The sequence below is a fragment of the Kitasatospora sp. NPDC001159 genome, from assembly GCF_053598235.1.
In genome coordinates this window covers 222,698-279,232 of the sequence record NZ_JBSFJV010000001.1, presented here as the reverse complement: position 1 = coordinate 279,232, position 56,535 = coordinate 222,698, and the positions used below count along the sequence as shown (strand labels likewise).

The following is a 56,535-nucleotide window of genomic DNA, read 5'->3' as shown; positions in this document are numbered from 1 at the left end:
AGCCGGGCGGCTGGGCGCCGTACGGCGGCTCCGGCGGCGGGGCGCTCGGGTAGCCGTAGCCGGGCGGGCCCGGGGACGGCGGGGGCGGCGCGCCGTACGGCTGGGCGCCGCCGTAGGGGTTGCCGTCGCCCGGCGGGGGGCCGTACGGCATCTGGGGCGGAGGCGGAACGGACAAGTGGTCCCCCCGGAGAAGGGTGATGGTTGACGAGGTCAGGACTTGTTCACCGGCGGGTAGCCGGTGGTGCTGGGGGCGGCGGGGACCAGCGAACCGAGGCAGAGCACGTACCGCTTGGTGTTCCAGCGGCGGCCGCTCTTGCCGTAGACGGTGCGCGCGGTCTGCGGCGTCTGCTGGCAGCGGTTCACGTCGGTAGTGCCGGTGAACTTCGCCAGCACCTTGTAATTCGCCTTCGAGTCAGTGCACTTGACGATCTTGATGTCGCTGTAGCCGCTCACCCGGACACAGTCGCCGACCTTGGCGCTGCTGACGCTCGGGCTGGCCACGAAGTAGGCGACGGCCAGTGCCACGCAGCCGCCGGCCGCGCCGACGATCCGCAGCTTGGACCGGGCGCCGCGCTTGGCGGCCGGTGCCGCGGGCGTCGGGCCGGGCTGCGGGTAGCCGTACGCCCCGGCGGGCGGCTGCTGCGCGTAGGGCTGTGGCTGCGGCGGGTACGGCTGCGGTTGCGGCTGCCCGTAGGGAGCCTGCCCGTACGGGGCCTGGGCGTAGGGCTGCTGCCCGTACGCCTGCGGGGGCGGCCCGAAGCCGGCCGGTGCCGCCGGGGCAGGTGGTGGCGGCCCGTACGGGCTGGGCGGTGTGCTCATCAGTTTGTCCCCCGAGACCAAGTGCTGTCGTTCCGACAGGTTTACGTACCTTAGCGACTGGGACGGACGCAATCCGTCCGGAGGACGCAAGGGATTTCGGCACCAGGCGGTTTCCATTCCGGGACAGCACGGTTTCAGACACCGGTGGTTCGGACACCGCAGTGTTCGGACACGGCGGCGTTCAGACCGTGCGGTGTTCCGGCAGCGCGGCTTCAGGCCAGCCGGTCGCCGGGCAGCGGACCGGTCCGCCGGGCGGCCCGCAGGTAGAGCGCCGCGGTGAGCGCGTACACCGCCGCCACCCCGATGACCACCGGCACCGAACGGCCGGACAGCGGCAGCACCAGCGCGGTGACCAGGGCAGCGGCCACGAAGGCGACGTTGAACAGCACGTCGTAGATGGCGAAGACCCGGCCGCGGTACTCGTCCTCGACCGACTCCTGAACGACCGTGTCGGCGCAGATCTTGGTGCCCTGGGTGACCCCCCCGAGCAGCAGCGCGGCGACCAGGCAGGGCACCGGGGCGAAGAACAGGCCCAGCGCGGGGACGAAGAGGACCGGGGCGACCAGACAGGCCGTCATCCAGCCGGCCAGGCCAAGCCGCCGGGTGCACCAGGGACTGACCACGGCGGCCACGAAGAACCCGGCGGCGGACAGCCCGACGGTCTGGCCGAGGGTGGCCAGTCCGGCCGCGCTGTCGGCCGGGTCGTTGAAGGTGTACCGGGCGAGCATCACCACGACCACGATCAGCACGCCGTAGCAGAACCGGGCCGCGGTGACGGCGGCCAGCGCGTGCACGGCCGGTCGGCAGTCCCGCCGCAGGTGGCGGACGGCGGCGCCGAGTTCGACGGCGGCCCGCAGCAGCGCCTGGCCGAGCGCCGGGTGGTCGCCGTGCTTCTCCGGGCCGAGCAGGTCGCGGTCCATCCGGCGGGCGGCCAGCGCGGCCGACAGGTAGAGCAGCGAGGCGACCGTGACCAGCGCGGCGTCCGCCCGCGGCCCGGGAGTCATCACCTGGTGCAGCAGGAAGCCGATGCCCCCGCCCGAGGCTGCGGCGACCGTCCCGAGGGTGGGGGAGAGGGCGTTGGCGGTGACCAGCTGGTCCTGCTCCACCACCCGGGGCAGGGCGGCGGACAGACCGGCCAGGATGAACCGGTTGAGCGCGGTGACCAGCAGCGCGGAGGCGAAGAACAGCCAGGTCGGCGCCTCGACCAGCAACAGCGCGCCGGTGCCCAGGCCCAGCCCGAAGCGGGCCAGGTTGCCGAAGTAGAGCACCTGGCGGCGGCGCCAGCGGTCCAGCAGCACCCCGGCGAACGGGCCGATCACCGAGAACGGCAGCAGCATCACGGCCAGCACCGAGGCGATGTCGGCGGGGGAGGACTGCTTCTCGGGGGAGAAGACCACGTAGGCGGCGAGCGAGACCTGGAAGACGCCGTCCGAGAGCTGGGAGAGCACCCGGGCGGTCAGCAGCCGGCGGAAGTCCCGGCCCCGGAGCAGACCGAGGAGTGTGGCGCGGTGCGCGGACTGGTGGGTACTGCCGTTCTCGGTGATCGCCACCCGCCCAGGGTGCCACGGAACCGGTCGCCGTTTCACGTGAAACATTTGCCCCGGAAACGTGAAGGGCTCACGATCTGGTGATCGTGAGCCCTTCGGAAGAGCTACGAGCGACGACGAGCCGTCAGCTCGGTGCTCGGTGCTCGACAGTCGCGAACCTCGCTGCGCTCAGCGCTCGGTGCTCGACAGTCGCGAACCTTGCTGCGCTCAGCGCTCGGTGCTCGACAGTCGCGAACCTTGCTGCGCTCAGCGCTCGGTGCTCGACAGTCGCGAACCTCGCTGCGCTCAGCGCTAGGTGCTCGACAGTCGCGAATCTCGCTGCGCTCAGCGCTCGACCTCGCCGCGGATGAACTTCTCGACGTTCTCCTTGGCCTCGTCGTCGAAGTACTGGACCGGCGGGGACTTCATGAAGTACGAGGAGGCCGACAGGATCGGGCCACCGATGCCGCGGTCCTTGGCGATCTTCGCGGCGCGGACGGCGTCGATGATGACACCGGCGGAGTTCGGGGAGTCCCAGACCTCGAGCTTGTACTCCAGGTTCAGCGGGACGTCGCCGAACGCGCGACCCTCCAAGCGGACGTAGGCCCACTTGCGGTCGTCCAGCCAGGCCACGTAGTCCGAGGGGCCGATGTGGACGTTCTTGGCACCCAGCTCGCGGTCGCGGATCTGCGAGGTGACGGCCTGGGTCTTGGAGATCTTCTTGGACTCCAGTCGCTCGCGCTCGAGCATGTTCTTGAAGTCCATGTTGCCGCCGACGTTCAGCTGCATGGTGCGCTCGAGGATGACACCGCGGTCCTCGAACAGCTTGGCCATCACGCGGTGCGTGATGGTGGCGCCGACCTGGGACTTGATGTCGTCACCGACGATCGGCACGCCGGCCTCGGTGAACTTGTCCGCCCACTCCTTGGTGCCCGCGATGAACACCGGCAGGGCGTTCACGAAGGCGACCTTGGCGTCGATGGCGCACTGGGCGTAGAACTTGGCCGCGACCTCGGAGCCGACGGGCAGGTAGCAGACCAGGACGTCGACCTGCTTGTCCTTGAGGACCTGGACGACGTCGACCGGGGCCTCGTCCGACTCCTCGATGGTCTCCAGGTAGTACTTGCCCAGGCCGTCGAGGGTGTGGCCGCGCTGGACGGTCACGCCGGTCGGCGGGACGTCGCAGATCTTGATGGTGTTGTTCTCGCTGTTGCCGATGGCGTCGGCCAGGTCGAAGCCGACCTTCTTGGCGTCGACGTCGAAAGCGGCGACGAACTCCACGTCACGGACGTGGTAGTCACCGAACTGGACGTGCATCAGCCCGGGGACCTTGCCGGCCGGGTCGGCGTCCTTGTAGTACTCGACACCCTGCACCAGCGAGGCGGCGCAGTTGCCCACGCCGACGATGGCTACGCGAACCGAACCCATTTCCGGTTGCTCCCTGTGATCTCATGAGGACCGCCGGAGTCGGCGGCACTCGTCCTGCTTCTTCGATGACTGCTTGTACGGGCGCGAGGCGCCCTCTCCTGCCGCGTGGCACAGGGCTGACGCGGTGTCAGCGCTCCTGGGCGGAGCGCCCCGGGCGGTCGTACGGTGGCCCGGACGGGTCCGGGGACCCGGTCTCCTGGCCACGGCCGTCCGAAGTCTGGTGGGGTCCGGAGGCCGTGCCGCCGACGGTGGCGGGCCCGGTCCGGCCGGTGCGGTTGGCCCGTTCGGTCTCGATCAGCTCGTTGAGCCACCGGACCTCGCGTTCCACCGACTCCAGTCCGTGCCGCTGGAGCTCGACGGTGTAGTCGTCGAACCGTTCGCGGGCGCGGGCCAGCGAGTTGCGCATCCGCTCGAGGCGCTCCTCCAGCCGACTGCGTCGACCTTCCAGGACGCGCATCCGCACGGCCCGATCGGTCTGGCCGAAGAACGCGAAGTGGACGCCGAAGCGCTCGTCCTCCCACGCGTCGGGGCCGGAGTCGGCGAGCAGCTCCTCGAACCGCTGCTTGCCCTCGGCGGAGAGCCGGTAGACGATCTTCGACCGCTTGCCGTTGAGCGCGGTGGCCGGGACGTACTCGACGTCCGGGTTGTCCTCGACCAGGAAACCCTGGGCGACCAGGCTCTTCAGGCACGGGTAGAGCGTTCCGTAGGAGAGCGCTCGCAGCGCTCCGAGCAGGATGTTGAGCCGTTTCCGCAGCTCGTAGCCGTGCATCGGGGCGTCATGGAGCAGGCCGAGAACGGCGAACTCCAGCACTCCTGAGCGCCTGCCCACTGCCGTCGTCCTCCTCCCTCCCGACCTCGCCCCGGCCGCTGCATCCGGCGGTATACCGCTTCGATGTATCGGCTCGATATATCGAGAACAGTAAACCCGACCCTTGGAACGGGCAAGGGGGGCGCGCGTGAATGTGATCACAAGCCGACGCGCGGGTGGGCTTGGCAACGGGCGTGTAATGATCTGTCGCCGTTTTGCGGTAATTGACGGCTGATGCCCGATTAATTGTCATTTCGTGCTGCGTACGCTGTCGCGTGTGCACGAGGACCAACCTCCGGGGTTAGGGCGGTCCGGGCATCGGACGTGAACCCTGCCTTCAGGCTGGAAAGCCTGGCGAGGAGTGGCTGGAACATGAGCGAGCGACGGCGAAGGACGCCCGACCCGGGCGGTGACGGGCAGCAGCCCCCGGGAGGCGGTGGCCGTCGGGGTGGGCCCGGTCCCGATGAGCTGGGCTCGGACGGGCTCGGCCGTCGACGCCCGCCCGGTGTCCGGGAGACCGCTCAGCAGCCCCGGATGGGTCGTGCCGAGATGCGCAAGGCCGCGCAGAAGAAGGGCAAGGGGGGTGGCCGGCGAGGTGCCGCCGCCGCTTCCGCCGCCGCGGCCGCAGGCCCCGGCAAGAAGCGTTTCATCGACTACCCCCGGTGGGGCAAGACCGGTGTCCGGCGCTGGTTGCCGTCCTGGAAGCAGTGGCTGAGCGCCTTCCTGCTCTTCTTCGCCACCGGCGTGGGTGTCGTGTTCTACCTCTACCAGACCACGACGGTCCCGGACCTCAAGGACCTGGTGAAGGAGCAGAACACGATCTACTACTGGGCCGACGGCAGTGAGATGACCCGCAAGGGCGACACCAACCGCCAGATCGTCGAGCTCCAGGACATGAGCCCCTACCTGCAGAACGCCGTCATCTCGGCCGAGAACGAGACCTTCCGCACCGACAGCGGCATCGACCCCAAGGGCATGCTGCGCGCCGTCTACAACATGGCGAAGGGCGGGGAGACCCAGGGCGCCTCGACGATCACCCAGCAGTACGTCAAGAACGCCTACCTGAGCCAGGAGCAGACCCTCAGCCGCAAGCTGAAGGAGTTCTTCATCACGCTGAAGATCAACCAGCAGATGGGGAAGCCCGACATCCTCAAGGGTTACCTGAACACCAGCTGGTTCGGCCGCAACGCCAACGGCGCGCAGGCCGCCGCCCAGGCGTACTACGGCGTCAACGCCAAGGACCTGAACCTCTGCCAGAGCGCCATGCTGGCCGGACTGCTGAAGGGCGCGAACTACTACGACCCCTCCAAGCCGGCCAACCACGACCGCGCGGTGGACCGCTGGAAGTGGATCCTGGACCGGATGGTGGAGACCAAGAACGTCAGCGCGGAGGAGCGGGCCAAGTGCACCACGTTCCCCGAGCCGATCCAGCAGAAGCCCAGCTCCAACATGAACGGTGAGATCAGCTACCTGGTCGACACCGTCAACCAGTACGTGATGGCCACCGACAAGTCGATCACCCAGCAGATGATCGACAAGGGCGGCCTGAAGATCTACACCACCTTCGAGAAGGACAAGGTCGACGCCCTGAAGAAGGCGGTCGACGACGTCAAGGCGGAGAACCTCAACCCGCAGAAGCGTCCCGACAACGACACCTTCATCCAGTTCGGCTCGGCCAGCATCCGCCCCGGCGACGGGGCGATCGTCGCCCTCTACGGCGGTGACGGCGTGGAGAACGGCCACTTCGACAACAACGCCAACGCCACCGGTGTCCAGGTCGGCTCGACCTTCAAGCCCTTCGTGCTGGCCACCGCGATGCAGGTCGGCGTGCAGACCGCGAAGGGCGATGACGGCAAGCCGAAGCGGATCAGCGCCGACAGCCGCTACCTCGCCGACGACCTGTCCGAGATCCGCAAGCCGGACGGCTCGCTGGTGATCGGCGACGACGGCAAGCCCTACCGGCAGAAGAACGAGGACGCGGGCAAGCGCGGATACGTCTCGCTACGCCAGGCCATGCAGTTCTCGTACAACGTGCCCTTCGTCCAGCTGAACCAGGACGTCGGCGGCCAGAACGTGGCCGACATCGCGGTGCAGATGGGCATCAAGAAGGACAGCCTGGCCGACCCGAAGACCCCGACCTTCCCGCTCGGCACCTCCACCATCAGCCCGATCCGGATGGCCACCGCCTACGGCACCCTCGCGGCCAGCGGCAAGGAGGCCGAGCCCTACTCGGCCACCAAGGTCGAGGTGGACGGCAGGGAGCGCCCGGGCTTCGGCAAGAAGGACACCAAGGCCGCGCTGGAGCCGGCCGTCGCCGACAACGTCACCGACGTGCTGGTGAACGTGGCGAAGAACGGTACCGGTCAGAAGACCAGCACGCTGGGCCGCCCGGTGGCCGGGAAGACCGGTACCACCGACCAGAACAAGTCGGCCTGGTGGGTCGGCTACACCCCGCAGCTGGTGACCAGCGTCGCGATGTGGCGGGAGGACCCGAGCAAGCACGACCGGCTCTCGCTCAACGGCACCGGCGGCAAGGAGTCCATCCACGGTGGTGACATCCCGACCGATATCTTCACCCGCTACATGAAGGCCGCGCTGGCCAACGAGAAGAAGATGGACTTCCCGAGCCCGCAGCCGGTCGGCACCGAGGTGGACTCCTCCGGCGCGCCGTCCACGGCGACCGCCACGCCGACCCAGACCGCGACCCAGACCCCGACCGAGGCCCCGTCGGCCCCGCAGCCGACCCAGCCGCAGCCGGCGCCGCCGCAGCCGCAGCCCACCCAGGGCGGGGGCTGCGTGCCGGGCGTGGACTGCCCGCCGACCCCGCAGCCGACCCACCCGCCGAAGCCGACGCCGACGGACACCTGCTTCCTGATCGGCTGCACGACGCCGACACCGACCGGCGGTGGCTCGACGGGCGGCAGCACCGGCAAGCCGGGTGGCGGCGGCAAGCCGACTCCGAGCAGTACGACCACGCCGTAGGACGCGGCCGGTCGGTGAGACGCCGAAACGGCGGTGGCGGTCCTCCTCGGAGGGCCGCCACCGCCGTTTCGCCGTGTTTCGCCGCCCGCGCCCCCTCCGTACCACTCGTGCTGCCGGGGCCACCGCGGGGTCCTCCTCGTCCCGGCGCATCCGGTGCGGCAGGATGTCCGGCATGACGTCGAGCGATCGTGACGAAACCGCGGGCCCGGACGGGCCCGGCGCCGCCGCAGGGCCCACCCCGGCAGCCGTCGCCACGGCCGCGCCGCCGGCCAACACCGTGGTCGTCCCGGCCGACGAGGACCGGGTGGCGGCGGCCGGCAGCGAGGTGTTCGGCGGTCCGCCCGGGCGCCGGGCGCTGCTCGGCGTCTCCTGGTGGATCCCGGCGCGCTTCCTGGCGCTCGTGGTGATCGTGGTCTCGGCGCTCGGCATGGTGCACAACCTGCCCTGCTACAACCAGGCCTGGTTCCAACCGGGGTCGCCCCAGTACATCCACGCCTGCTACAGCGACATCCCGCACCTGTTCTCCGGGCGCGGTTTCGAGGCCGGGCTGCACCCGTACGTGGACCGCATCCCGGGCAGCTCGGGGGATCTCCAGTACCTCGAGTACCCGGTGCTGACCGGCCTGTTCATGCAGGTCGCGGCCTGGCTGACGCCCGGCGGCGGCACCCAGCAGGACCAGGAGCAGTGGTTCTGGGCGATCAACGCCGGGATGCTGATGGCCTGTGCGGTGGTCGCCGTGGTGGCGCTCTCGCGCACCCACCGCCGCCGCCCCTGGGACGCCCTGCTGTTCGGGCTCTCGCCCGTCCTGCTGCTCAACGGCACGGTCAACTGGGACCTGCTCGCGGTCGCCCTGACCGCCGTGGCGATGGCCTGGTGGGCCGGCTCCCGGCCGGGCTGGGCCGGCGTCTTCATCGGCCTGGCCACCGCCGCCAAGCTCTACCCGCTGCTGCTGATCGGCCCGCTGCTGGTGCTCTGCTGGCGGGCCGGGAAGTGGCGCGAGTTCCGGGTGATGCTGGGCGGCGCGGTGGGCGCCTGGCTGGTGGTCAACCTGCCGATCATGCTGGCCAACTGGCAGGGCTGGTCGACCTTCTACGTCTTCAGCAAGCACCGCGGCGAGGACTACGGCTCGTTCTGGCTGATCCTGATGCAGAACCGCGGCGTGGGGCTGGCCGACCTCGACCTCTACATCGGGTTGCTGATGGTGCTGGGCTGTGCGGCCATAGCGTGGCTGGGCCTGTCGGCGCCCCGTCGGCCGCGCTTCGCGCAACTGGCCTTCCTGGTGGTCGCGCTGTTCGTGCTGGTCAACAAGGTGTACTCGCCGCAGTACGCGCTCTGGCTGCTGCCGCTCGCGGCGCTGGCCCGGCCGCGCTGGCGGGACGTCCTGATCTGGCAGGCCTGCGAGGTGCTGTACACCCTGGGCATCTGGTCCCACCTGGGCTTCGTCACCGGGCCCAAGCAGCACGGGATCGGCGAGCCCTGGTACCACTTCGCGATCGTGCTGCACCTGCTCGGCACGCTCTACCTGGTCGTGCTGGTGGTCCGCGACGCCCTGCACGCGGACCGCGACCCGGTCCGCCGGGACGGCAGCGACGATCCCTCCGGCGGGGTGCTGGACCGCGCCCCGGACGTGTTCACGCTGGGCACCGCCCGACGGCTGCGCGAGGAGGAGAGCTACGCCGCCTACGCGCCGGCCGGCCCCGAGCAGTGGCTCAAGGAGCCCGGACTGCCGGAGCCGGCCGAGAGGCCGTAGGGTCACGAGCGAGCCGAAGGGCCGCGCCGGTGCCGAAAGGGAGAAGCGACTAGCGAGGTACGAGCGCCGGAGCGCCGACCGTCGCCAAGAGGGGGATGCTCAGCGGTCCACCACGCGGTCGAAGTGCGTGGTGGTGTGCCGGACCTGGAGGCCCAGCTCCTCGCCGATCGCGGGGGGCTTGGTCTCCCCGTCCAGGAACAGCAGCGACACCTGCATGTGCGGCGGCTCGGCGAACCAGAGCTGCTTGCCCGCCCAGTGGAACGGCGACTTGGTCTTGTTGACGGTCGCCAGGCCGGCCCGGGCGATGCCCTTGGCCCGCGCACCCATGCTCGCCACGTACTTGGGCGCCTCCAGGCCGATGCCGTGCGCGGTGCCGCCGGCGACCACCACGATGTGGCCGTCGGAGGGCGCCGGGTGCTGGCGGTAGCCGTAGCGGTCGCCCTTCTTCACCGGGGTGACGTCCAGCACCGTGGCCCGGACCTCCAGCGCGGCGTGGTCGCCGAGCCAGAGCCGGGTGCCGATCCGGGCCCGGAACACGGTGTCCGGGTAGCGTTGGGTCAGCTGGTCCATGCCGGCCGCGCCGAGGTGGCTGACGAAGACGGTGTGCACCGGGATGCCCGCCGCCCTGGCGGTGTCCACCCAGTACGCGACCTCCTCGACCGGGCTGGAGCCGTCCGGCCGGTCCATCGGCAGGTGCAGCGCCAGGCCCTCGAAGGAGACCCCTTCCAGCTCGCCGGCCACCGTCCGCAGGTCGGCCGCGCTCACGCCGTGCCGGCGCATGGTGGTCATGCACTCCAGCACCACCCGGGTGCCGTGCAGCGCGCGCAGCGCGTCCACGCTGGCCACCGTCCGGATCACCCGGGCGTGCGGCAGCGGGAGCACCTCCTCGCCGACCCGGTACGGGGTGAGCACCAGCAGCTCGCCGCCGTACCACTCGGCGGCGTCGGCCGCCTCGTAGGCGGTGCCGACGGCCAGCACACCGGTGCCGAGCAGCGTCGCCTCCTCGGCCAGCCGGTGGTTGCCCAGGCCGTAGCCGTTTCCCTTGGCGACCGGCACCAGGCCGGGGAACTCGGCCAGCACGGACCGCTGGTGCGTGCGCCAGCGTTCGGTGTCGAGGTAGAGCGACAGCGTCATCGGGTCAGCCTCCTCAGCGGCGGGACATGTAGAGGTCGAGGGCCTTGTGCAGCAGCTTGTTCAGCGGGAAGTCCCACTCGCCGAGGTACTCCGCCGCCTGGCCGCCGGTGCCGACCTTGAACTGGATCAGACCGAACAGGTGGTCGTTCTCGTCCAGGGTGTCACTGATGCCGCGCAGGTCGTACACGCCGCCGCCGAGGGCGTAGGCGTCGCGCATCATCCGCCACTGGATCGCGTTCGACGGCTTGACCTCGCGCTTGTGGTTGGCCGAGGCGCCGTAGGAGTACCAGACGTGCTCGCCGACCACCAGCATCGTGGTCGAGGCCAGCGGCTCGCCCTCGTGGTAGGCGATGTAGAGCCGCATGCGGTTCGGGTCCTCGGCGTTGAGGGCGTTCCACATCCGCTGGAAGTAGGCCAGCGGCCGCGGGGTGAACCTGTCGCGCTCGGCGGTCACCAGGTAGAGCTGGTGGAAGATCGGCAGCTCGTCGTAGCCGCCCTGGACCACCTCGACGCCGCTCTTCTCGGCCTTCTTGATGTTGCGCCGCCAGAGCTGGTTGAAGCCCTTCTGGATGTCGTCCAGCGAGCGGTTGGCCAGCGGCACCTGGTACACGTAGCGCGGCTGGACGTCGCCGAAGCCGGCGCCGCCGTCCTCGCCCTGCAGCCAGCCGGCCTTGCGCAGCCGGTCGGCGACCTCGAAGGCGCGCGGCTCGTACCAGTCGGCCTCGATGTCGCGCAGGCGCTTGGCCTGCTTGGCGGCGATGGCCTCCTTGATGGTGGGGGCGTTCCAGCGGCGGATGACCACCGGCGGGCCCATCTTCACCGAGAAGGCGCCCTGCGACTTCAGGTGCGCCAGCATCGGGGAGAGCCAGCGGTCGAGGTCGCGGTCGAACCAGTCGATGACCGGGCCCTCGGGCAGGTAGGCGAGGTAGCGCTTGACCTTGGGAAGCTGGCGGTAGAGCACCAGGCCGGCGCCGACGAGCTGGTTGTGCTCGTCGAACCAGCCGATCGACTCGGAGCGCCACTCGGCCTTCACGTCACCCCAGGCCGGCACCTGCATGTGGCTGGCCGAGGCGCGGCTCCTGATGAAGGCGAGGTGCTCCTCGCGGGTGATCGTCCTCAGGCGAAGGCTCATTGCTCGGTGCTCCTCGTCGGTCGGGCTGCGGTGGCCCCAGGTTCTCGGGGTGACCCTATCGTCCGGGGCCCGGGGGCCCGCCGCTGCGGGCACGACGGCGCCCCCGTCGCGTACCTGTCTCCTTGCAGATACGCGACGGGGGCGCCGAGGGTTCCTGAACCCGGGCTCCCGGGGGTCTCAGCCGACGAGGCCGCCGCGGGCGATGCCGAGGTAGAAGCCGATCGCGGAGGCGCCGAGCGTGATCATCAGGACGAAGCGCTCGGCGGTGGTGACCGAGACGAACATGCCCCAGAGCCCCGTGACGATCCCGGCCAGGCCGGTCCACGAGGTCAGCACGTGCAGGTTGTGGAAGAACGAGGTGGTGAAGGCGATCACGCCCAGCACGGCGGTGAGTGCCACCAGGGTGTTCTCGCGGGGGTGCGGGTGGCCGTCGGTGTTCAGCGTGAGCGCGGGCATGCGGTGGACGGATTGGGCCATGAGTCCCACCTCCTGGCGTGGAGACGAACGGGCAGGAATCCCGTTCCGTCCAGATTGCGGCGGTTGGGTCGGTCTCACAACCCCTATGCGTTTTGTTCGGCCGTCCGGGTGCAGGTAGGCTGTGCCGTCTGCACTGGTGTAGTTGTGCCCCCCTTGCGCCCTCTTCCGGGTGACATCCTCTTTCGGGTGAGCGGGGCCGACTGTCGGACCCGGCCACTACGGTGAGCCGGAGTCGTCACTGCTCCGGTGCCGACGCTACGCACAACCCTCCTGCCACGGAGAGACCGTGGCCGCTGAGTCCAAAGGAGGTGGGTTACTCATGCGTCACTACGAGGTGATGGTCATCCTCGACCCCTCGGTCGAGGAGCGCGCTGTCTCCCCCCTGATCGAGTCCTTCCTCGCCGTCGTCCGCAACGCCGGCGGCAAGGTTGAGAAGGTCGACACGTGGGGTCGCCGCCGTCTGGCTTACGAGATCAACAAGCAGTCCGAGGGCATCTACTCGGTCATCGACCTGAAGGCCACGCCTGAGGTCGTCAAGGAGCTCGACCGCCAGCTGGGCCTGAGCGAGTCGGTTCTGCGGACCAAGGTCCTGCGCCCGGACACCCACTGAGCCACCTCTGAGGCCTTCGGGTCTCGGGTAGCTCGCGTCCGCTGTTTCACGTGAAACAGCGGTGAACGGACATCTTCCCGAGAGGTCATCACCACCATGGCAGGCGAGACCGTCATCACCCTCGTCGGCAATCTCGTCGACGACCCCGAGCTGCGCTTCACCCCGTCGGGTGCGGCGGTCGCGAAGTTCCGTATCGCGTCCACCCCCCGCACCTTCGACCGTCAGACGAACGAGTGGAAGGACGGCGAGAGCCTCTTCCTCACGTGCAACGTCTGGCGCCAGCCGGCGGAGAACGTGGCCGAGTCGCTCCAGCGCGGCATGCGCGTCATCGTGCAGGGCCGACTGCGCCAGCGGTCTTACGAGACCAAGGAAGGCGAGAAGCGGACGGTCTTCGAGGTCGAGGTCGACGAGGTGGGCCCGAGCCTGCGCTCGGCGACCGCCAAGGTCACCCGGGCCAACCGCTCCGGCGGTCCTGGCGGCCCCGGTGGCGGCTTCGGCGGCCAGCAGGGTGGCGGCCAGGGCGGCTGGGGCGGCGGTGGCGGCCAGCAGGGCGGCGGCTGGGGTGGAAACTCCGGCGGCGGCCAGTCCGGCCCCTCCGACGACCCGTGGGCGTCCAGCGCCCCGTCCGGCGGCCAGCAGGGCGGCGGCTGGGGTGCCCCGTCCGGTGGTGGCTACTCGGAAGAGCCCCCGTTCTAAGAGCTGACAGATTTCGTGCGGCCCGGCCGCCAGCGTCCCCGGACGCCCGCCGGGCCGTGAACCCCAAATGGAGCACACCATGGCGAAGCCGCCTGCTCGCAAGCCGAAGAAGAAGGTTTGCGTCTTCTGCAAGGACAAGGTCAACTACGTTGACTACAAGGACACGAACCTGCTGCGGAAGTACATCTCCGACCGCGGCAAGATCCGTGCCCGCCGGGTCACCGGCAACTGCACCCAGCACCAGCGTGACGTCGCCACGGCCGTGAAGAACAGCCGTGAGATGGCGCTGCTGCCCTACACCAGCACCGCGCGCTAAGAGAGGGTGACCGAGTAATGAAGATCATCCTCACGCACGAGGTGCCGGGTCTCGGCTCCGCCGGCGAGGTCGTCGAGGTCAAGGACGGCTACGCCCGCAACTACCTGGTCCCGCGTGGCTACGCCATCCGCTGGACCAAGGGTGGTCAGAAGGACGTCGACGCCATCCGTCGCGCCCGCAAGATCCACGCGATCCAGACCCTTGAGGCCGCCAACGAGGTCAAGGGCCAGCTCGAGGGCGTCCAGGTCAAGCTGGCCGTCCGCTCGGGTGACGCCGGCCGTCTGTTCGGCTCGGTGACCCAGGCCGACGTCGTCGAGGCCATCAAGGCCGCCGGCGGCCCGGCTGTGGACAAGCGCGCCGTCGCGATCGCCTCGCCGATCAAGACCGTGGGCACCCACAAGGTCTCGGTCAAGCTGCACTCGGACGTCGTGGCCAACCTCGACGTCGCCGTCGTGGCTGCCTGAGTCCCACAGCAGTGGCCTGAGGGCCGGACTCCCCCCGGGGAGTCCGGCCCTCGGTCGTTCCAGGGTGTTCCGGGCCGGGGCTCAGCCCCGGACGGCCCCGGTGACCAGCCAGCGGCCGCCGCGGGCGCGGGCCACCAGGAACACCGCGCGGACCAGCATGAACAGGTTCATCGCCCACCAGAGCCCGGCCAATCCGGTGCCGGTGGCCGGCACCAGGGCCGCCGTCGGGGCGAACACCGCCAGGGTGGCGAGTGCGGCCCAGGCCAGGTACGGGCCGTCCCCGGCACCCATCAGGACGCCGTCCAGCACGAAGACCGGACCGGCCACCGGCTGGCTGAGCGCGAGCAGCAGCAGGGCGGTGTCCAGCTGGCCCTGGACCGCCGGGTCGGGGGTGAAGAGCGGGACGTACAGCGGGCGGGCGAGCACCACCAGCAGGCCGAGCACCACCCCGGAGCCGAGGCCCCACTCGACCATCCGCCGGGTTGCCGCCTTGGCGCCCGGGACGTCGGCGGCGCCCAGGTAGCGGCCGATGATGGCCTGCCCGGCGATCGCGATGGCGTCCAGCGCGAAGGCCAGGAAGCTGAACAGCGTCATGGTGATCTGGTGCGCGGCCACCTGGTCGTCGCCGAGCCGGGCGGCCACCGCGGTGGCGATCATCAGCACCGCGCGCAGGCTGACCGTCCGGACCAGCAGCGGACCGCCCGCCTTGGCACCGGCCCGGATGCCCGCCGCGTCCGGCCGCAGCGAGGCCCGCTCGTGGCGGGCGCCGCGGACCACCACGACCAGGTAGACGGCGGCCATCCCGGTCTGCGTCAGCACGGTGCCCCAGGCCGAGCCGGCCACCCCGAGCCCCGCCCCGTACACCAGGCCTGCGTTCAGGCCGATGTTGGTGGTGAAGCCCGCGACCGCCACCAGCAGCGGCGTACGGGTGTCCTGGAGACCGCGCAGCACACCGGTGGCCGCCATCACCAGCAGCATGGCCGGGATGCCCAGCGAGCTGATCCGCAGGTAGGTGACCGCGTACGGCGCGGCGGTCGGCGAGGCGCCCAGCACCCCGGCCGCCCAGGGGGCCAGCAGCAGAGTGAGCAGGACGACCGGGACGGCCAGCCCGAGAGCGAGCCAGAGACCGTCGACGCCCTGCTGGACGGCGCCCCGGCGGTCCCCGGCGCCGATCTGGCGGGCCACCGCGGCGGTGGTGGCGTAGGCGAGGAAGACGAACACACCGGTCGCGGTGGTGAGCGCGGCGGAGGCGACGCCGACCCCGGCGAGCTGGGGGGTGCCGAGGTGGCCGACGATCGCCGAGTCGGCCATCAGGAAGAGCGGTTCGGCGACCAGCGCGCCGAAGGCCGGGACCGCCAGGGCGAGGATCTCGCGGTCGTGCCGGCGGCTGGGGGGCTCGGTGGGGGCGGCGGTCATGGGCTCCAGGGTACTCATCCACAGGTAATGGGTGATAGCCCTATGCAGTCGTTACTCGAAATCCTGAGCGACGAGCTCTGTGCGCTGGGTGCCCACAGCCGTTCGGTGGTGTGTGAAGAATTTCTCATGCACAGGCCCGGGAAGAGGTATTCGCAGGTCAGGGGGTTGACGGTGGATCGATCGTCTGGTTATCCACAGGAACTTCCACAGGGGTGTCCACAGCTTTGCGGCAGTTCTCCACAGCCCAGGGCCACTCGTCCACACCCCCTGTGGATAACCGCCTTGGCGCAAGGGCTCCCGGCGCCTTAGCGTGGGCCGTCCACCCGACACTCCCACCCGCCCCGGCGTCCGATTTGTCGGTGCCATGGCGTACAAAGAGGAGCGGCTCCGCTCCACCCAGCCACCGGCAAGGCCTGCTCCAACTCGCACCACTCGCTGATCGGGGAACACGCGTGACCGGCCCCCAGTACGACGACCACGACGCCCCGCCGCCGGAGGAGGACTGGCAGACCGCCGAGGACCCGTTCCCGGTCGGTGCCTTCGACGACGCCCCCTTCCCGGACGGGCCCGGCGACCGGCTCCCGGTCCCCCGGAACCGTGGTGGCCAGGGCGGCGGCCGGGGCGAGGGCTTCCGCAAGGGCGGCGGCTTCAAGAAGGGCGACCGCCGGGACGACCGGGACCGCCGCGAGGACGAGGGCCAGGGCGGCGTCGACGGCTTCGAGCGCGTCCCTCCGCAGGACCTCGCCGCCGAGCAGTCCGTCCTGGGCGGCATGCTGCTCTCCAAGGACGCCATCGCCGACGTGGTCGAGGTGCTCAAGCCGGCCGACTACTACCGGCCCGCGCACGAGATGGTCCACGGAGCGATCCTCGACCTCTACGCCCGCGGCGAGCCGGCCGACCCGATCACCGTGGCCGGCGAGCTGACCAAGCGCGGCGAGCTGCAGCGCGTCGGCGGCGCCTCGTACCTGCACACCCTGGTCAACTCCGTCCCGACCGCGGCCAACGCCGAGTACTACGCCCAGATCGTCCACGAGCGCGCCGTGCTGCGCCGCCTGGTCGAGGCCGGCACCCGGATCGCCGGAATGGGCTACGCGGCCGAGGGCGACGTGGACGAGATCGTCAACGCCGCCCAGGCGGAGATCTACGCCGTCACCGAGCAGCGCACCAACGAGGACTACGCGCCGCTCGCCGACATCATGGAGGGTGCCCTCGACGAGATCGAGGCGATCGGCTCCCGCAACGGCCAGATGTCCGGCGTGCCGACCGGTTTCGCCGACTTCGACCAGCTCACCAACGGTCTGCACCCCGGCCAGATGATCGTCATCGCGGCCCGACCCGCGATGGGCAAGTCCACCCTCGCGCTGGACTTCGCCCGGGCCTGCTCGATCCACCACAAGCTGCCGAGCGTGATCTTCTCGCTCGAAATGGGCCGCAACGAGATCGCCATGCGGCTGCTCTCCGCCGAGGCCCGGGTCGCGCTGCACCACATGCGCTCCGGCAACATGACGGACGACGACTGGACCCGGGTCGCCCGCCGGATGCCCGACGTCAGCGAGGCGCCGCTGTTCATCGACGACTCGCCGAACCTGTCGATGATGGAGATCCGCGCCAAGTGCCGCCGGCTCAAGCAGCGCAACGACATCAAGCTGATCGTGATCGACTACCTCCAGCTGATGCAGTCCGGCGGCTCCCGCCGGGCCGAGAACCGCCAGCAGGAGGTCTCGGACATGTCCCGTAACCTCAAGCTGCTGGCCAAGGAACTGGAAGTCCCGGTCATCGCGCTGTCCCAGCTGAACCGTGGTCCCGAGCAGCGCACCGACAAGCGGCCGATGGTCTCGGACCTCCGTGAGTCCGGCTCGATCGAGCAGGACGCCGACATGGTCATCCTGCTGCACCGCGAGGACGCCTACGAGAAGGAGTCGCCCCGCGCGGGCGAGGCCGACCTGATCGTCGCCAAGCACCGTAACGGCCCGACCGCCACCATCACGGTCGCCTTCCAGGGCCACTACTCGCGCTTCGTCGACATGACCCGGGACTAAGGGCCGGTCCAGGTCCTAGGGCCGGCCGGTCCCGCAGGAGCTGGGCCGGTGCCGGTCGAGGTGGGCGCGGGGCCGTCGGACCGCTGATCACCCGGTGGTCACCTGAGCTGAGCAGGGCTCGTCCCCGGTGGGGGACGAGCCCTGCGTCGTACGAACGGTCGGCGGTCGCCGTCAGACCGTGACGGTGGCGCGGAACAGCGTGCTGCCGGTGCCGGAGAGGCTGGTCGGGGCGCCGGTGGCCGGAAGGAAGGCGGACTGGCCGCGGGCGAGGTCCAGCGCGGTACCGTCGGCGCCGGTGAGCCGTACCGCGCCCTCGGTGCAGAGCAGGATCTGCGGGGTGCGACCGTCGATCTCGCGCCCGACGCCGTCCAGCTCGAAGCGGGAGAGCCGGAACTCGTCGATCGGGGCGGGGTAGAGCTGCTCGCCGGGGGTGCCCTCGACCGGGACGGGACGGACCACCCGGGCCGCGCCGGACTCGAAGACCACGACCTTCAGCAGCTCCGGCACGTCGATGTGCTTGGGGGTGAGGCCGGCCCGCAGCACGTTGTCCGAGTTGGCCTGCAGCTCGACGCAGACGCCGGACAGGTAGGCGTGCGGCACCCCGGCGCCCAGGTAGAGCGCCTCGCCGGCACGCAGCCGGAAGTGGTTGAGCAGGAAGGCGGTGATCAGGCCGCGGTCCTCCGGGAAGTCCTTGGCGATCCGCGCGTACGGGGCGTAGTACCAGTCCGGATCGCCGGTGTCGCACGCCGTCAGTACCTCGGCGGTCTCCCGGACGGTCTTCCTGGCGGTCTCGTCGTCCATGGTGAGGAGGGCGGCCAGCGTGCCGCGCAGCGCCTCGGACTCGTCCTCGACGCACAGCAGGTCGATCAGCGGGTCCAGCCCGGGCACCGAGAGCCGGGCCATCAGCTCGGCCGTCTCGGTGGGCCGGCGGAAGCCGCACAGGCCATCGAACTCGCCCAGCGCACAGATCATTTCGGGCTTGTGATTGTCGTCGCGGTAGCTGCGCTCGGGGGCGTCCAGCGGTATGCCCAGGGCGTTCTCGGCGGCGAAGCCGGCCTTGGCCTGGTCCAGCGTGGGGTGCGCCTGGATGGACAGCGGGATGCCCGCGGTGAGCACCTTGAACAGGAACGGCAGGGTCGGGCCGAACCGGGCCACGCTCGCCGCGCCGAGCTCTCGCTCGGGGTCGGCCGCGATCAGCTCGTCCAGTCGGCGCGGGCCCTCGCCGCGGTCGGCGCGGGACGGGTCGCCGGGGTGGGCGCCCATCCACAGCTCGGCCTGCGGTTCACCGGTCGGTTCCTGCCCCAGCAGCTCGGGCAGGGCCGTGAGCGACCCCCAGGCATACGGGCGGACGGTGTTGACGAGCCTGTCCATGCGCGCGGTCCTACTCCTTCGCTGGCTGGGCGGGTGTGCCGGATCGGCGGGGCGGGCCCGGCCGTCCGGGCGGTCCGGGCACGGGCAAGGGCATCGACCCTAGCCCACCCGCATCACCCACGGGGAAATGGTGGTCGTCCGGTGGGAGTGCCGTGGTCGGACCGGTGGTTCCCGGGCGCGGTAGTAGGATGCCAGGACGCAGTAGTCCCCGCCCCGCACAGCATTCTCCACCGCCGACAACCCGCCGGCGGGCTGTCGGCGGGACCGCGTTCCAGAGTGCGGGCGACGGTGTTCTGATACTCCCCGCCATCGGCCGAGAGGTTTGTACGTGACCGTGAACCAGCAGAGTTTTGCTGATCTCGGCAGGGTCCTGGTGATCATCCCGACCTACAACGAGGCGGAGAACGTCGAACGGATCGTCGGCCGGGTCCGCGCCTCGGTGCCCGAGGCGCACGTGTTGGTCGCCGACGACAACAGCCCCGACGGCACCGGTGAGCTGGCCGACAAGCTGGCCGCCGAGGACCCGCACGTCCACGTCATGCACCGCAAGGGCAAGGAGGGCCTGGGCGCCGCCTACCTCGCCGGCTTCCGCTGGGGCATCGACAACGGCTACGACGTCCTGGTCGAGATGGACGCCGACGGCTCGCACCAGCCCGAGGAACTGGACCGGCTGCTGGGCGCGCTGCGCGGCGCCGACCTGGTGCTCGGCTCGCGCTGGGTGCCGGGCGGCCGGGTGGTGAACTGGCCGAAGTCCCGGCTGCTGCTCTCGCGCGGTGGCTCGACCTACTCCCGGCTGATGCTGGGCGTGCCGATCCGGGACGTCACCGGCGGCTACCGGGCCTTCCGCAAGGAGACCCTGCTGGGGCTGGGCATGGACCAGGTCGCCTCGGCCGGGTACTGCTTCCAGGTCGACCTGGCCTGGCGCACGGTGAAGGCCGGGTTCAAGGTCGCCGAGGTGCCGATCACCTTCGTCGAGCGCGAGCTGGGTGCGTCCAAGATGAGCCGCAACATCGTGATCGAGGCGCTCTGGCGGGTCACCACCTGGGGTGTCGCCGACCGGGTGGCCCGCCTGCGCGGGGCCGTGACCAAGCGCTGAGCCCGCGGGTGTCTGAAGGGCCCGTCCACCGGTTCGCCGGTGGGCGGGCCCTTCGTCGTTCGTGGGCGGGGCCGTTCCGGGAATGTCAGCAGCCGCCCTTGAGCGCGCTCTCCGGCAGGTAGCGGTCGGCCCAGAGGGCCAGCTCGGTGAGCGCCGGCTTCAGCGCGACGCCGCCCTCGGTGAGCCGGTAGCTGACCCGTAGCGGCGGGCCGGCGTCGACCTCGCGGACGACCATCCCGGCCTCGGTCAGCTCGGTCAGCCGGTCGGAGAGCATCCGCTCGCTGATGCCCGGGATCGCGCGGCGCAGCTCGGAGAAGTAGGCCGGGCCGCTCTGGTTGAGCACGCCCAGCAGCAGGCCGGTCCAGCGCTTCCCGAGCAGGGTGAACACCCGGGTGAGGGCCATCTCGACGTTGGTGCAGCCGCTCTGGTCCCCGGCGACGCACGCCTCCACGGCGGTCGGCGCCCCATCGGTCACTACCTCGTGCTCGGCCATGGGATCCAGCGTACTCGACCTGTCACTAGTGACTGCAGAAAAGTAAGCTGCTACGGTACTTGCAGCTGCAGGAGAAACAGCAGCTACTTATTCTCTGGAGGTCTCCATGCCCACGCTTCTGCACATCGACTCCTCCGCAGTCGCCGGCGGCTCCGTCTCCCGCGAGGTCACGGCCGCCTTCCGGGCCGCCTGGCTGGCCGAGCACCCCGAGGGAACGGTGATCCACCGGGACCTCGCCGCCGACCCGATCCCGCACCTGGACGTGCACGGCATCACCGGCGGGTTCGTCCCCGCCGAGGGCCGCAGCGCCGAGCAGACCGCCGCCTTCGCACTGCGCGACGAGCTGATGGCCGAGCTGGAGCAGGCCGACGCCGTACTGATCGGCGCCCCGATGTACAACTTCACGATCCCGTCGACCCTCAAGGCCTGGCTGGACCAGGTGATCCTGATCGGCCGCACCGCGGGTGAGGAGCCCTCCGCCAAGGGCACCCCGGTCACCGTGGTCGCCGCCCGCGGCGGCTCGTACGCGCCCGGCGCCCCGCGCGAGCCGTACGAGTTCGTCACCACCTACCTGGAGAAGGTGCTGACCGGCATGCTCGGGCTGGAGGTCGACTTCATCGTCCCCGAGTTCACCCTGGCCGGGTCCGTCCCGGCGATGGCCGACTTCGTCCCGAAGGCCGCCGAGTCCAAGGCCCAGGCACTGGAGCAGGCCGCCCGCCGCGGCAAGGAGCTCGCCGCCCGCACCGCGGTGTGAGCCGCGCCCGAAGGCGCGCCCCGTCGGGCGCGCCTTCCGCGCAATCGGCCGCCAATGCTCCCATGCTGTAGGGCGCAGGGAGTCCGACCGCCGACCAGAGGGAGCAGCCCGTGACGTCGTCCCCGCCCGAGGAGAGCGCCGGCGCGGAGCGGATGGACGCCGAGCCCGTCGCGGCCGACACCGCTGTGGCGCGCGCCGCCGCCGCGGAGGCCGAGCGGTCCGCCCGGCCGCTGGAGGTCGCCGTCTTCACCGGCCCCGAGTCGGCCTTCTTCAGCACCTCCACGCTGGTCCTCGGCGAGCAGACCGCGATCCTGGTGGACGCCCAGCTCACCCGCAGCGCCGGGCGGGAACTGGCCGAGTGGGTCGCGGGCAAGGGCCGCCGGCTGCTCGCCGTCGTCATCACCCACCAGCACCCCGACCACTACTTCGGCGCCGAGGAGGTGCTGAAGCTCTTCCCGGACGCGCGGCTGCTGGCCGTACCGGCGGTGGTCGAGGGCATCCGGCGCACCGTCGCCGCCAAGGTCGCGCAGTGGAAGCCGGTGTACGGCGACGACATCCCGAACCACCCGCTGATCCCCGCCCCGCTGCTGCCGCAGCCGCTGATGCTCGACCGCCAGGTGATCCCGGTGCTGCTGCTCGGCCAGGCTGACTGCGGGGAGTCCACGGTCGTCCACGTGCCGAGCATCCGGACCGTGATCGCCGGGGACTTCGTCTACAACGGCACCCACGTGTGGACCGCCGACACCACCCCGGCCCAGCGCACCACCTGGGGGCACAACCTCGGCCGGATCGCGGACCTCGGCGTCGACCGGGTGATCGCCGGCCACCGCGCCCCCGAGCAGGGCGACGACGCGGCCCGGGTGCTCGCCTTCACCGGGAAGTACCTTCAGGACTTCGACCGGGCGCTGGCCGCGCACCCGCACGACCCGGAGGCGCTGGTCACGACGATGAGCGAGCGGTACGGGGAGCTGACCCTGCCGTCCTTCCTGGAGCTGGGCGCGGCGGCGAACACCGCCCGGGCGTCGGCGGAGGACGGGATCATCGACGCGGAGATCGTCGAGGACGACGACCCGGCCGAGTAGGGTCCGGCACGGCCGGGCGGATACTGGCCACATGACGCCGTACGACGTGATCGTTCCGGCGGGTGGTGCCGCCCGCCGCCTCGGCGGGGTCGACAAGCCCGGCCTGACCGTGGGGGAGACCTCCCTGCTCGACCGGGTGCTCGCCGCCTGCGCGGGCGCCCGCACCACCGTCGTGGTCGGCCCCGCCCGGCCGACCGCGCGCGAGGGGGTCCGCTGGACCAGGGAGCAGCCGCCCGGTGGCGGGCCGGTCGCGGCCGTCTCGGCCGGGCTCGACCTGGTCACCGCGGACACCGTGCTACTGCTCGCCGCCGACCTGCCCTTCCTGGACCGGTGGACGGTGGAGCGGCTGGTCGACGCCCTCGACGCGGCCGAGCCGACCGTGGCGGCCACCGTCCTGCTCGACGCCGGCGGACGCGAGCAGCCGCTCGCCGCCGCCTACCGGACCGCCCCGCTGCGCACCGCGCTGGCCGGCCTCGGCGACCCGGACGGACTGCCGCTGCGCCGGCTCGTCGGAGGGCTGTCCCGGCTGCTGGTGGCCGACACCCACAACGTCGCGTACGACTGCGACACCTGGGAGGACCTGGAGCAGGCCCGGGAGCGGGAGAGGTCCTGAACCTTCGCCGCGCGGCGACCGGAAGGGCAGCTCACGGGGTCCTTCGTCGGCCCGTGAGGGAAACGACGCGCCCCGCACACGGGGTGAACACCTACGGGAAACCGCCGATCAGGCAGCATGGGCGCATGGAGCGCACGCTGGAAGACTGGATCGCCGAGGTCAAGGCCGACCTGGGCATCGACCTGGATGTGGACGTCCGGGGCCTGCTCGACATGGCCCGGGTGGTCGCGCACGGGGTGGCCCGCCCGGCCGCGCCGCTGACCGCCTTCCTGATCGGCTACGCGGCCGCCCAGCAGGGCGGCGGGTCGGCGGCCGTGGCCGAGGCGTCCCGGCGGACCACGGCGCTCGCCGAGCGCTGGAGCGCCGCCGACGGGCCGGGCGAGCCGTGAGCGCGGTCGGGCAGACTGCCGTGGCGGCGCCGTCCACCGGCCCGGGCACGCTGAGCTGGCCGCAGGCCCGGGAGGCCGCGCGCCGGGCCGGGCTGCGCCCGCTGCCGGTGGTCGGGCTGCCGCTGGCCGAGACGCTCGGGCACACCCTGGCCGAACCGCTGGGCGCGCTGACCGACCTGCCCGCCTTCGACACCTCCGCGATGGACGGCTGGGCGGTGGCCGGCCCCGGGCCCTGGCGGGTCGCCGGACGGGTGCTGGCCGGCCGGACCGAGGTGGCGCCGCTGGACGACGGCAGCGCCGTCGAGATCGCCACCGGGGCCCAACTGCCGCCCGGCGCAACCGCCGTGCTGCGCCGCGAGCACGGCCGGGCGGACGGCGCACTGCTGCACGACCGCGGCCCGCAGCCGCTGACCACCGGCCAGGACGTCCGCCCGCGCGGCCAGGAGTGCCGCCGGGGCGAGGAGTTGCTGCCGGCCGGGACGGTGGTCGGCCCGGCCGTGCTCGGCCTGGCCGCCGCCTGCGGCCACGACCGGCTGGCCGTCCGCCGTCGGCCGATGGTCCAACTACTGTTGCTCGGAGACGAGTTGCTCGCCTCCGGGATCCCCGGGCCGGGGCTGGTCCGGGACGCGCTCGGTCCGCTGCTGCCGCCCTGGCTGCGGGCGGCCGGTGCGGAGGTGGCCGAAGTCCGGTGCGTCCGGGACGACTTCGGGCTGCTGCGGGACGCGCTGCGGCACTCCACCGCCGATGTCGTGGTCACCACCGGCGGGACGGCCGCCGGGCCGGTGGACTTCCTGCACCGGGCGCTCGCCGAGGTCGGCGCCCGGCTCCTGGTGGACGGCGTCGCCGTACGGCCCGGACATCCCATGCTGCTGGCCGAACTCCCCGGCGGACGCCACCTGGTGGGCCTGCCGGGCAACCCGCTGGCCGCCGTCGCCGGGATGGTCACGCTCGCCCTGCCGCTGCTGCACGCCCGCGGTGGGCGGGCGGTCGCCGCTCCCGCGCTCGCACCGGCGGCCGTCGTCCTGCCCGGGCACCCGGTGGACACCCGGCTGCAGCCGGTGCGGCGCACCGTTGAAGGGGTCGTACCGCTCGCCTTCGACGGGCCCGCGATGCTGCGCGGCCTGGCCCGGGCCGAGGCGCTGGCCGTGGTCCCGCCCGGCGGGGCGGCGGCGGGGCAGACCGTCGAGCTGGTGGAGGCGCCGTGAGCGAGCGCAGCGAGGTGCGCGTGTGAGGGAGCGGAGCGAGCTCCGCCACCGAGAGGTGCGTGTGGGCGCATGAGTCGGTTGCGCCAGGGGCCGAGCCGTGGCGTAGCTCGTCATCAAGTCGGCCGGCCGGGGCGGGGCCTGGCCCCGAACTGCCGTGAGGCGCAGTAGGTTCGGGGCATGCATGCGATGACGATTCCCGTACCCGGCGGTCCCGAGGCACTGGTGTGGGCGGAGGTGCCCGACCCGGTGCCCGGCGAGGGCGAGGTCCTGGTCGAGGTGGCGGCCACCGCCGTCAACCGGGCCGATCTGCTCCAGCGGCAGGGCTTCTACAGCCCGCCGCCCGGCGCCTCGCCCTACCCGGGGCTGGAGTGCGCCGGGCGGATCGTCGCGCTCGGGCCGGGGGTGTCCGGCTGGGCGGTCGGCGACGAGGTGTGCGCGCTGCTGGCCGGCGGCGGGTACGCCCAGCGGGTCGCGGTGCCGAGCGGGCAGCTGCTGCCGCTGCCCAAGGGGCTGAGCGCGGAGCAGGCCGCGGCGCTGCCGGAGGTCGCCTGCACGGTGTGGTCCAACGTGTTCCTCACGGCCCACCTGCGGCCGGGTGAGACGGTGCTGCTGCACGGCGGCGCGAGCGGCATCGGGACGATGGCGATCCAGCTGGCCAAGGCGGTCGGCGCGCGGGTCGCGGTGACGGCGGGCAGCGCGGAGAAGCTGGCCCGGTGCGCCGAGCTGGGCGCGGACATCATGATCAACTACCGCGAGCAGGACTTCGTCGAGGCACTCCGGGAGGCCACCGGCGGGGCCGGGGCGGACGTGATCCTGGACATCATGGGCGCCAAGTACCTGCAGCGGAACGTGGACGCGCTGGCGGTCAACGGGAGGCTGGTGATCATCGGGCTGCAGGGCGGGGTGAAGAGCGAGCTGGACCTCAACGCGCTGCTGCGCAAGCGGGCGGCCGTGATCGCCACCAACCTGCGCGGGCGGCCGCTGGCGGAGAAGGCGGCGATCGTGGCGGCGGTGCGGGAGCACGTGTGGCCGCTGGTGGAGTCCGGGGTGGTGAAGCCGGTGGTGGACCGGGTGCTGCCGCTGACCGAGGCCGGTGCCGGACACCGGGCGCTGGAGGCGGGGGAGCAGGTCGGGAAGGTCGTACTGAAGGCCTGAAGGTTTGAAGGCCCGAGGGGTTGGCGGCGGTCGGCTGCAGGGCTGCACAGGGTGTCCGAAATGCCGCGTTAGTCGGAATGTGTGAGTCTGGTCCGGAGCTGTCCCGCCGCCGATTCCGCCCCCGGGCGCGGTCGGCCGTCGGAAGGACTCCGACCGTGGCCGCATCACTGCACGCACTCCTCGGGCCGCTGCCCGCCGCACCGCACCACCGTCGCACCCGCCGCTCCCAGCGGCTGCTCGCGGCGGCCGTGCTGGGCCTCACGCTCCCGCTGGCCGCCGCGACGACGGCCGTGGCGGGGCCCTCGCCGAACACCCGGGCGAGCATCGAGGCGGAGCCCTCGGCCGCGCTGCCGCAGCATTCGGGGCGCCGAACGCGCCCGGACGACCGCGACTTCCACCGGGCCCACCGCCATCGCCACCGCCACCGCCCGGCGTCGGCGCCGGAACGCCCCGACGCCACCGTGGAACGGGCTCCGGACCAGGCTCCGGACCGGACTCCGGGCCAGGCCACCGACCAGAGCGTCGAGCAGCAGCCCGAGCAGGCCCGGGACCAGAGCGTCGAGGCCGACCAGCCGGACAGCGACGCGGACACCCCGGACGCCCCGGCCCCCGTAGCCCCCGCGGCCCCCAGCGCCCCGGACACCGGCGCGGCGGCCTCCGGCCAAACCGTCGCGGCGGCCTCCGGCCAAACCGTCGCGGCCGCCGCCCCCGCAGTCCTCCCCGCCCGCTGGCAGGACGCCTCCACCCTCCAGCTCCCCCTCGGCGTCGGGCTGGGCCTCATCGGCTGCGGCCTCGCCCTGATCGGCCTCAGCCTCCGGAAGGGCTGAAGCAGGCACCGGTAGTGAGGCACGGAGCACCGGGTGGCCCGTCCGTGCCTCACCGTGCACGTCCCGCGTCGGCCCGCCGAGGGCGGTCCCCTCGGCGTCCGCCGGCGTGGAGGTTCGGTGCGGGTTCTGGGGTGGTGGCGGTCCCGCCCACGGTGGGCGCCCGGGGCGGTAGTTGGATGGGGCGGGGCGGGAACTGAGTATCCGTACGGATTCCCGCGCGGGGCACGGGGGCGTACCGTCGTGACGGGGTGGCGCAGGACGGCGGGACGAACGGGGGCTTCCGCCCGATCAACCCCAGTGAGAGAGAATGTTGTTCATGACGAATCCGATGAACGAGCGCTCGTCGCAGGAGCCCTTTCGGGCCGTCGGCGGGCAGGCGCAGGACGGCCAGAAGGTGCTGATCGTCGGACCGGACGGGCTGCCCGTGGGCCAGGGGTTCGCCGGCTCGGCGGGGGGCGTGGACGACGAGGGCGACACGCCGCGTGAGCTCCCGGTGACCGAGATGGTCGAGCAGCCCGCCAAGGTCATGCGCATCGGCAGCATGATCAAGCAGCTGCTGGAGGAGGTTCGGGCCGCGCCCCTCGACGAGGCCAGCCGGGCCCGGCTGAAGGACATCCACGCCAGCTCGATCAAGGAGTTGGAACTCGGGCTGGCCCCGGAGCTGGTCGCCGAGCTGGAGCGGCTGTCGCTGCCGTTCACCGAGGACAGCATCCCGACCGAGGCCGAGCTGCGGATCGCCCAGGCCCAGCTGGTGGGTTGGCTGGAGGGCCTGTTCCACGGCATCCAGACCGCCCTGTTCGCCCAGCAGATGGCCGCGCGGGCCCAGCTGGAGCAGATGCGTCGCGCGCTGCCGCCCGGTCTGCACGGGGGCGAGGCGGACGAGGAGGAGCCGGGCCAGGGCCGCGGCATCCGCTCCGGCCCCTACCTGTAGGTCGCAGCCCGTAGGCCGTCGCCGGGGCCGGACGTACCACGACGATCCGCCCCGGGCCGCAGCGCCGCGCAACGGCGCTGACGGTCCGGGGCCAGGATCGGCCCTGGGCCGATCACCGTCGGCGGGAGCCGATACCCTGACCCCTGTCGCTGGCCGGTCGAGCCGCCGCGACAGGGGTCCGCCAGGCCAGCGGGCCGGGCCCACCACGCACGGACGAGACCGAACGTCACGGCTGCGGCAGCACGGCCGCGCCGAGGGGGAGCAGAGGACCATGAGCGAGCACGGCAACGCGGCGGTCGAGGGCTTCTCCCTGGGCAACGGCCGCTATGTGCTGCAGCGGCTGCTGGGCGAGGGCGGCATGGCCTCCGTGCACCTCGCGTACGACAGCGTGCTGGACCGGCAGGTCGCGCTGAAGAGCATGCACAGCGAGCTCGGCCGGGACGACTCGTTCAAGGAACGGTTCCGTCGCGAGGCCCAGGCGGTGGCCCGGCTGGAGCACCCCAACATCGTCACGGTGTACGACAGCGGCGAGGACATCGCCCCGGACGGCTCCAGCACGCCGTACATCGTCATGCAGCTGATCGACGGCAAGGGCCTGCGCGAGACGATCAACGAGGCGGTCGCCCAGTACGGCGCGGTGCCCACCGAGCAGGCCCTGAAGGTCACCATCGGCGTGCTGAACGCGCTGGAGGCCTCGCACGACATGGGCCTGGTGCACCGCGACATCAAGCCCGGCAACGTCATGTTCGACCGCAAGGGCAATGTCAAGGTCATGGACTTCGGCATCGCCCGGGCGCTGGAATCCGGCGTCACGTCGATGACGCAGACCGGCATGGTGGTCGGCACCCCGCAGTACCTCTCGCCCGAGCAGGCGCTCGGCAAGCCGGTGGACGCCCGCTCCGACCTCTACTCGGTCGGCGTGATGCTCTTCGAGATGCTCACCGGCCAGCTGGTCTTCGACGGCGACTCGGCCTTCTCGATCGCCTACAAGCACGTCCAGGAGGAGCCGCCGGCTCCCTCCGGCCTCAACCGCTCGATCACCCCGGCCGTGGACGCCTACGTCGCCCAGGCGCTGCGCAAGGACCCGGCGCACCGCTTCCAGAGCGCGGCCGAGATGCGGGACGAGGCGGAGCGGCTGATCGCGGAGCTGAAGGGCGGCGGCAGCGGGCACCAGCTGCAGGCGAGCACCCCGCTGGTGATCGCCGAGGGCCCGCGCTCGGTGCACGCCGCGCCGCAGACCCCGCACCCCTTCCCGCAGCAGCCGCAGTACCAGACCCCGCCGCCGGCCTACCAGACCCCGGCCCCGCAGGCTCCGCACACGCCGCAGCCGCAGTACCTCCAGCAAGGGCAGCCGCAGTACCAGACCCCGCCGCCGGCCTACCAGACCCCGCGTCCGCAGGCTCCGCACACGCCGCAGCCGCAGTACCTCCAGCAAGGGCAGCAGCGGCCGATGCACACCCCGGCGCCGCAGCCGATGCCGATGCCGCCGTACCAGCAGCCGAAGCCCAACGGCGGCGGCTGCTCCACGGCCTTCGTGGTCGTCGCGATCATCGTCGGTGTGCTGGTGCTGGCCGGCATCATCATCGCGATCGTGGTGAACAAGGCGAAGAACGACACCAAGAGCAAGTTCGGCCACGCCGAGCGGCCTGCCGCGGTGCTGGTGCTGGACCAGCCGGCCGACCGGAATGGCCTGCTCTGACGGGTTCCGGCCGGTTCGGGCGGGTCACGGGTGCGCGCCGGAAGCGGTAGCGTTCGGGGATACGTAAGCGACAGGGCACCGCGATTCCGAGCGAACGCCCGGGGCGAGGAGCGATGGCACAGACGCAGCAGCCGGACGACGACGCGGGTGCCCGAGGGGACGGACAGACCGGCGGGACGCCGAGGATCCCCGAGCCGGGCAACGACGCCGCGACCTCCGCGCTGCCGCCGTTCGGCCGGAGCGGGCCGCAGACCCCGGGCCGTGGTACCGCTGCCCCGCTGGGCACGGTCGGCGACGGCCGCTACCGGCTGACCCACCGGCTCGGCCGCGGCGGCATGGCCGAGGTCTTCGCCGCCGAGGACGTGCGGCTGGGCCGCACCGTCGCGGTCAAGCTGCTGCGCGGCGAGCTCGCCCAGGACGACGTCGCCCGGCTGCGGTTCACCCGCGAGGCGCACGCCGTCGCGGCGCTGAACCACCACTCGATCGTCTCGGTCTACGACACCGGCGAGGAGTACGTCGGGGACGAGTCCACGCCGTACATCGTGATGGAGCTGGTCGAGGGCCGGACCGTCCGCGAGCTGCTGGTGGACGAGGAGGCGCCGCCGGTCGACCAGGCGCTGATCATCATCGCCGGGGTGCTGGAGGCGCTCGCCTACAGCCACCGGAACGGGATCGTCCACCGCGACATCAAGCCCGCCAACGTGATCATCACGAACAGCGGCGCGGTCAAGGTGATGGACTTCGGCATCGCCCGGGCGCTGACCGGAGGGGCCACCACGATGACCCAGACCGGCATGGTCATGGGCACCCCGCAGTACCTGTCGCCCGAGCAGGCGCTCGGCAAGGCGGTCGACCACCGTTCCGACCTGTACGCGGCCGGCTGCATGCTCTACGAGCTGCTCACGTTGCGCCCGCCGTTCACCGGCGACACCCCGCTCTCGGTGGTCTACCAGCACGTCCAGGACCTGCCGGTGCCGCCCTCGCAGGCCAACAGCCGGGTGCCGGTCGGGCTGGACCCGCTGGTGCTGCGCTCGCTCGCCAAGAACCCGGACGACCGCTTCCAGGACGCCGACGAGTTCCGCGCCCACGTGCAGCACGCGCTGCGCGAGATGCACGGCGCGGCCGGGGCCGGCTGGGTCGGCGCGGCCGACGGGCTGCCGGGCGACACCGGCGCCACCCAGGTGATCCGGCCGGACCAGACGCTGGCCACCCAGGCCTTCGGCACGGTCGGCGCGGGCGACCAGACCTCCGTGCTGCCGTACTCGGCGGGCGGCCCGCACGCCCCCTCCTCGCCCCATCAGGGGGCTGGCGGCCCGTACGGCGGTGGCGGTGACGGCGGCGACGTCGAGCACGGCGGCGGACGGCGGCGCGGGCCCTGGGGCTGGGTGGTCGGCGGCATCGCCGTGCTGCTCGCGGCCGGCGCCGGGATCGCCTTCGCGCTCAGCGGTGGCAACGACAACACCGGCAAGACGATCACGCCGACCGCGCCCGCCTCGGTGGTCAGCACCACCGAGGCGACCACGCCGACCCAGAGCGGCCAGCCGACCCTGCCGCCGTCCGTCTCCGGCAGCCGGCGGCCGACGCAGCAGACCGACAACGGCGGCTACACCGGGAACGGCGGCAACAACAACGTGTCGCCGTCGCCGAGTTCGGGCAGGCACACGTCGACCCCGACGGCGACCTCGACGCCGACGTCGACCGTGACCCACACCCCGACGGCCACCTCCTCGGCGACCGGCGGGGGGACCGCGGCGCCAACGCCGAGCTCGGGTGGTGGCGGTAGCACGGCCACCTCGAACCCGGTGCCGACCTCGAAGCCGACCGGCGGCGTCACGCCGCCGCCGCCGCCCCAATGACCCTCGGCTGACGGGCTCAGTTGGCGAAGGCGTCCAGGACCTGCTCGTACTCCTGGCACCACCACGCCAACTGGCCCGCCGAGGCGGGGTAGAGCGGGTCGGCCCGGTGGTCGGCCCGCTGGTAGCGCCACTGCAGTATCCAGAAGTCGTTCAGCCGCTCCCACCAGACCCGGTGGACGGCTGCGGCCAGGTGCCCGGCGGTGGCGGCCCCGGAGGCCCGGTAGGCCTGTGAGTAGCAGCGGACCCGGACCAGGTCGAGGGTGCCGGTGTCCCGGTCGTTGAACAGCAGGGTGGCGGCGCGGACGGCCTCCTCCGCGCGTGGCTGCGGGCCGAGCTTGTCCCAGTCCAGGACGGCCGTGACGTGCCCGTCGGCGTACAGCAGGTTGAGGCCGTGGAAGTCGCCGTGGGTCCAGCCGGTGGGAGGGGCGGTGCGCGGGTCGGGGCGGCGGTGGGCGTGTTCGGCGAGCAGTTCCAGCCGTTCGTCGAGCCGTTCTTCGACCAGTGCGTCCAGTTCGCCGTACGGGCGGTGCTCGCGGGCGCGGCGTTGCAGGTCGCGGGCGAGTTCCGCGCTGTCGAGGGGGTCGGCGCTGCGGTACCCGGCGGGTTGGTCGAGGGGAGCGCAGGCGTCGTCGAGCGCGCCGTGCAGTCGGCCGAGCAGCGCGCCGAGCGCGTCGCACTGCGACGGGGGGAGCTCCGTGCCGTGCTGGTGTCGGCCATCGACCCAGGGGAAGAGCGCGAACAGCCGGCCGTCCAGGCCAGCCACCGTGCCGACGCGTTCGGAGCAGGTCAGCGGGGGTGCGACGGGCAGTCCGAGGGCGTGCAGGTCGGTCATCGCGCGGTGGTGGGCGAGGATCTTCGGGCGGTTGGCGGTGGCGGCGTCGACGTAGCACTTCAGGAAGTAGGAACCAGCCTCGGTGGTGACCCGGTAGCCCCGGTTCAGCAGGCCTTCGGCGACCGGTTCGGCGGTCAGCAGCCGCCCCACCCGGTAGCGGGCCAGGACCTCGGCGAGTGCGCTGCGCGGGACGGGTGGACTGAGGGTCCCTATCGGCGGGGCGGTGAGGTCGGGGCGGGCCGGGGCGCAGGCGAGGGTCTGGCTGAAAGTCACGTGCAGAGGTTATGGCCCCCCGGTAGGTGCCCTTGACAAACCGTCAGGTATGTGCAGCGGTCGGATCAGTACTGGTGGTCGGCCTGGTGCCGCGCCACGAAGGCCGCCGCCTGGGTGCGCCGCTCCATGCCCATCTTGGCGAGCAGACTGGAGACGTAGTTCTTCACCGTCTTCTCGGCCAGGTGCAACTCGTTGCCGATCTGACGATTGGTCATCCCCTCGCCGATCAGATCGAGGATCCGCCGCTCCTGCTTGGTGAGTTGCGTCAGCCGCTCGTCCTCCTTCCCGCCGCCGTCGCGCAGCCGCGCGAGCACCCGGCTGGTGGCGACCGGGTCGAGCAGCGAGCGGCCGGCCGCGACGTTCCGGACGGCGGTGATCAGGTCGGTGCCGCGGATCGCCTTCAGGACGTAACCGGAGGCACCCGCCATGATCGAGTCGAACAGCGCCTCGTCGTCCGAGAAGGAGGTCAGCATCAGGCACTCGATCTCCGGCAGCCGGGACCGGATCTCGCGGCAGACCTCGACCCCGTTGCCGTCCGGCAGCCGCACGTCGAGCACCGCGACGTCGGGGTGGAGCGCCGGGATCCGGGTGAGCGCCTCGGCGGCCGTGCCGCCCTCGCCGACCACCTCGATGTCGTCCTCGACCGAGAGCAGATCGTGCACGCCCCGTCGGACGACCTCGTGATCGTCGAGCAGGAACACTCTGATTTGTCCGTTATCAATCACGCCCAAAACCTCCCATATCACCCTACATAGGGACTATCGTTCTCATCGGCGTAATGACGTGATCCGGCCACAGTCGCCGAAACCGATACCGAGAACCCCCTTACGTACGGGCGTCCGCCCGGATAACGTGCGCTGGTGTCCTGAAGGCGCTCGAATTGAGAGCTGCGTCACGCCGACCGTCACCCCCACCCTTTCGACGGCGAGCCGGGCGCGGCACCCTCGGGGTTGTAGGCCCTGAACAAGTAGGACGTCCTAGCGCAAGCGCGCCAAGGGCGGACGCTGGGTAACGTTCTCGTGAGGGACGCCGTCGGAACAGGATCACCACCTGCCACGCAGTAGGTGCGCACACCCACGCGCGCCCCGCGAGGCGGTGACCGGACCGGTCACCGGCGACCCCGGGCGGCCGGACAGACCGAGGAGTGAACGTGACCGTCAAAAGCACGGCCAAAAGTACGGCGAGGGCTCGCAAGAAGGCGGCCCCCGACGTCCCTGGCACCCTCCGCGCCACGGGTACGGACGCCCAGCCGGAGCTCGTGCAGCTGCTCACCCCGGAAGGCGAGCGGGTCGAGCACCCGGACTACCCCCTCACCACCACTCCGGAGGAGCTGCGCTCCCTCTACCGCGACCTGGTGCTGGTGCGCCGGTTCGACGGCGAGGCGACCGCCCTCCAGCGCCAGGGCGAGCTGGGCCTGTGGGCCTCGCTGCTCGGTCAGGAAGCCGCCCAGGTCGGCTCCGGCCGCGCCATGCGCACCGGCGACTACGCCTTCCCCACCTACCGCGAGCACGGTGTGGCCTGGTGCCGCGACGTCGACCCGCTGAACCTGCTCGGGATGTTCCGCGGCGTGAACCACGGCGGCTGGGACCCGAACGAGAAGAACTTCCACCTGTACACCATCGTGATCGGCGCGCAGGCCCTGCACGCCACCGGTTACGCGATGGGCATCACCAAGGACGGCGCCGACGACGCGGTGATCGCGTACTTCGGCGACGGCGCCTCCAGCCAGGGCGACGTCAACGAGGCCTTCACCTTCGCCTCGGTCTACAACGCGCCGGTGGTGTTCTTCTGCCAGAACAACCAGTGGGCGATCTCCGAGCCCACCACCACCCAGACCAAGATCCCGCTCTACCGCCGCGCCTCCGGCTTCGGCTTCCCGGGCGTGCGGGTGGACGGCAACGACGTGCTGGCCTGCCTCGCGGTCACCCGCTGGGCGCTCGACTACGCCCGCAGCGGCAACGGCCCGGTGCTGATCGAGGCCTTCACCTACCGGATGGGCGCGCACACCACCTCCGACGACCCCACCCGCTACCGGCTCGCCGAGGAGACCGAGGCCTGGAAGGCGAAGGACCCGATCCTGCGGCTGCGCACCCTCCTGGAGAAGGAGGGCCTCGCGGACGAGGAGTTCTTCGCCGCCGTCGACGCCGAGAGCGAGCAGCTGGGCCTGCGGGTGCGCGAGGGCGTGCGCAACATGCCGGACCCGGACCCGACGCTGATCTTCGACCACGTGTACAGCGAGCCGCACGCGCTGGTCGATGAGGAACGGGCCGAATACATCGAGTACGCGGCCTCCTTCGAGGCGGGGGAGAACCACTGATGGCCGGTCAGCTGAGCATCGCCAAGGCGCTCAACGACGCGCTGCGCAAGTCGCTGGAGAACGACCCGAAGACCGTCCTGATGGGCGAGGACATCGGCAAGCTCGGCGGCGTCTTCCGGATCACCGACGGCCTGCAGAAGGACTTCGGCGAGAGCCGGGTGATCGACACCCCGCTGGCCGAGTCCGGCATCATGGGCACCGCGATCGGCCTCGCGCTGCGCGGCTACCGCCCGGTCGTGGAGATCCAGTTCGACGGATTCGTCTACCCGGCCTTCGACCAGATCGTCTCCCAGCTGGCCAAGATGCACGCCCGTGCGCTGGGCCACGTCAAGCTGCCGGTCACCGTCCGCATCCCCTACGCGGGTGGTATCGGCGCGGTCGAGCACCACAGCGAGTCGCACGAGGCGTACTTCGCGCACACCGCCGGTCTGCGGGTGGTCACCCCGGCCAGCGCGCACGACGCGCACTGGATGCTGCGGCAGGCCATCGAGTCGGACGATCCGGTCATCTTCCTGGAGCCCAAGCGGCGTTACTGGGACAAGGGCGAGGTCGGCGCCGCCGCCGACCTGGGGCTGCACGACGCCCGGATCGTCCGCCCCGGCACCGACGCGACGCTGATCGCGTACGGCCCGATGGTCAAGGTCTGCCTGGAGGCCGCCGCGGCCGCCGAGGAGGACGGCCGCCGGCTGGAGGTCGTCGACCTGCGCTCGCTCTCCCCGGTGGACTTCACCACGCTGGAGGAGTCGGTCAAGCGCACCGGACGGGCCGTCGTGGTGCACGAGGCACCGGTCTTCCTGGGCATGGGCGCCGAGCTGGCCGCCCGGCTCACGGAGCGGTGCTTCTACCACCTGGAGGCACCGGTCCTGCGGGTCGGCGGCTACTACGCGCCGTACCCGCCGTCCCGGGTCGAGGAGGCCTACCTGCCCGACCTGGACCGCGTGCTCGACGCCGTCGACCGCGCGCTCGCGTACTGATACCGGGGAGCGAAGATGACCACCGAAGTTCGCTCGCTCCGCGAGTTCAAGATGCCCGACGTGGGCGAGGGCCTCACCGAGGCCGAGATCCTCAGCTGGTACGTCAAGCCCGGTGACACCGTCACCGACGGGCAGGTCGTCTGCGAGGTCGAGACCGCCAAGGCGGCAGTGGAGCTGCCGATCCCGTTCAACGGGGTCGTCGAGCAGCTCTTCTTCCCCGAGGGTGCGACGGTCGACGTCGGCACCGTGATCATCTCGGTCGCGGTGGCCGGCGAGGCGGGGGCCGCTCCGGCCGCCGCGCCAGCGCCCGCCGCCGCTGCGGAGGCACCGACCGCCGAGGCCGAGCCCGAGCGCCGCGAGGTGCTGGTCGGGTACGGCCCGCGCACCGGCGTCACCCAGCGCCGGGCCCGGCGGACGACCACCACCAAGACGGTCGCCGCGCCGAAGCCGACTCCGGCCGCGCCCGCGGCCCCGGTCGCCCCGGCTCCGGCCGCGCCCGCCCCGGTGGCCGAAGTGCCGGTCGGTGAGCGGCCGTTGGCCAAGCCGCCGGTGCGCAAGCTGGCCAAGGACCTCGGCGTCGACCTGCGGGCCGTCACCCCGACCGGCCCGGACGGCGTGATCACCCGCGAGGACGTGCACGCCCGCGCCGCGGCCCTGGCGGCTCCGGCCGTCGAGACGGTCGAGGCCGCCGCGGTCGAGACGGCCGCCGTCGTCGAGGCGCCGGTGCTGGTCCCCGGCGCGGGCGACGTCCGGGTGCCGATCAAGGGTGTCCGCAAGGCGACCGCGCAGGCGATGGTGGCCTCGGCCTTCACCGCCCCGCACGTCACCGAGTTCGTCCAGGTCGACGTGACCCGCACGATGAAGTTCGTCCGCCGGCTCAAGGAGAGCGGCGAACTGGGCCGGGACGTCCGGGTCAGCCCGCTGCTGCTGGTCGCCAAGGCGCTGCTCACCGCGATCAAGCGCCACCCGGAGATCAACGCCCAGTGGGACGAGGCGGCCCAGGAGATCGTGATCAAGGGCCAGGTGAACCTCGGCATCGCCGCGGCCACCCCGCGCGGCCTGATCGTCCCGAACATCAAGGACGCCGGGTCCCGGACCCTCTCCGGCCTGGCCGTCGCGCTCGGCGAGCTGGTGGAGACGGCCCGCCAGGGCAAGACCTCGCCGGCCGACATGCAGGGCGGCACGGTCACCATCACCAACGTCGGCGTCTTCGGCGTCGACACCGGCACCCCGATCCTCAACCGGGGCGAGGCGGCCATCCTCGCCTTCGGCGCGGTCCGGGAGCTCCCGTGGGTGCACAAGGGCAAGGTCGTCCCGCGTCAGGTCACCACGCTCGCGCTCTCCTTCGACCACCGGCTGGTGGACGGCGAGTTGGGCTCCAAGGTGCTGGCCGACGTGGCCGCGCTGCTGGAGCACCCGAAGCGCCTGATCACCTGGGGCTGACGGTTCGCCGGAAGTGAAGAAGGGGCCCTCCCTCCGTACCGCCGTACGGAGGGAGGGCCCCTTCGTTGTGCCCGCCCGTCGACTACCCCTGGGGACGGAGGCGGCGGACGGCGATCAGGACGCCGGCGCCGAGCGCGAGCAGCGCGGCGGCGGAGACGGCGAGGAAGGTGTTGTTCTCGGAGGCGCCGGTGTGGGCCAGCTCGGGGGTGCCCTCGGGGGCGGTGGTGGCCGGGGTGGCGGGCGCGGCCTCGGTCTTGTCGGCGGCGGGCGCGGCCTCGGTCTTGTCGGCGGCGGGCTTGGCCGGCTTGGCGGGTGCGGGCTTGGCGGCGGAGGTCGGCTTCGCCTCGGCAGTCTTCGGGTGGACGACCTTGACGCTCCTGGTCGCCGACTTGCCGGTGCCACTGACCTCGGCCCAGGCCGAGGTGGTGATCGAGAGCGAGGTGAGGTCCTTCGGGGCCCCGGCCGCCAGGCTGACCCGGAACATCATCCGGCTCGCGCGGCCGTCCTTCAGCGGCTGGAGCAGCGAGGAGGTGTCGACCCGGACGGCCTCGCCGCCGCAACCGTCGTCGGTGCCGAGCTTCACCCAGGCGCCGTTGTGCATGGCCTCGACCGTCACGTCCTTGAGGTGGAGGTTCGCGCCGCTGCCGTCCCGCAGGGTGAGGCTCGGCGCGGCGTCCTCGTAGTCGGCTCCGGTGAAGTTGGCGAACTCCACGCCGATCTCGGCGCTGCCGCCGACCTGGAGCGAGGCCGCCGTGTCGGGGTCGATGAAGCCGCTGACGGGGGTCCCGTTGTGGTGGCGGGCCTGGGCCTCCTTGGAGATGGTCGGGTTGTTCGCCTGGTACGGGCCGGAGCAGGCCCAGGCGGTGTCGGTGGCGAGGATCTGGACGCCGCCGGCGAGGACGACGGTGGCGGCGAGGGCGGCGAGGCGGCGGCCGGAGAAGGTACGGTCGTTCTTCGCAAAACGGGTGATAGCGGACGTGCGCATGACGTGACTCCCCAGGGTCATGTGTCTGACGGTGTGGTGGGTGAAGACGACCGGCCCCGCTCCTCGTGAGCGGGAGCGCCCCCCGGCTCTGCCGGCCTCGCTCTCCGTGCCTTCACCCTGATAGACGTCCATCCCCGCCGGGGGTTGCAGGTGGGTTGAAAAGTTTTTTCGGGAGTCTTCGGCGGGGTTTCGGGATACTGCCGGAATGACGGATGAACTGGCGGTCCGACCGGAGAAGGCGGCGGTCGGGGGTGGGGAACGTCGGTCGCTGCGGCGGGACGTGTCGGGGCCGGCGCTGCTGGCGGGACTGGTGTGCGTCGCGGTGTCCTTCTCGGGGCCGCTGGTGGTGGTGCTCGCGGCGGCGGCCGCCGGGCGGCTGGACCCGGTGCACACCGCGTCCTGGATCTGGGCGGTGGCGATCGGCAGCGGGGTGAGCGGCTTCGCGCTCAGCTGGTGGACCCGCACGCCGGTGATCACCGCCTGGTCCACCCCGGGAGCCGCGCTGCTGGTGACCAGCCTGGGCGACTACCCGTACCGGGAGGCGGTCGGGGCGTTCCTGGTGAGCGCCGCGGTGGTGGCGCTGTTCGGGGTGACCGGCTGGTTCGGCCGGCTGATCGCGGCGGTACCGGTGGGGATCGTGAACGCGATGCTGGCGGGCATCCTGTTCTCCTTCGGCGCCGGGATCTTCGGCGCCGTGCACAGCGCGCCGGTGCTGGTGGTGGGCAGCTTCGCGGCCTTCCTGCTGGCCAAGCGGTTCGCGCCCCGGTACGCGGTCCCGGTCGCGCTGCTGGTCGGCGGGGTGCTGGCGGCGCTCACCGTCGGGCTGCCGCTGCACCTGGGCTCGGGCGGGCCGACCGTGCCGGTGCTGACCGTGCCGGCCTTCTCCTGGTCGGCCCTGGTGGGGCTGCTGCTGCCGCTCACCATCGTCACGCTGGCCTCGCAGAACGCGCCGGGCCTCGGGGTGATGCGGGCCTTCGGCTACCGGGCGGACGACCGGCTGCTGATCGGCTCGACCGGCGCGATGTCGATGCTGATGGCGCCCTTCGGCTCGCCCGGGGTGAACCTGGCGGCGATCACGGCGGCGATCTGCTCGGGCCCGGAGGCCCACCCGGACCCGCGCCGCCGGTACGTCGCGGGGATGTCCTCGGGCGCGCTGTACGTGCTGGTGGGCAGCTTCGGCGGGGTGCTGGTGAGCCTGTTCACCGGCCTGCCGAAGGAGCTGATCGCGGTGATCGCCGGGGTCGCGCTGCTGGCCTCGCTGCAGGGCAGCCTGGCGGCGGCGGTGGCCGAGGAGCGCGGGCGGGACGCGGCGGTGGTGACCTTCCTGGCGAGCGCCTCGGGGATGAGCCTGTTCGGCATCGGCTCGGCCTTCTGGGGGCTGCTGTTCGGGCTCGGGACGCACCTGGTGCTGGACCTGGGGAAGCGTTCCCGAAATTGATTGGTATGGCTTGGACGACAGGAATCGTTCGGCCATGTCGGTGACATTTTCTTCGGCCGGTTGGGGCGACACGCCGGTCCGGGTACGTCTCCGCTCCACCACCCGGGCGACGCCGGGTGACCGGAGCCCCGAGGACGAACCCGTATGCCTTCTGGCACCCCAGGCCGTCTCGTCCGGAGTCTGGCCGCGCTCGTGCTGGTGTCCACCGCCGTACTCCCCGCCGCCCTGGAGCTGGTCGGCCCCTCGCCGTTCGGTGTGATCGGGGCGGACGCACCCGTCGACCGGGCGGTGCCGCCGCACACCGCGCTCCGCGCCGACCAGCGGATACCCGCGGCCGCCCCGACCTTCGACATACGTCGCACCGGGGACCCGGCCAACCGGATCACCCTGGTCCTGCTCGGCGACGGCTACACCGGAGACGAGCAGGAGCTGTTCCGGCAGCAGGCCGACAAGGCCTGGCGCGCGCTGATGGACATCGAGCCGTTCCGCACCTACCAGGGGTTCTTCAACATAAGGCGGGTCGAGGTGGTCTCCCCGGTCTCCGGGATAGCCGAGACCGAGAGCCACGGCCGCAATCCCGCCACCCCGCTCGGGATGCACTTCTGGTGCGAGGGCACGGCCCGGCTGCTGTGCGCCGACGAGTCCGCCACCGCCCGGTACGCGGGGGACGGCGCCGGGCCGCAGTACCTGATAGCGCTGGCCAACTCCGCCGAGTACGGCGGCGCCGGGGGCACCGGGGTGACCACCCTGGCCGGGGGCAGCCCGGACGCCGGGCGGATCATCCAGCACGAGATCGGGCACACCGTGGGGGACCTCGGGGACGAGTACGACAGCGCCCCGGAGGACGCCGACTACCCGAACCTCTCCACCGTCAACGCCGACGACATGCGCAAGAAGCAGACCAAGTGGTGGCGCTGGCTGGGCGCCGAGTCCCCGGACGGCGCCGGGACCATCGGGGCGTACCGCAACGCCAACGGCCTCTACCGGCCCACCCCCGACTCGGTGATGCGCACCCTGGGCAGCTCCTACAACCTGCCCTCGCGCGAGGCGATCATCGAGGAGCTCTACCGCAGGGTCCGGCCGACCGACGCCCCCTCGCCGCCGCCCGGGGAGGTGGCCGGGCGCCCCCGGCTGGACGTCCGGCCGCTGCCGCTGACCGGCACCCGCCAGCTGACGGTGGAGTGGAAGGTGGACGGCGTCCCGGTGACGTCGCAGGCCGCGGACGGCGCCCGGCTGGACACCGCGCAGCTGGACCTGGCCCCGGGCCGGACGGCCACCGTGACCGCGACCGTCCGCGACACCACGGACTGGGTGCGGGACGAGGCCTTCCGGGCCCGCTACATGACCAGGTCGGTGTCCTGGACGGTGACCGGCTGAGGGGTCGTTCCTCACCCCAGACTGGGCGTCCAATCATGGGATGACTAATCTGGACGAACTATGACCGTGGAGCCAGCTCGTTCAGCCCCGTCCCTGTCCGTCCCCGCTCCCCGATCCACCGTCGAGCCCCCGGCCGCCACCGCGCCCACGCCGCCCGGCGGACGCGCGGCCTGGCTGGCCTGGTCCGTCGGCGTCAGCGTCTACATCCTGGCAGTCATCCACCGCACCAGCCTCGGCGTGGCCGGACTGGACGCCGCCGAGCGCTTCGGCATCGGCGCCTCGGCGCTGTCCACCTTCTCGATCCTCCAGGTGCTGGTCTACGCGGCCATGCAGGTCCCGGTCGGCCTGCTGGTCGACCGGTTCGGGCCGCGACGGGTGCTGCTGCTCGGCGTGCTGCTGCTCAGCACCGGCCAGCTGGCCTTCGCGTTCAGCTCCTCCTTCGCCCCCGCGCTGGCCTCCCGGGCGGTGCTCGGCTGCGGCGACGCGATGACCTTCATCAGTGTGCTGCGGATCGCCGCCCGCTGGTTCCCGGCGGCGAAGAACCCGTTCGTCGCCCAGCTGACCGGCCTGGCCGGGATGGGCGGCAACCTGGTCACCACCGTGGTGCTCGCCCAGGCGCTGCACAGCGAGGGCTGGACGCCCACCTTCACCGCGATCGCGCTGCTCGGGGTGGCGGTGTTCGTGCTGGTCGCGCTGTTCCTCAAGGACGCGCCCGCGCAGGAGCAGCCGGTCCGGCCGGTCGAACGGCGGGAGCGGGCCGGGATCGGCCGCCAGGTCCTCGACTGCTGGCAGGAGCCGGGCACCAGGCTCGGCCTGTGGATCCACTTCACCACCCAGTTCCCCGGAAACACCTTCGGCCTGCTCTGGGGCCTGCCCTACCTGGTGGAGGCGCAGGGCATGTCCCGGGCCGCGGCCGGCGGGCTGCTGACCCTGCTGGTGCTCTCCAACATGAGCTTCGGCTTTGTCTTCGGCCGGGTGCTCTCCCGCACCGCCCGGGCCCGGATACCGATCGTGTTCGGCGTCCTCACGGCCACCGGGCTCGGCTGGGCGCTGGTGCTGGCCTGGCCGGGCGGGCACCCGCCGACCTGGCTGCTGGTCGGGATCATCCTGGTGATGGGCAGCAACGGCCCGGCCTCGCTGGTCGGCCTGGACTACGCCCGCGCCCGCAACCCGGTGGAGCGGCTCGGCACCGCCTCCGGGATCGTCAACATGGGCGGCTTCATCGGCACGATGATCACCCTGTTCGGCGTCGGTGTGCTGCTGGACGCGCTCTCCCCGGACGGTGCCGGGGCGTACTCGGCCTCCGCCTTCCGCTGGGCGTTCTGCTGGCAGTACGTCCCGCTGGCGGTGGGCACCGCGATGATCCTGCGGCTGCGCCGGAAAGTCGCAGCCGCGTCCTGATCCGTACGGCGGGCCTCAGATGGTGACGGAGAAGTTGGCCAGCACCCGCTCGGCCAGATCCCTGTCTCCCTCCACGCTCACCGGGCCGGGCCGGCCGCGCCCGCAGGCGAGCCGCAGGTAGGTCTCCCAGCCCATGGTGAGCTGGACGTCGGGGGCCAGGCTGATCGACTCGTCCACGGTGCCGCGCCCGGCGGCGTCCACCCGGACGGTGCGCAGGAACTCCACCGGGCCGGTGACGTCCACCACCATGGTCGTCCCGGCCGGGACGCCGGCGCCGTGGGCGACGGCCTTGGGCAGCCGCTCCAGCAGGACGTCCCGGGTGATCAGCGCGCCCGGGGAGTCCAGGTTGCCGGGGGTCTCCAGGGCCCGGCGCAGGTCCTGCTCGTGCACCCAGACGTCGAAGGCCCGCCGCCGCAGCAGCTCGTGGTACGCGACGTCTCCGGCCAGCGGCCCGCCCGGCCAGCGGACCAGATCGTCAGGCGTCTGCTTGGCGTTCCGCAGCGCACGGGAGCGGCGGATGATCGTGTACTCCAGCTCGCTGGTCATCTCCAGCGCGGTGTGGCAGCGGCGCTTGTCGACCGGCAGTTCGACGTAGCGGGCGAACTCGGTGGTCACGTGGCGAAGATCACGCGGCAGCGAGTGGATCGGGCGCGGGTCGCCCAGCAGCTCGGACTCGACCGCGATCACGTGCGACACGATGTCCCGGACCGACCAGCCCGGGCACTCGGTGGCCCGGTTCCAGGATCCTTCGGGGAGGGGGGTGACCAGCTCCGATATGGACTCGATGCTCTGCGTCCATGCCTCGGTGTAAGCCTGCACGGTCTGGTTGTCCGTCACGGGAATCTCCGGCCCTCCGTCAGCTTTCCTACGCTCCGCGCCCGGCCGTCGCGGTCGGCCGGGATGGTCCGGCTTCCGGGCGCACACGCTAACCGCACGTTACGCTGCCGGGAGACAGCTGGGCAGCGCTTTCGGGTGACGATCGTAGGTCTCTTGCCGTGGACGGTGGTACTGTGCGCGCTTCATTGATCCAACTCGCGGTCTCCGACGCCGAGCCGCCCGCCGAGCGGCGGGCCCGGGCCGCGTCGCTGGTACGGGCGCAGCAGGGCGCCGACCTGGTGGTGCTGCCGGAGTTGTGGCCGCTCGGCGGCTTCGCCTACGACCTCTGGTCGGAGGGTGCCGAGACCCTGGACGGGCCCACCTCGGACGCGATGGCGGCGGCCGCCCGGGCCGCCGGGGTCTGGCTGCACGCCGGTTCGATCGTCGAACGGGACCCGGACGGGCCGATCTACAACACCTCACTGCTGTTCGCCCCGGACGGCGAGCTGGTGCACACCTACCGGAAGATCCACCGCTTCGGCTTCGACAGCGGCGAGGCGGTGGTGATGGGCGCCGGGCAGGAGATCGTCACCGCGCCCACCGACTTCGGCACCCTGGGCCTTGCCACCTGCTACGACCTGCGCTTCCCCGAGCTGTTCCGGGCGCTGCTGGACGCCGGCGCACAGCTGCTGGTGGTCCCGGCGGCCTGGCCGGCCCGGCGGCGCGAGCACTGGACGCTGCTGGCCCGGGCCCGGGCGGTGGAGGAGCAGGCCTTCGTGCTGGCCTGCAACACCGCCGGGACGCACGCCGGGGTCGAGCAGGCCGGGCACAGCATCGTGGTGGACCCGTGGGGCCGGGTGCTGGCCGAGGCGGGGGACGGCGAGCAGGTGCTGACCATCGAGCTCGACCCGGCCGAGGTGGGCAAGGCGCGCGAGGACTTCCCGGTGCTGCGGGACCGCCTGCTCGGCATCCCGGCGCCCGTCCAGAGGTAGCGCCGGCCCGCCCCGGAGCCGCAGTGCCGGAGGGTTGGGGAGGGTTGGTTCGTACCTGCCCCGGGCCGGTTTGAGAAGATGAGCACTCGTCGTGTTTTCTGCCGCTCGTCGGCCGGTCCGTCGCGGGTCGGCACGGCGGCCTGCCCGAGGAGGTCGCGCGCATGTCCGGCAGCGGCGCAAGCGGCACCCCCCGTCCCGTCATCCACCGCAACAGCCTGCGCGAGCAGATCGCCGGCGCCCTGCGCGAGGAGATGATGGCCGGCCGGCTGGCGGCCGGCCGCAACTTCACCGTCAAGGAGATCGCCGAGCTGTACGGCGTCTCCGCGACCCCGGCCCGCGAGGCGCTCGTCGACCTCGGCGCCCAGGGGCTGCTGCGGGCCGAGCACCACCGCGGCTTCACGGTGCCGGAGCTGTGCTGGGAGGACTTCCTGGAGATCTTCGAGTCCAGGGTGCTGCTCACCGACAGCTTCTACCGCCAGTTCTCCACCCGCCGGGCGCTGCCCGACCTCACCCGGCTGCCCTCGCTGCGCCGCCGGGCCGACTCGGCGGTGCGGGCCGCCCGGGCCGGGAACCTGGACGTGATGGTGGGCTGTGACCGCCGGTTCTGGCAGGAGGTCTCCGCCCTGCTCGGCAACCGCCGGATCGGGGACTACCTGGACTGGCTGCGGGTGCAGGCCTGGATGTTCGCCGCGCCCTACCTGCGGGAGACGCCCACCCTGGCCGGGGTCTGCTGGGACCGCCACCTGGACCTGGTCGAGGCGATCGGGGCCCGCGACCTCGAAGGCGCGCACCGGATCATCTGCGAGTACAACCTGTTCACCGTCCGGCTGCTGGCCGAGCTGGCCGGGCGGCCGCTGGAGTCGGTGACGGTGCTGGGGCTGCTCACCGAGGCCGCCGGGGTGGAGCCGGCGCCGGCCGAGCCGCCCGCACCGCACCTCCCGGGGGAGCCCGCGGCGGAGCCCGGGACGGCCCGGCCCGGGCGGCCCCGGCGGGGCGAGGACGTCGGCCGGGAGCTGGGCCGCGAGCTCGGCCTCGGCCTCGGGCTGGTGCCGCAACCGCGCTGGGTACCGCACGGGCGGTTCGGCCGGCGGCTGTCCGAACCGACGCCCGAGGCTCAGCAGGGACGGCCCGGTCCGCACACCGCGCCGGGCCGGTAGGGTGGGCGGGCGTCGAACCCGCTGCCCGGGCAAGGGCCGTCCGGGTACCGACTCCGCCCCCCGTCGTCGCCCCGCCCCGCGGGCGATCCCCGCCGTCCGGAGAGGAACTGCCGGCCATGGCCTGCGACCTCTGGCTCGTCCCGCTGGTGGACGTGCTGAGCCACAGCCCCGACAACCCCTTCCGGGACGACCTCGCGCTCTACAACGCGGTGCTGACCTCCCGCGGGCTGCCCCAGGTGCCGGTCTACCAGTACGTCCCCGGGCTGAGCGGAGCGGTCGAGCCGATAGCCGCCTTCGACTACGACTCGCTGCACTTCCTGCGCCGCGCCTACCTGCTGGGCCTCACCGGCCTGGACATCACTCCGGTCGACGCGCTCGGCGGCGACTACGAGCAGCTGCTGGAGATGTTCGAGAGCAATGCCGAACAGTCGCACCTGGTCTGGCACTTCGACCACGCCGGCGCGTACGTGCCGGTCGAGTTCCCGACCCCGCTGGTGGACGACGCGCTGCTCGCCTCCGGCGGTCCGCTCGGCTCCAGCCACGGGCTGCTGCGCGAACTGCAGGCCGTGGCACCGGCGCTGGGCATCGACCCGCTCAACCCGCCGGACCCGACCCGGCCGCTCGGCCCGACCGGCCTGGAGCAGCCGTTCGGGCCGCCGATCGACGACGTGCACCCCTTCGCCCGCGAGCGGCACGCCTGGTCGGGCCTGTACGCGGCGGCGACCCGGAGCCTCGCCCAGGGCTCGATGATCGTCTTCGCGTAGCGTCGCCGTCCGGCGACCACCCCGGCCGGCGATCGCCCGCCGACTACCGCAGCGGGCCCTCCGGCGGCCGCTGGCGCGGCATGGTGGGCCTGGTCCCCGGCGGCGGCAGCACCCGCACCTGGGCGCCCACCCCGGGCTCGGTGCGCCCGCCCCAGGCCCCGGGGGCCTGGGTGGGCAGCCGGGTCATCGAGGCACGGAACTCCAGCATCCACTCCGAGGTCTCGGTGCGGACCATGTCCGAGACGTCCTCGCAGAACCGTCGCAGCACGCCCAGGCAGCGCTCGGCGGCCTCGCCGGCGGTGCCCTCGGTCGGGCCGAGCACCTCGCGCACGCACTCCGACGCCCAGTCGAACTGGAAGGCCTCCAGGCGTCGTTGCAGCGCCTGCGCGGTGGAGACGTCTCGCATCCAGCCGGAGGTGAGGCCGAAGACCCGGTCGGTGCCGTAACAGGCGGCGGCGAGCGCCAGGCCCACGTAACCCCAGCTGGTGCCGTGCGGGACCGCGCCGGTCAGGTCCACCAGCGGGGCGGTCACCCCGCCCACCGCGAAACCGGCCGTGCCGAAGCGCAGCAGTCGCGCCCAGCGGCGCTTCCAGACCCGGTCCCGGCGGTACCACTCGATCGCCTCGACCGCCCGCTCCTCGGACCAGCGGTAGAGCTCCTCCAGCCGCTCGGCGGGCTCGCCCCAGTCCCCGAGCGGGAACTGTCGGGTGCTCAGATCGGTCCGGCGGCGGGTGGAGGCCCGCCGGGCGACGGCGGCGGCGGTGGGCTGGTCCTCCTCGCCGATCTCCTTGCCCCAGGCACTCTCCTCGGGCTGCATTTCCGGCTGGCTCACCTGTGAGGCTCCCTGTGGCGGGCGGGCGGCTGGGTCTGGCGGCGCACCGGCTGACGTGACGTCTGCCGGTGGTTGTCCAACAGCACTTCTTACCGCCAAATGGCTGACCGTGGGGACGCTTCCAAGGTGATCGTTATCGGTTTCGGCCCCCGGAACCCGAGGTGAGCGGGTTGCGGGGGGCGGCGAGATTTCACCCGTCCGAGCGAGGCCCCGGTGACCCGCCGTCCTGACCCGGACGCCCGCCGCACATCCGGCCCCTCCGGGCTTGGAGGTTCCTCCTGTGTCGTCGGCGTACGGACCTCTTCTCCTGGAGGATCCGACGGGACCGGAGAGCGGCCGGAACAGGCCACCGACTACGCTGCCAGGCGTGAAGGTCCTCGTCATCGGCGGCGGCGCCCGCGAACACGCCCTGTGCCGCTCCCTGTCCCAAGATCCCTCCGTGACCGAGTTGCACTGTGCCCCGGGCAACGCCGGGATCGCCCAGGTGGCGACGGTGCACCCGGTCGACCAGCTCGACGGCGCCCAGGTCACCGAGCTGGCCCGGCGCCTCGGCTCCGACCTGGTCGTGGTCGGCCCGGAGGCCCCGCTGGTGGCCGGCGTCGCCGACCCGCTGCGCGCGGCCGGCATCCCGGTGTTCGGTCCCTCCTCCGGCGCCGCGCAGCTGGAGGGTTCCAAGGCCTTCGCCAAGGACGTGATGGCCGAGGCCGGTGTGCCCACCGCCCGCTCCTACGTCTGCACCACCCCCGAGGAGGCCGCCGCGGCGCTCGACGCGTTCGGCGCGCCGTACGTGGTCAAGGACGACGGCCTGGCCGCCGGCAAGGGCGTCGTGGTCACCTCCGACCGCGAGGCCGCGCTGGCGCACGCCGCCGCCTGCGAGCGCGTGGTCATCGAGGAGTACCTGGACGGCCCCGAGGTCTCGCTGTTCGCGATCACCGACGGCACCACCGTGCTGCCGTTGCAGCCCGCGCAGGACTTCAAGCGCGCGCTGGACGGCGACGAGGGCCCCAACACCGGTGGCATGGGCGCCTACTCGCCGCTGCCCTGGGCGCCGGCCGGGCTGGTCGAGGAGGTTCTGGAGACCGTCCTGCAGCCGACCGTGGACGAGCTGCGCCGGCGCGGCACCGAGTTCTCCGGCCTGCTCTACGCGGGCCTGGCGCTCACCTCGCGCGGTACCCGGGTGATCGAGTTCAACGCCCGCTTCGGCGACCCGGAGACCCAGGTCGTGCTGGCCCGGCTGCGCACCCCGCTGGCCGGCCTGCTGATGGCCTCCGCCACCGGCACCCTGGACCAGCTGGAGCCGCTGCGCTGGGACGAGGACGCGGCCGTCACCGTGGTCATCGCCTCCGAGGGCTACCCGGCCGCCCCGCGCACCGGCGACCCGATCGAGGGCCTGGCCGAGGCCGAGGCGGACGGCACCGCGTTCGTGCTGCACGCCGGCACGAAGGTGGACGAGGACGGCCGGGTGCTGAGCGCCGGCGGCCGCGTCCTGTCGGTCACCGCGACCGGCGCCGACCTGGCCCAGGCGCGCGCCCGCGCGTACGCCGCCGTGGACCGGATCTCCCTCAAGGGCAGCCAGCACCGCACCGACATCGCGCTCAAGGCGGCCACCGCGTAGCGCACCCGTACCCCTGCGGCCCCCGTGCGAATCGCCCGCACGGGGGCCGCGCCGTGTGCGAGCGCCCCCGGAGGCGGGCGAGCCCCGGAGGGGGCGATTCAACCCCCATGGGCGCAGTGCCCCCGGCGTTTCCGGGACGGGGGTGAATCCGGGGGCGGCGCACCGTTCGGCGGCCGGATTCCAGCCCATCGGGTGACAGCACCCGCATCCGGCTGACGTAACCGGCCGCCTGGCCTTATGGTGCGCTGGATCGCAGTGCGACGAGGCCGTGCGCCGGGGTCGCCGCCGGGTAGCGGCGCGCCCGCGGGGGGATGCTGGACGGCGTTCGGCCCGGCGGTCGCCCGGGTGCTTCGCACCGGACCGGTCGCAGGCGTCCGGAATCCGGGCGACGTCACCGGGACGAGTGGAAACCGGGTCGATCCGGAACACCCGCCCGGACCGGGGCGTCGAAAATGTCAGTAGCGCCACAAAGCATGCACTGCCGGGGATCGGACGCCTCCGCACCCCGGTCGGAACTGATCATTTCGAGTCGGCTCAGGGCCCGTAGTCGGGCGCCCGAGGGCTCCGAAGGGGGTGCCGCACCGTATGGCCGCAGTCGACACCGCGCGCGCTCACGCCCAGGCGGTCCTGCGGGTCCGAGGCCTGGCCCTGGCCGCTGCCGTCCTGCCCGCCGCCGTCGCCGTGGTCCTGCTCGCGGGCCGGTTCACCGGACGGATCGGCGCGCCCGGCTCGTCCGACGCCGCCGGCTGGGACGCCGCCCGCTGGGCGGTCTGCGCGGTCGCCGCCCTGACCCTGCTGGTGGCCGGGCTGACCGCCCGCGCCTACCGCCGGGCCGTCCCGCCGCAGACCCCGGCCGTCCCGGTCGCCCGTGCCGAGGCCCCCGAGCTGTACCGGCTGATCGACGAACTCGCCGACCGGCTGGACGTGCCCGCGCCCTCCGCGATCGCGCTCACCCCGGACTGCGACAGCTGGCTGGAGGACCTCCCGCCGGTGAAGCGGCCCGGCCTGCTGCGGCCGCACCCCGCGCCGCCCGCGCCGGTGCTGGTGATCGGCTCGCCGTTCCTGTGGTGGATGCGGTCCGGTGAACTGCGCGCCCTGCTCGCCCCCGTGGTGGCCGGCACCGCCGCCTCCGCCGACCCGGAGATCGCCGCCGCCCGCCGCTTCCTGCGCAGCCTGGACGCCTGCCTGGACTCCGGCGCGGGCGAGGCCCCGGGCCTCGGCGGCGGCATCCTGGCCGTCCCGCCCCGGCCGCCCCGCCGCGCCCCGGCCGCGCTCGCCGAGCGGGTCACCCGGCGGATCACCCGCCGCCTGCTGGCCGCCTGCCGGGGCCACTCCGCCGAGCTGGAGCGGTCCGTCGCGAGCTGGGCCTCCGAGCACGCCCGGGCGGTCGACTACGGTCTGCGGATCGCCGCCCAGGAACAGGTGGGCCTGGCGTACGCCGGCTGGGACCGGCTGCTCACCCGGGTCGCGCTGCCCGCCTGGCGGCTCGGCCGCCACCCCGCGCACCTCAACGCCGGCGTGGTCGCCGCGCTCACCGAGCTGTCCCGTCGCGACCGGCTGGCCGACGGCTACGGCAACCGGCTCGGCGACCGCCCCGCCTGCGACCTGCTGGAGGAGCCCGGCGCGGTGGACCGGGCGGTCTCCCGGCTCGCCGCCGAGCTGTTCTTCGGTCGCCCGGCGGCCGGAGCCTGGCACGAGCTGGAGTGGGCCGACTACCCGGCCGGGGTGGTGGACGCCGGCTGGCGGGCCCGAGCGGCCGCCCTGCAGTCCGCGCTGGACCGGCTCGCCCCGCAGTCCCGCCCCGGCGCCCCGACCCTCACCCGTCTGCTGGTCCGGCTCGCCGAGGGCGACGGCGAGCAGCTGGCCGCCGCCCTCGCCGCCCAGCTCTCCCGCACCACCACCCCGGCCCCGCTGCTCGAACCCGACCGCACCGGCCGCGACCTGCTGGTCGACCACGTCACCGCGATGGTCTCCTGCGCCGCCGTGGACACCGCGGGCGGCGCCCCGGGCCTGGACTGGCTGGACGGCCCGGTGCTGCTGCTCGGCGGGGTCCGCCGCACCGACCTGGCCGGGCCGGTCGCCCAGGCCGTGGAGCAGGGCCAGGACGGTCCGCTGCGCGCCTGGCTGGACGCGGCCGAGGTCCGCCTGGAGAAGCCCGTACGCCTCTGAAGGTCCGTGAACGCCTCTGACGCCACATCGGCCACAGAGGGCGCTCGGCGCCCCGGCACGCGCCCCTGTCCGGTCCGGTCGCCGGCCGTCTCCGCAGGCCGGAGGCCCGGTCCGGACGGCCCGCGAGATTCCCGACACCAATTGCTACCGTAGGGTGACGCAGCGCCAGCACGGTGTGGTGTATTAGACCGCACGCGCATCCGGGGGGCACGTGCCACCCCGGACGGAGGTGCACCTGGGAGGGGCGCGTGGGGACCGAACTCAACCGCCGCTGGGAGTCGGGAACGCATGCGTACAGCGTCTCCGACCCCTTCGGCCAGGGCCCGCTGCCCTGGCTGCGCAGCCCCGACCAGTACCTGGCGGGGGCGGAGGGCGCCGTGCCCTGGTACGTGTCGGTGGACGCCCCCGGCCAGCAGCCGCTGACGGCCGGCGCGCGGCCCAAGCCGCCGGTCGGCACCCCGCAGAGCTCCAACGACGTGGACCAGCAGATCAAGGGCTTCGCGTCGGCCGGGGTGATCCGCCCCGGCGGCTCGGTGGACTTCCGGGTCACCGTCAACCCGCCCCGCGAGTTCACCGTGGACGTCTACCGGATCGGCCACTACGGCGGCGACGGCGCCCGGCACATGACGTCCAGTCCGCTGATCGCCGGGCTGGCCCAACCCGCCCCGCTGGTGGTCGAGCGGACGGTCTCCTGCCACCACTGGTGGCACTCCTGGCGACTGCAGATCCCGGTGCACTGGAAGCCCGGCGCGTACGTCGCCGTGCTGACCACCGCGGACATGCTGCACCGCAGCCACATCCCGTTCACCGTGAGGGACTTCGCGGAGCAGGGGCGTACGGCCGAACTGCTCCTGGTGGTCCCGGACGTGACCTGGCAGGCGTACAACCTGTTCCCCGAGGACGGCCGCACCGGCGCCAGCCTCTACCACGCCTGGGACGGCCGGGGCGGCCTGGTCGGCGAGCCCGAGGCGGCCGTCACCGTCTCCTTCGACCGCCCGCACGCCACCGCCGGGCTGCCGCTGCACGTCGGCCACGCGTACGACTTCATCCGCTGGGCCGAGCGCTACGGCTACGACCTCTCCTACGCCACCGCCACCGACCTGCACGCCGGCCTGGTGGACCCGGCCGAGCACCGGGCGCTGGTCTTCCCCGGCCACGACGAGTACTGGTCCGAGCCGATGCGCCGGGCCGCCGAGCGGGCCCGGGACGGCGGCACCTCGCTGGTCTTCCTGTCCGCCAACACCATGTACTGGCGGGTCGAGCTGACCGCCGCGGCCTCCGGCGAGCCCAACCGGCTGCTCAACTGCCGCAAGCGGCAGAAGGCTGCCCCCGGCAGCCCGGCCGCCGGGGTGCCCGGCGCGGCCAGCGCGCTGTGGCGGGACGCCGGGGAGCCCGAGCAGCACCTGCTGGGGGTGCAGTACTCGGGCCGGGTCGCCGCGCCCGTCCCGCTGGTCGCCCGGCACACCGCGCACTGGCTCTGGGACGGCACCGGGCTGCAGGAGGGCGACGAGCTGCCCGGCCTGGTCGCGGGGGAGGCCGACCGGTACTACCCCAAGGTGGCGCTGCCCGGGCACACCGAGCGGGTGCTGCTGGCGCACTCGCCGTACCAGGACCTGTCCGGCCGCACCCGCTACCAGGAGACCTCGCTGTACCGGGCACCCAGCGGCGCGTACGTCTTCGCGGCCGGCACCTTCGCCTGGTCGCCCGCGCTGGGGCGGCCCGGCTTGACCGACGAGCGGATCCAGCGGGCCACCGCCAACCTGCTGGACCGGCTCTGCAAGAACTGAGCTCCGGGGGGCATGAAAGACTGCGGGGGCAGTGACCTCCCCTTTCGCGGTGCCCCAGGCCCGTGAACGACCCCTGAGGACTGAGACACCTTGAGCGGATTTGTCACCAAGCCCGAGCCGGTCCAGGTACCCGGCCTGGTCCACCTGCACACCGGCAAGGTGCGCGACCTCTACCGCACCGGGTCGGGCGAGCTGGTGATGGTCGCCAGCGACCGGATGTCCGCCCACGACTGGGTGCTGCCGAACGAGATCCCGGACAAGGGGCGCGTCCTCACCCAGCTCTCGCTCTGGTGGTTCGAGCGGATCGCCGACATCGTGCCCAACCACGTGATCTCCACCGAGGTCCCGGTCGGCGCCCCCGCCGACTGGAAGGGCCGCACGCTGATCTGCAAGAACCTGGACATGATCCCGGTGGAGGCGGTCGCCCGCGGCTACCTGGCCGGCTCCGGTCTGACCGAGTACAACGAGAGCCGCACGGTCTGCGGCATCGCCCTGCCGGAGGGCCTGGAGAACAGCTCCGAGCTGCCCGCCCCGATCTACACCCCGGCGCTCAAGGCCGAGGTCGGCGAGCACGACGAGAACGTCCCCTACGAGGAGACCGCCCGCCGGATCGGTGCCGAGCTGGCCAACCAGGTGCGCCGCACCACCCTGGACGTCTACGCCCGGGCCCGGGACATCGCCCGCGACCGCGGCATCATCCTGGCCGACACCAAGTTCGAGTTCGGCCTGCTGGACGGCGAGCTGGTGATCGGCGACGAGGTGCTCACCCCGGACTCCTCCCGCTACTGGCCGGCCGACGAGTACCAGCCGGGCCGCTCGCAGTCGTCCTTCGACAAGCAGCTGATCCGTGACTGGCTGGTCTCCCCGGCCTCCGGCTGGGACCGCTACAGCGAGCAGCCGCCGCCGGAGCTGCCGGCCGAGGTGGTCGAGCAGACCCGGGCCAAGTACATCGAGGTGTACGAGCGGCTGACCGGCACCAGCTGGGTCTGATCCGCGACCGCCCGCGAGTACGGCAAGGGGACCAGAGCCAGCCGTGCTCGCGGGCGATCCGCACCGCCGCGCGGCGGTTCTCCGCGTCCGGGAACAGCACCTCGGGGCGGCCGAGCAGGGCCATCGCGAGGTTCAGTCGGCGATGACAAATGCCATGGGTCGGGAATCGCCTCGGGCGGGAAATGCCGAAGGCCCCCTCGATCGAGGGGGCCTTCGCTCTGGAGCGGACGACGAGATTCGAACTCGCGACCCTCACCTTGGCAAGGTGATGCTCTACCAACTGAGCCACGTCCGCAGGGTCAAGCTATTGAGTTGTGCTGTGCTCGCGCACTGCGAGCGGACGACGAGATTCGAACTCGCGACCCTCACCTTGGCAAGGTGATGCTCTACCAACTGAGCCACGTCCGCAGGGTGCCTGGTGGGGCACCCGCCGCCTCTTCGGATCTCTCCGTTGCGGCGACGAGGAATACTCTACAGCATCGTTCGGGGTGGTCGCCCCACCCTTTCGGTCCGGGCGGGCGGGGCGACCAGGGGCGGTGCCCCGGGGAGGCTCAGTTCGCCTCGGCGAACGCCTCGTACACGTGCTTGGGGATGCGGCCGCGGGCCGGCAGTTCCATGCCGCGCGACAGCGCCCAGGCACGCACGGCGGCCGGGTCCGGGGTGAGCGCGGTGCGGCGGAAGGACTTTCCGGTGCGGCTCTGGCGACGGCCGGCCGCGACGAACGGGGCGAGGGCCTCCCGCAGCTTTTCCGCGTTGTCCACGGACAGGTCGATCTCGTACGACTTCCCGTCGACGCCGAAGTGGACGGTTTCCGCGGCAGCGCCGCCGTCCAGGTCGTCGGAGAGCGTGACAACTACACGCTGAGCCATGGGTGTCAATCCTCTCGGGCAATTCGGCCGCCGGTTCGCGGGGTACGTCCGGGGCCTGATGTGCACCAACTCGCGCAAGCGCACACGGGCAGGCCTGGTGGCCCGCCGGATACGCAGCACTTGCCGCGACAGGTGGCCCTATTCTGCACCCGAAGGGGGTCGAAATCGAAGAGTCCGGCATTCTTTTCCGGATATTCACGAGTCTTCGCCGGACTCCCGGATACCGATGCGCGGGACGGGCGGATCTGTCCCCAAGTGCCGTATTCGGGTGTTCTTCGGGCCTTCCCGTTCGGGGCTTCGAATCCCCGGAAACGGAGCGGCCCGGACGGGGGGTCACAGGTCCGGATCCCTTGTGGCGTAAGGGTCCTGGGTCTACGCGCGTCACCCTCCCCGGCCAGCAATCCTGCCCGAAACGGCCGGTAGTCTGGAGTTCCCCCGCCTCACCGAAGACACCACCGGGAGTGCCAGTGGCACGCGTCGTAGTCGACGTCATGCTCAAGCCGGAGATCCTCGACCCCCAGGGACAGGCGGTGCAGCGTGCACTGCCCCGTCTCGGATTCACCGGGATCGCCGACGTCCGCCAGGGCAAGCGTTTCGAGCTGGAGCTGGAGGGCCCGGTCGACGACGCCGCGCTCGCCCGTATCCGCGAAGCCGCCGAGACCTTTCTCGCCAACACCGTGATCGAGGACTTCACCGTTCGGGTCGAGGAGGAGGGCAAGTGACCACCCGCGTCGGCGTCGTCACTTTCCCAGGGTCCCTCGACGACCGCGACGCCCAGCGCGCGGTCCGCCTGGCCGGCGCCGAGCCGGTCGCCCTCTGGCACCGTGACAAGGATCTCCACCAGGTCGACGCCGTCGTCCTGCCCGGCGGATTCAGTTACGGCGACTATCTGCGCTGCGGTGCGATCTCCCGCTTCTCGCCGGTGATGGACACCGTCATCGAGCAGGCGAAGCTCGGAATGCCGGTGCTCGGTATCTGCAACGGCTTCCAGGTGCTCTGCGAATCGCACCTGCTCCCCGGTGCGCTGACCCGGAACGACTCGCTGCACTTCATCTGCCGCGACCAGAAGCTGCGCATCGAGAACGCGGGGACGGCCTGGACCCGGGATTACTCGGCGGGCCAGGAAATCGTCGTCCCGCTGAAGAACGGCGAGGGCCGCTTCGTCGCCGACGAGCGCGTCCTCGACGAGCTGGAGGCGGAGGGCCGGGTGGTCGCCCGTTACTTGGACGTCAACCCGAACGGTTCGTACCGCGACATCGCGGGCATCACCAACGCCGCCGGCAATGTCGTCGGCCTGATGCCGCACCCGGAGCACGCCGTGGAGCCGCTCACCGGTCCGACCACCGAGGGCCTGGGCTTCTTCACTTCCGTCCTGAAGCAGCTGGTGAACGCCTGATGAGCCTCGACACCGTCAAGAACGCCGAGCAGACCCCGGACGCCGCCCAGCCCTGGGCCGAGCTCGGCCTCAAGGAGGACGAGTACGCGCGCATCCGGGAGATTCTCGGCCGCCGCCCGACCGGCGCCGAACTCGCGATGTACTCGGTCATGTGGTCGGAGCACTGTTCGTACAAGAGCAGCAAGGTCCACCTGAAGCAGTTCGGCGAGAAGAAGCCCGATTCGGACGCGATGCTCGTCGGCATCGGCGAGAACGCCGGTGTGGTCGACGTGGGCCAGGGCTACGCGGTCACCTTCAAGGTCGAGTCGCACAACCACCCGTCGTACATCGAGCCCTACCAGGGCGCGGCCACCGGCATCGGCGGCATCGTGCGCGACATCCTGGCGATGGGCGCCCGCCCGGTCGCCGTGATGGACCCGCTGCGCTTCGGTGCGGCCGACCACCCGGACACCCGCCGCGTGCTGCCCGGGATCGTCGCGGGCATCGGCGGCTACGGCAACTGCCTGGGCCTGCCGAACATCGGCGGCGAGGTCGTCTTCGACTCCTGCTACCAGGGCAACCCGCTGGTCAACGCGCTGTGCGTGGGTGTCATGAAGCACGAGGACATCCACCTCGCGCAGGCTTCCGGTGCCGGCAACAAGGTCATCCTGTACGGCGCCCGCACCGGCGGCGACGGCATCGGCGGCGTCTCGGTGCTGGCCTCCGAGACCTTCGACGACACCAAGCCGGCCAAGCGCCCGGCGGTCCAGGTCGGCGACCCGTTCCAGGAGAAGCTCCTCATCGAGTGCACCCTGGAGATCTTCCGCGAGAAGCTCGTCAAGGGCATCCAGGACCTCGGCGGCGCCGGTCTGTCCTGCGCCACCAGCGAGCTGGCCTCGGCCGGCTCCGGCGGCATGCGGATCGATCTCGACACCGTGCACCTGCGCGACCACACGCTCTCGCCGGAGGAGATCCTCATGAGCGAGTCGCAGGAGCGCATGTGCGCGATCGTGGAGCCCGACAAGGTCGCCCGCTTCCTGGAGATCTGCGAGAAGTGGGAC

General features: G+C 72.3%; 50 protein-coding genes, 2 tRNA genes and 1 pseudogene (2 of these 53 only partly in view). 34 read left to right on the top strand and 19 right to left on the bottom strand.

What is annotated here, in order from left to right:
• The 5 genes from ACWC9T_RS01380 to ACWC9T_RS01360 all read right to left on the bottom strand — a co-directional run.
• Positions 1-151 carry the beginning of an LppU/SCO3897 family protein gene (locus ACWC9T_RS01380; RefSeq protein ID WP_449819011.1) on the bottom strand. The gene continues 848 nt to the left of window position 1, outside the view, so 151 of the gene's 999 nt are visible here — the first part of the coding sequence; its start codon is at positions 149-151; the stop codon falls past the left edge of the window.
• A gap of 59 nt (positions 152-210) precedes the next feature.
• Positions 211-819: an LppU/SCO3897 family protein gene (locus ACWC9T_RS01375; protein ID WP_449819010.1), complete on the bottom strand. Its 609-nt coding sequence runs from the start codon at positions 817-819 to the stop codon at positions 211-213.
• 212 nt (positions 820-1,031) lie between these two features.
• The gene (locus ACWC9T_RS01370; protein ID WP_449819009.1) at positions 1,032-2,369 is read right to left on the bottom strand and encodes an MFS transporter; all 1,338 of its coding nucleotides are present in this window, start codon (positions 2,367-2,369) and stop codon (positions 1,032-1,034) included.
• Between the two features lie 321 nt (positions 2,370-2,690).
• Entirely contained in the window at positions 2,691-3,773 is a 1,083-nt protein-coding gene (locus ACWC9T_RS01365; RefSeq protein ID WP_396247349.1) for an inositol-3-phosphate synthase, read from the bottom strand.
• Between the two features lie 127 nt (positions 3,774-3,900).
• Positions 3,901-4,602 (bottom strand): PadR family transcriptional regulator, encoded by a 702-nt coding sequence (locus tag ACWC9T_RS01360; protein WP_449819008.1) that lies wholly within the window; start codon positions 4,600-4,602, stop codon positions 3,901-3,903.
• Between the two features lie 513 nt (positions 4,603-5,115).
• On the opposite strand from ACWC9T_RS01360, the gene ACWC9T_RS01355 reads away from it, so the two are divergent.
• Together ACWC9T_RS01355 and ACWC9T_RS01350 are read left to right on the top strand one after the other, a co-directional pair.
• The gene (locus ACWC9T_RS01355; RefSeq protein ID WP_449819007.1) at positions 5,116-7,563 is read left to right on the top strand and encodes a transglycosylase domain-containing protein; all 2,448 of its coding nucleotides are present in this window, start codon (positions 5,116-5,118) and stop codon (positions 7,561-7,563) included.
• 172 nt (positions 7,564-7,735) lie between these two features.
• Positions 7,736-9,313, top strand: a complete 1,578-nt coding sequence (locus ACWC9T_RS01350; protein ID WP_449819006.1) for a glycosyltransferase family 87 protein — start codon at positions 7,736-7,738, stop codon at positions 9,311-9,313.
• Between the two features lie 99 nt (positions 9,314-9,412).
• Here ACWC9T_RS01350 and ACWC9T_RS01345 read toward each other — a convergent pair whose 3' ends face one another.
• The 3 genes from ACWC9T_RS01345 to ACWC9T_RS01335 form a co-directional block, all read right to left on the bottom strand.
• Positions 9,413-10,447 carry an alanine racemase gene (locus tag ACWC9T_RS01345; RefSeq protein WP_449819005.1) on the bottom strand — a complete coding sequence of 345 codons (1,035 nt, stop codon included), beginning with the start codon at positions 10,445-10,447 and terminating at the stop codon, positions 9,413-9,415.
• A 13-nt stretch (positions 10,448-10,460) separates the two neighbouring features.
• A complete protein-coding gene (locus ACWC9T_RS01340) occupies positions 10,461-11,579 on the bottom strand; it encodes a lipid II:glycine glycyltransferase FemX (RefSeq protein WP_355668901.1) in 1,119 nt (372 codons plus the stop codon).
• 177 nt (positions 11,580-11,756) lie between these two features.
• Entirely contained in the window at positions 11,757-12,056 is a 300-nt protein-coding gene (locus tag ACWC9T_RS01335; RefSeq protein WP_449819004.1) for a hypothetical protein, read from the bottom strand.
• A 319-nt stretch (positions 12,057-12,375) separates the two neighbouring features.
• Here ACWC9T_RS01335 and rpsF point away from each other — a divergent pair, with 319 nt between their 5' ends.
• The 4 genes from rpsF to rplI all read left to right on the top strand — a co-directional run bounded on the left by rpsF (position 12,376) and on the right by rplI (position 14,142).
• Positions 12,376-12,666 (top strand): 30S ribosomal protein S6, encoded by a 291-nt coding sequence (rpsF, locus tag ACWC9T_RS01330; RefSeq protein ID WP_396247356.1) that lies wholly within the window; start codon positions 12,376-12,378, stop codon positions 12,664-12,666.
• 96 nt (positions 12,667-12,762) lie between these two features.
• Positions 12,763-13,362, top strand: a complete 600-nt coding sequence (locus ACWC9T_RS01325; RefSeq protein WP_396247357.1) for a single-stranded DNA-binding protein — start codon at positions 12,763-12,765, stop codon at positions 13,360-13,362.
• 79 nt (positions 13,363-13,441) lie between these two features.
• On the top strand, positions 13,442-13,678 hold the full coding sequence (gene rpsR / locus ACWC9T_RS01320; RefSeq protein ID WP_030059640.1) for a 30S ribosomal protein S18: 237 nt from the start codon (positions 13,442-13,444) through the stop codon (positions 13,676-13,678).
• 17 nt (positions 13,679-13,695) lie between these two features.
• Positions 13,696-14,142, top strand: coding sequence for a 50S ribosomal protein L9 (gene rplI, locus ACWC9T_RS01315; protein ID WP_396247358.1), 447 nt, complete (start codon positions 13,696-13,698; stop codon positions 14,140-14,142).
• Positions 14,143-14,223: 81 nt separating this feature from the next.
• Here the strand turns inward: rplI and ACWC9T_RS01310 are convergent, their stop codons facing one another.
• Complete coding sequence (locus ACWC9T_RS01310) at positions 14,224-15,558, bottom strand: MATE family efflux transporter (RefSeq protein WP_449819003.1); 1,335 nt, start codon at positions 15,556-15,558, stop codon at positions 14,224-14,226.
• 452 nt (positions 15,559-16,010) lie between these two features.
• Between ACWC9T_RS01310 and dnaB the strand changes: the two genes are divergently transcribed.
• On the top strand, positions 16,011-17,597 hold the full coding sequence (gene dnaB / locus ACWC9T_RS01305; protein WP_449819002.1) for a replicative DNA helicase: 1,587 nt from the start codon (positions 16,011-16,013) through the stop codon (positions 17,595-17,597).
• Positions 17,598-17,768: 171 nt separating this feature from the next.
• Here the strand turns inward: dnaB and manA are convergent, their stop codons facing one another.
• Complete coding sequence (gene manA, locus ACWC9T_RS01300) at positions 17,769-18,968, bottom strand: mannose-6-phosphate isomerase, class I (protein ID WP_449819001.1); 1,200 nt, start codon at positions 18,966-18,968, stop codon at positions 17,769-17,771.
• 328 nt (positions 18,969-19,296) lie between these two features.
• On the opposite strand from manA, the gene ACWC9T_RS01295 reads away from it, so the two are divergent.
• Positions 19,297-20,064 (top strand): polyprenol monophosphomannose synthase, encoded by a 768-nt coding sequence (locus ACWC9T_RS01295; protein WP_449819000.1) that lies wholly within the window; start codon positions 19,297-19,299, stop codon positions 20,062-20,064.
• A gap of 85 nt (positions 20,065-20,149) precedes the next feature.
• On the opposite strand, the gene ACWC9T_RS01290 is transcribed toward ACWC9T_RS01295, so the two are convergent.
• Entirely contained in the window at positions 20,150-20,467 is a 318-nt protein-coding gene (locus ACWC9T_RS01290) for a winged helix-turn-helix transcriptional regulator (RefSeq protein WP_396247573.1), read from the bottom strand.
• 196 nt (positions 20,468-20,663) lie between these two features.
• Here ACWC9T_RS01290 and ACWC9T_RS01285 point away from each other — a divergent pair, with 196 nt between their 5' ends.
• From ACWC9T_RS01285 to ACWC9T_RS01240, 10 genes and pseudogenes are all read left to right on the top strand, one after another.
• Entirely contained in the window at positions 20,664-21,311 is a 648-nt protein-coding gene (locus ACWC9T_RS01285; RefSeq protein WP_449818999.1) for an FMN-dependent NADH-azoreductase, read from the top strand.
• 110 nt (positions 21,312-21,421) lie between these two features.
• The gene (locus ACWC9T_RS01280; protein WP_449818998.1) at positions 21,422-22,393 is read left to right on the top strand and encodes an MBL fold metallo-hydrolase; all 972 of its coding nucleotides are present in this window, start codon (positions 21,422-21,424) and stop codon (positions 22,391-22,393) included.
• Between the two features lie 31 nt (positions 22,394-22,424).
• Positions 22,425-23,006: a molybdenum cofactor guanylyltransferase gene (gene mobA, locus ACWC9T_RS01275; protein WP_449818997.1), complete on the top strand. Its 582-nt coding sequence runs from the start codon at positions 22,425-22,427 to the stop codon at positions 23,004-23,006.
• A 107-nt stretch (positions 23,007-23,113) separates the two neighbouring features.
• Positions 23,114-23,395, top strand: a pseudogene (locus ACWC9T_RS01270) (DUF6457 domain-containing protein); the annotation flags it as partial.
• Between the two features lie 20 nt (positions 23,396-23,415).
• Positions 23,416-24,600 (top strand): molybdopterin molybdotransferase MoeA, encoded by a 1,185-nt coding sequence (locus ACWC9T_RS01265; RefSeq protein ID WP_449818996.1) that lies wholly within the window; start codon positions 23,416-23,418, stop codon positions 24,598-24,600.
• Between the two features lie 177 nt (positions 24,601-24,777).
• Positions 24,778-25,755 (top strand): NAD(P)H-quinone oxidoreductase, encoded by a 978-nt coding sequence (locus ACWC9T_RS01260; RefSeq protein WP_449818994.1) that lies wholly within the window; start codon positions 24,778-24,780, stop codon positions 25,753-25,755.
• A 155-nt stretch (positions 25,756-25,910) separates the two neighbouring features.
• The gene (locus ACWC9T_RS01255) at positions 25,911-26,582 is read left to right on the top strand and encodes a hypothetical protein (protein WP_449818993.1); all 672 of its coding nucleotides are present in this window, start codon (positions 25,911-25,913) and stop codon (positions 26,580-26,582) included.
• Positions 26,583-26,898: 316 nt separating this feature from the next.
• Positions 26,899-27,513, top strand: coding sequence for a bacterial proteasome activator family protein (locus ACWC9T_RS01250; RefSeq protein WP_449818992.1), 615 nt, complete (start codon positions 26,899-26,901; stop codon positions 27,511-27,513).
• A 271-nt stretch (positions 27,514-27,784) separates the two neighbouring features.
• Entirely contained in the window at positions 27,785-29,212 is a 1,428-nt protein-coding gene (locus ACWC9T_RS01245) for a protein kinase domain-containing protein (protein ID WP_449818991.1), read from the top strand.
• Between the two features lie 113 nt (positions 29,213-29,325).
• The gene (locus tag ACWC9T_RS01240; RefSeq protein ID WP_449818990.1) at positions 29,326-31,068 is read left to right on the top strand and encodes a protein kinase domain-containing protein; all 1,743 of its coding nucleotides are present in this window, start codon (positions 29,326-29,328) and stop codon (positions 31,066-31,068) included.
• Positions 31,069-31,084: 16 nt separating this feature from the next.
• Here ACWC9T_RS01240 and ACWC9T_RS01235 read toward each other — a convergent pair whose 3' ends face one another.
• Both ACWC9T_RS01235 and ACWC9T_RS01230 read right to left on the bottom strand, forming a co-directional pair.
• Positions 31,085-32,173, bottom strand: a complete 1,089-nt coding sequence (locus tag ACWC9T_RS01235; protein WP_449818989.1) for a phosphotransferase — start codon at positions 32,171-32,173, stop codon at positions 31,085-31,087.
• A 65-nt stretch (positions 32,174-32,238) separates the two neighbouring features.
• Positions 32,239-32,898 (bottom strand): response regulator, encoded by a 660-nt coding sequence (locus ACWC9T_RS01230; protein ID WP_449818988.1) that lies wholly within the window; start codon positions 32,896-32,898, stop codon positions 32,239-32,241.
• Between the two features lie 425 nt (positions 32,899-33,323).
• Here ACWC9T_RS01230 and pdhA point away from each other — a divergent pair, with 425 nt between their 5' ends.
• The 3 genes from pdhA to ACWC9T_RS01215 are packed head-to-tail and all read left to right on the top strand — an operon-like array spanning position 33,324 to position 36,907.
• On the top strand, positions 33,324-34,490 hold the full coding sequence (gene pdhA / locus ACWC9T_RS01225) for a pyruvate dehydrogenase (acetyl-transferring) E1 component subunit alpha (RefSeq protein WP_449818987.1): 1,167 nt from the start codon (positions 33,324-33,326) through the stop codon (positions 34,488-34,490).
• Positions 34,490-35,464, top strand: a complete 975-nt coding sequence (locus ACWC9T_RS01220; protein ID WP_449818986.1) for an alpha-ketoacid dehydrogenase subunit beta — start codon at positions 34,490-34,492, stop codon at positions 35,462-35,464. Before pdhA ends, ACWC9T_RS01220 begins: the two co-directional genes overlap by 1 nt.
• A 15-nt stretch (positions 35,465-35,479) precedes the next feature.
• Positions 35,480-36,907 carry a dihydrolipoamide acetyltransferase family protein gene (locus tag ACWC9T_RS01215; protein ID WP_449818985.1) on the top strand — a complete coding sequence of 476 codons (1,428 nt, stop codon included), beginning with the start codon at positions 35,480-35,482 and terminating at the stop codon, positions 36,905-36,907.
• Between the two features lie 82 nt (positions 36,908-36,989).
• Here ACWC9T_RS01215 and ACWC9T_RS01210 read toward each other — a convergent pair whose 3' ends face one another.
• Positions 36,990-37,892: an LPXTG cell wall anchor domain-containing protein gene (locus tag ACWC9T_RS01210; RefSeq protein WP_449818984.1), complete on the bottom strand. Its 903-nt coding sequence runs from the start codon at positions 37,890-37,892 to the stop codon at positions 36,990-36,992.
• Between the two features lie 205 nt (positions 37,893-38,097).
• Between ACWC9T_RS01210 and ACWC9T_RS01205 the strand changes: the two genes are divergently transcribed.
• The 3 genes from ACWC9T_RS01205 (at position 38,098) to ACWC9T_RS01195 (ending at position 42,108) form a co-directional block, all read left to right on the top strand.
• A complete protein-coding gene (locus tag ACWC9T_RS01205; protein WP_449818983.1) occupies positions 38,098-39,330 on the top strand; it encodes a benzoate/H(+) symporter BenE family transporter in 1,233 nt (410 codons plus the stop codon).
• 144 nt (positions 39,331-39,474) lie between these two features.
• Positions 39,475-40,707, top strand: coding sequence for a M64 family metallopeptidase (locus ACWC9T_RS01200; RefSeq protein ID WP_449818982.1), 1,233 nt, complete (start codon positions 39,475-39,477; stop codon positions 40,705-40,707).
• Between the two features lie 60 nt (positions 40,708-40,767).
• The gene (locus ACWC9T_RS01195) at positions 40,768-42,108 is read left to right on the top strand and encodes an MFS transporter (RefSeq protein ID WP_449818981.1); all 1,341 of its coding nucleotides are present in this window, start codon (positions 40,768-40,770) and stop codon (positions 42,106-42,108) included.
• 15 nt (positions 42,109-42,123) lie between these two features.
• Here ACWC9T_RS01195 and ACWC9T_RS01190 read toward each other — a convergent pair whose 3' ends face one another.
• A complete protein-coding gene (locus ACWC9T_RS01190) occupies positions 42,124-42,945 on the bottom strand; it encodes a maleylpyruvate isomerase family mycothiol-dependent enzyme (protein ID WP_449818980.1) in 822 nt (273 codons plus the stop codon).
• Between the two features lie 173 nt (positions 42,946-43,118).
• On the opposite strand from ACWC9T_RS01190, the gene ACWC9T_RS01185 reads away from it, so the two are divergent.
• From ACWC9T_RS01185 to ACWC9T_RS01175, 3 genes are all read left to right on the top strand, one after another.
• A complete protein-coding gene (locus ACWC9T_RS01185; protein WP_449818979.1) occupies positions 43,119-43,916 on the top strand; it encodes a carbon-nitrogen family hydrolase in 798 nt (265 codons plus the stop codon).
• Positions 43,917-44,077: 161 nt separating this feature from the next.
• Positions 44,078-45,073 (top strand): GntR family transcriptional regulator, encoded by a 996-nt coding sequence (locus ACWC9T_RS01180; protein WP_449818978.1) that lies wholly within the window; start codon positions 44,078-44,080, stop codon positions 45,071-45,073.
• A 116-nt stretch (positions 45,074-45,189) separates the two neighbouring features.
• Positions 45,190-45,837, top strand: coding sequence for a hypothetical protein (locus ACWC9T_RS01175; RefSeq protein WP_449818977.1), 648 nt, complete (start codon positions 45,190-45,192; stop codon positions 45,835-45,837).
• A gap of 43 nt (positions 45,838-45,880) precedes the next feature.
• Here ACWC9T_RS01175 and ACWC9T_RS01170 read toward each other — a convergent pair whose 3' ends face one another.
• Positions 45,881-46,669: an SLATT domain-containing protein gene (locus ACWC9T_RS01170; protein WP_449818976.1), complete on the bottom strand. Its 789-nt coding sequence runs from the start codon at positions 46,667-46,669 to the stop codon at positions 45,881-45,883.
• A 367-nt stretch (positions 46,670-47,036) separates the two neighbouring features.
• Between ACWC9T_RS01170 and purD the strand changes: the two genes are divergently transcribed.
• The 4 genes from purD to ACWC9T_RS01150 all read left to right on the top strand — a co-directional run bounded on the left by purD (position 47,037) and on the right by ACWC9T_RS01150 (position 53,230).
• On the top strand, positions 47,037-48,284 hold the full coding sequence (gene purD / locus ACWC9T_RS01165) for a phosphoribosylamine--glycine ligase (RefSeq protein ID WP_449818975.1): 1,248 nt from the start codon (positions 47,037-47,039) through the stop codon (positions 48,282-48,284).
• A 585-nt stretch (positions 48,285-48,869) separates the two neighbouring features.
• Complete coding sequence (locus ACWC9T_RS01160) at positions 48,870-50,453, top strand: hypothetical protein (RefSeq protein ID WP_449818974.1); 1,584 nt, start codon at positions 48,870-48,872, stop codon at positions 50,451-50,453.
• 248 nt (positions 50,454-50,701) lie between these two features.
• Entirely contained in the window at positions 50,702-52,240 is a 1,539-nt protein-coding gene (locus ACWC9T_RS01155) for a N,N-dimethylformamidase beta subunit family domain-containing protein (protein WP_449818973.1), read from the top strand.
• 90 nt (positions 52,241-52,330) lie between these two features.
• Positions 52,331-53,230, top strand: coding sequence for a phosphoribosylaminoimidazolesuccinocarboxamide synthase (locus ACWC9T_RS01150; RefSeq protein WP_449818971.1), 900 nt, complete (start codon positions 52,331-52,333; stop codon positions 53,228-53,230).
• 219 nt (positions 53,231-53,449) lie between these two features.
• Here the strand turns inward: ACWC9T_RS01150 and ACWC9T_RS01145 are convergent.
• From ACWC9T_RS01145 to ACWC9T_RS01135, 3 genes are all read right to left on the bottom strand, one after another.
• Positions 53,450-53,525 (bottom strand) — tRNA-Gly (locus ACWC9T_RS01145).
• Positions 53,526-53,565: 40 nt separating this feature from the next.
• A tRNA-Gly gene (locus ACWC9T_RS01140) sits at positions 53,566-53,638 on the bottom strand.
• Between the two features lie 143 nt (positions 53,639-53,781).
• Positions 53,782-54,099, bottom strand: a complete 318-nt coding sequence (locus tag ACWC9T_RS01135) for a histone-like nucleoid-structuring protein Lsr2 (RefSeq protein ID WP_030056585.1) — start codon at positions 54,097-54,099, stop codon at positions 53,782-53,784.
• Positions 54,100-54,566: 467 nt separating this feature from the next.
• Here ACWC9T_RS01135 and purS point away from each other — a divergent pair, with 467 nt between their 5' ends.
• The 3 genes in view from purS to purL are tightly spaced (each overlapping or abutting the next) and all read left to right on the top strand, a layout consistent with a single transcriptional unit that may run on beyond the window.
• The gene (gene purS, locus ACWC9T_RS01130; RefSeq protein WP_030304493.1) at positions 54,567-54,821 is read left to right on the top strand and encodes a phosphoribosylformylglycinamidine synthase subunit PurS; all 255 of its coding nucleotides are present in this window, start codon (positions 54,567-54,569) and stop codon (positions 54,819-54,821) included.
• Positions 54,818-55,495, top strand: coding sequence for a phosphoribosylformylglycinamidine synthase subunit PurQ (purQ, locus tag ACWC9T_RS01125; RefSeq protein WP_033250392.1), 678 nt, complete (start codon positions 54,818-54,820; stop codon positions 55,493-55,495). Before purS ends, purQ begins: the two co-directional genes overlap by 4 nt.
• Positions 55,495-56,535, top strand: the 5' portion of a protein-coding gene (gene purL, locus ACWC9T_RS01120; RefSeq protein ID WP_449818970.1) for a phosphoribosylformylglycinamidine synthase subunit PurL. 1,215 nt of this gene lie beyond the right edge of the window; only the first 1,041 of its 2,256 coding nucleotides appear in the window; the start codon lies at positions 55,495-55,497; its stop codon lies off the right edge, out of view. The genes purQ and purL overlap by 1 nt, the downstream gene beginning before the upstream one ends.

Coding starts and splice junctions, on each gene's coding strand:
- ACWC9T_RS01375 (WP_449819010.1), bottom strand. CDS start 819: ATGAGCACACCGCCCAGCCCGTACGGGCCGCCACCACCTGCCCCGGCG.
- ACWC9T_RS01365 (WP_396247349.1), bottom strand. CDS start 3,773: ATGGGTTCGGTTCGCGTAGCCATCGTCGGCGTGGGCAACTGCGCCGCC.
- ACWC9T_RS01355 (WP_449819007.1), top strand. CDS start 5,116: ATGGGTCGTGCCGAGATGCGCAAGGCCGCGCAGAAGAAGGGCAAGGGG.
- ACWC9T_RS01350 (WP_449819006.1), top strand. CDS start 7,736: ATGACGTCGAGCGATCGTGACGAAACCGCGGGCCCGGACGGGCCCGGC.
- ACWC9T_RS01345 (WP_449819005.1), bottom strand. CDS start 10,447: ATGACGCTGTCGCTCTACCTCGACACCGAACGCTGGCGCACGCACCAG.
- ACWC9T_RS01340 (WP_355668901.1), bottom strand. CDS start 11,579: ATGAGCCTTCGCCTGAGGACGATCACCCGCGAGGAGCACCTCGCCTTC.
- ACWC9T_RS01335 (WP_449819004.1), bottom strand. CDS start 12,056: ATGGCCCAATCCGTCCACCGCATGCCCGCGCTCACGCTGAACACCGAC.
- rpsF (WP_396247356.1), top strand. CDS start 12,376: ATGCGTCACTACGAGGTGATGGTCATCCTCGACCCCTCGGTCGAGGAG.
- ACWC9T_RS01325 (WP_396247357.1), top strand. CDS start 12,763: ATGGCAGGCGAGACCGTCATCACCCTCGTCGGCAATCTCGTCGACGAC.
- rpsR (WP_030059640.1), top strand. CDS start 13,442: ATGGCGAAGCCGCCTGCTCGCAAGCCGAAGAAGAAGGTTTGCGTCTTC.
- rplI (WP_396247358.1), top strand. CDS start 13,696: ATGAAGATCATCCTCACGCACGAGGTGCCGGGTCTCGGCTCCGCCGGC.
- ACWC9T_RS01310 (WP_449819003.1), bottom strand. CDS start 15,558: ATGACCGCCGCCCCCACCGAGCCCCCCAGCCGCCGGCACGACCGCGAG.
- manA (WP_449819001.1), bottom strand. CDS start 18,968: ATGGACAGGCTCGTCAACACCGTCCGCCCGTATGCCTGGGGGTCGCTC.
- ACWC9T_RS01290 (WP_396247573.1), bottom strand. CDS start 20,467: ATGGCCCTCACCCGGGTGTTCACCCTGCTCGGGAAGCGCTGGACCGGC.
- ACWC9T_RS01285 (WP_449818999.1), top strand. CDS start 20,664: ATGCCCACGCTTCTGCACATCGACTCCTCCGCAGTCGCCGGCGGCTCC.
- mobA (WP_449818997.1), top strand. CDS start 22,425: ATGACGCCGTACGACGTGATCGTTCCGGCGGGTGGTGCCGCCCGCCGC.
- ACWC9T_RS01260 (WP_449818994.1), top strand. CDS start 24,778: ATGCATGCGATGACGATTCCCGTACCCGGCGGTCCCGAGGCACTGGTG.
- ACWC9T_RS01250 (WP_449818992.1), top strand. CDS start 26,899: ATGACGAATCCGATGAACGAGCGCTCGTCGCAGGAGCCCTTTCGGGCC.
- ACWC9T_RS01245 (WP_449818991.1), top strand. CDS start 27,785: ATGAGCGAGCACGGCAACGCGGCGGTCGAGGGCTTCTCCCTGGGCAAC.
- ACWC9T_RS01240 (WP_449818990.1), top strand. CDS start 29,326: ATGGCACAGACGCAGCAGCCGGACGACGACGCGGGTGCCCGAGGGGAC.
- ACWC9T_RS01220 (WP_449818986.1), top strand. CDS start 34,490: ATGGCCGGTCAGCTGAGCATCGCCAAGGCGCTCAACGACGCGCTGCGC.
- ACWC9T_RS01215 (WP_449818985.1), top strand. CDS start 35,480: ATGACCACCGAAGTTCGCTCGCTCCGCGAGTTCAAGATGCCCGACGTG.
- ACWC9T_RS01210 (WP_449818984.1), bottom strand. CDS start 37,892: ATGCGCACGTCCGCTATCACCCGTTTTGCGAAGAACGACCGTACCTTC.
- ACWC9T_RS01205 (WP_449818983.1), top strand. CDS start 38,098: ATGACGGATGAACTGGCGGTCCGACCGGAGAAGGCGGCGGTCGGGGGT.
- ACWC9T_RS01200 (WP_449818982.1), top strand. CDS start 39,475: ATGCCTTCTGGCACCCCAGGCCGTCTCGTCCGGAGTCTGGCCGCGCTC.
- ACWC9T_RS01195 (WP_449818981.1), top strand. CDS start 40,768: ATGACCGTGGAGCCAGCTCGTTCAGCCCCGTCCCTGTCCGTCCCCGCT.
- ACWC9T_RS01180 (WP_449818978.1), top strand. CDS start 44,078: ATGTCCGGCAGCGGCGCAAGCGGCACCCCCCGTCCCGTCATCCACCGC.
- ACWC9T_RS01175 (WP_449818977.1), top strand. CDS start 45,190: ATGGCCTGCGACCTCTGGCTCGTCCCGCTGGTGGACGTGCTGAGCCAC.
- ACWC9T_RS01160 (WP_449818974.1), top strand. CDS start 48,870: ATGGCCGCAGTCGACACCGCGCGCGCTCACGCCCAGGCGGTCCTGCGG.
- ACWC9T_RS01135 (WP_030056585.1), bottom strand. CDS start 54,099: ATGGCTCAGCGTGTAGTTGTCACGCTCTCCGACGACCTGGACGGCGGC.